The 57,671-nt window shown below is 64.5% G+C and carries 46 protein-coding genes (2 of these 46 cut by a window edge); 20 read left to right on the top strand and 26 right to left on the bottom strand.

Translation table 11 applies throughout. From position 1 onward, the window contains the following. Positions 1–603: the 3' portion of a putative bifunctional diguanylate cyclase/phosphodiesterase gene (locus ACT89O_RS11655; RefSeq protein ID WP_121419900.1), read on the top strand. The gene continues 1,707 nt to the left of window position 1, outside the view; only the last 603 of its 2,310 coding nucleotides appear in the window; the start codon falls outside the window, past its left edge; its stop codon occupies positions 601–603. A 356-nt stretch (positions 604–959) separates the two neighbouring features. Here the strand turns inward: ACT89O_RS11655 and ACT89O_RS11660 are convergent, their stop codons facing one another. Beyond that, the gene (locus ACT89O_RS11660; RefSeq protein WP_121419901.1) at positions 960–1,607 is read right to left on the bottom strand and encodes an FMN-dependent NADH-azoreductase; all 648 of its coding nucleotides are present in this window, start codon (positions 1,605–1,607) and stop codon (positions 960–962) included. Positions 1,608–1,761: 154 nt separating this feature from the next. Here ACT89O_RS11660 and ACT89O_RS11665 point away from each other — a divergent pair, with 154 nt between their 5' ends. Both ACT89O_RS11665 and ACT89O_RS11670 read left to right on the top strand, forming a co-directional pair. Beyond that, the gene (locus tag ACT89O_RS11665; protein ID WP_055397516.1) at positions 1,762–2,709 is read left to right on the top strand and encodes a LysR family transcriptional regulator; all 948 of its coding nucleotides are present in this window, start codon (positions 1,762–1,764) and stop codon (positions 2,707–2,709) included. A 138-nt stretch (positions 2,710–2,847) separates the two neighbouring features. After that, positions 2,848–3,717 (top strand): HDOD domain-containing protein, encoded by an 870-nt coding sequence (locus ACT89O_RS11670; protein WP_055397514.1) that lies wholly within the window; start codon positions 2,848–2,850, stop codon positions 3,715–3,717. Positions 3,718–3,776: 59 nt separating this feature from the next. On the opposite strand, the gene ACT89O_RS11675 is transcribed toward ACT89O_RS11670, so the two are convergent. The 5 genes from ACT89O_RS11675 to ACT89O_RS11695 form a co-directional block, all read right to left on the bottom strand. Beyond that, positions 3,777–4,943, bottom strand: coding sequence for an ankyrin repeat domain-containing protein (locus tag ACT89O_RS11675; protein WP_487262725.1), 1,167 nt, complete (start codon positions 4,941–4,943; stop codon positions 3,777–3,779). Continuing rightward, positions 4,940–5,503, bottom strand: coding sequence for a sigma-70 family RNA polymerase sigma factor (locus ACT89O_RS11680; protein WP_218299675.1), 564 nt, complete (start codon positions 5,501–5,503; stop codon positions 4,940–4,942). The genes ACT89O_RS11675 and ACT89O_RS11680 overlap by 4 nt, the downstream gene beginning before the upstream one ends. An 89-nt stretch (positions 5,504–5,592) precedes the next feature. After that, positions 5,593–6,360, bottom strand: coding sequence for a hypothetical protein (locus ACT89O_RS11685; protein ID WP_487262726.1), 768 nt, complete (start codon positions 6,358–6,360; stop codon positions 5,593–5,595). Between the two features lie 152 nt (positions 6,361–6,512). Then, positions 6,513–7,394 carry a hypothetical protein gene (locus ACT89O_RS11690; RefSeq protein ID WP_487262727.1) on the bottom strand — a complete coding sequence of 294 codons (882 nt, stop codon included), beginning with the start codon at positions 7,392–7,394 and terminating at the stop codon, positions 6,513–6,515. A gap of 145 nt (positions 7,395–7,539) precedes the next feature. Then, entirely contained in the window at positions 7,540–9,192 is a 1,653-nt protein-coding gene (locus tag ACT89O_RS11695; RefSeq protein WP_487262728.1) for a methyl-accepting chemotaxis protein, read from the bottom strand. A 286-nt stretch (positions 9,193–9,478) separates the two neighbouring features. Between ACT89O_RS11695 and ACT89O_RS11700 the strand changes: the two genes are divergently transcribed. The 6 genes from ACT89O_RS11700 to ACT89O_RS11725 all read left to right on the top strand — a co-directional run bounded on the left by ACT89O_RS11700 (position 9,479) and on the right by ACT89O_RS11725 (position 14,913). Next, entirely contained in the window at positions 9,479–10,063 is a 585-nt protein-coding gene (locus ACT89O_RS11700) for an RBBP9/YdeN family alpha/beta hydrolase (RefSeq protein WP_487262729.1), read from the top strand. A 209-nt stretch (positions 10,064–10,272) separates the two neighbouring features. Beyond that, positions 10,273–11,277: a sulfate ABC transporter substrate-binding protein gene (locus tag ACT89O_RS11705; RefSeq protein ID WP_487262730.1), complete on the top strand. Its 1,005-nt coding sequence runs from the start codon at positions 10,273–10,275 to the stop codon at positions 11,275–11,277. Positions 11,278–11,314: 37 nt separating this feature from the next. Further along, the gene (gene cysT / locus ACT89O_RS11710) at positions 11,315–12,184 is read left to right on the top strand and encodes a sulfate ABC transporter permease subunit CysT (protein ID WP_487262731.1); all 870 of its coding nucleotides are present in this window, start codon (positions 11,315–11,317) and stop codon (positions 12,182–12,184) included. Then, a complete protein-coding gene (gene cysW, locus ACT89O_RS11715; protein ID WP_487262732.1) occupies positions 12,181–13,089 on the top strand; it encodes a sulfate ABC transporter permease subunit CysW in 909 nt (302 codons plus the stop codon). The genes cysT and cysW overlap by 4 nt, the downstream gene beginning before the upstream one ends. 13 nt (positions 13,090–13,102) lie before the next feature. After that, positions 13,103–14,227 carry a sulfate/molybdate ABC transporter ATP-binding protein gene (locus ACT89O_RS11720; RefSeq protein ID WP_487262733.1) on the top strand — a complete coding sequence of 375 codons (1,125 nt, stop codon included), beginning with the start codon at positions 13,103–13,105 and terminating at the stop codon, positions 14,225–14,227. 146 nt (positions 14,228–14,373) lie between these two features. Further along, entirely contained in the window at positions 14,374–14,913 is a 540-nt protein-coding gene (locus tag ACT89O_RS11725; protein WP_487262852.1) for a disulfide bond formation protein B, read from the top strand. A 100-nt stretch (positions 14,914–15,013) separates the two neighbouring features. Here the strand turns inward: ACT89O_RS11725 and ACT89O_RS11730 are convergent, their stop codons facing one another. From ACT89O_RS11730 to trhO, 3 genes are all read right to left on the bottom strand, one after another. After that, positions 15,014–15,211, bottom strand: coding sequence for a hypothetical protein (locus ACT89O_RS11730; protein ID WP_487262734.1), 198 nt, complete (start codon positions 15,209–15,211; stop codon positions 15,014–15,016). Positions 15,212–15,325: 114 nt separating this feature from the next. Further along, the gene (locus ACT89O_RS11735; RefSeq protein ID WP_487262853.1) at positions 15,326–15,943 is read right to left on the bottom strand and encodes a glutathione S-transferase; all 618 of its coding nucleotides are present in this window, start codon (positions 15,941–15,943) and stop codon (positions 15,326–15,328) included. Between the two features lie 47 nt (positions 15,944–15,990). After that, positions 15,991–16,992 (bottom strand): oxygen-dependent tRNA uridine(34) hydroxylase TrhO, encoded by a 1,002-nt coding sequence (gene trhO / locus ACT89O_RS11740; protein ID WP_487262735.1) that lies wholly within the window; start codon positions 16,990–16,992, stop codon positions 15,991–15,993. Between the two features lie 92 nt (positions 16,993–17,084). Here trhO and ACT89O_RS11745 point away from each other — a divergent pair, with 92 nt between their 5' ends. Next, positions 17,085–18,716, top strand: coding sequence for an HD domain-containing phosphohydrolase (locus ACT89O_RS11745; RefSeq protein ID WP_487262736.1), 1,632 nt, complete (start codon positions 17,085–17,087; stop codon positions 18,714–18,716). A 75-nt stretch (positions 18,717–18,791) separates the two neighbouring features. On the opposite strand, the gene ACT89O_RS11750 is transcribed toward ACT89O_RS11745, so the two are convergent. After that, the gene (locus ACT89O_RS11750; RefSeq protein WP_487262737.1) at positions 18,792–20,786 is read right to left on the bottom strand and encodes a sensor histidine kinase; all 1,995 of its coding nucleotides are present in this window, start codon (positions 20,784–20,786) and stop codon (positions 18,792–18,794) included. Then, positions 20,773–21,489, bottom strand: a complete 717-nt coding sequence (locus ACT89O_RS11755) for a response regulator transcription factor (protein ID WP_121419915.1) — start codon at positions 21,487–21,489, stop codon at positions 20,773–20,775. The genes ACT89O_RS11750 and ACT89O_RS11755 overlap by 14 nt, the downstream gene beginning before the upstream one ends. Before the next feature lie 167 nt (positions 21,490–21,656). Here ACT89O_RS11755 and ACT89O_RS11760 point away from each other — a divergent pair, with 167 nt between their 5' ends. Both ACT89O_RS11760 and ACT89O_RS11765 read left to right on the top strand, forming a co-directional pair. Then, on the top strand, positions 21,657–24,503 hold the full coding sequence (locus tag ACT89O_RS11760) for an IPTL-CTERM sorting domain-containing protein (RefSeq protein WP_487262738.1): 2,847 nt from the start codon (positions 21,657–21,659) through the stop codon (positions 24,501–24,503). Between the two features lie 90 nt (positions 24,504–24,593). After that, the gene (locus ACT89O_RS11765) at positions 24,594–27,347 is read left to right on the top strand and encodes an IPTL-CTERM sorting domain-containing protein (protein ID WP_487262739.1); all 2,754 of its coding nucleotides are present in this window, start codon (positions 24,594–24,596) and stop codon (positions 27,345–27,347) included. Positions 27,348–27,396: 49 nt separating this feature from the next. Here the strand turns inward: ACT89O_RS11765 and ACT89O_RS11770 are convergent, their stop codons facing one another. Continuing rightward, positions 27,397–28,266, bottom strand: coding sequence for a LysR family transcriptional regulator (locus tag ACT89O_RS11770; protein ID WP_487262740.1), 870 nt, complete (start codon positions 28,264–28,266; stop codon positions 27,397–27,399). A 96-nt stretch (positions 28,267–28,362) separates the two neighbouring features. Between ACT89O_RS11770 and blaACA the strand changes: the two genes are divergently transcribed. Beyond that, positions 28,363–29,277, top strand: coding sequence for an ACA family class A beta-lactamase (gene blaACA, locus ACT89O_RS11775; RefSeq protein ID WP_487262741.1), 915 nt, complete (start codon positions 28,363–28,365; stop codon positions 29,275–29,277). Here the strand turns inward: blaACA and argA are convergent. The 3 genes from argA to ACT89O_RS11790 all read right to left on the bottom strand — a co-directional run bounded on the left by argA (position 29,264) and on the right by ACT89O_RS11790 (position 32,995). Next, positions 29,264–30,610, bottom strand: a complete 1,347-nt coding sequence (gene argA / locus ACT89O_RS11780; protein ID WP_055397476.1) for an amino-acid N-acetyltransferase — start codon at positions 30,608–30,610, stop codon at positions 29,264–29,266. The two genes, blaACA and argA, sit on opposite strands and share 14 nt — an antisense overlap. Before the next feature lie 83 nt (positions 30,611–30,693). Continuing rightward, the gene (locus ACT89O_RS11785) at positions 30,694–32,724 is read right to left on the bottom strand and encodes an AAA family ATPase (RefSeq protein WP_487262742.1); all 2,031 of its coding nucleotides are present in this window, start codon (positions 32,722–32,724) and stop codon (positions 30,694–30,696) included. Positions 32,725–32,743: 19 nt separating this feature from the next. Continuing rightward, on the bottom strand, positions 32,744–32,995 hold the full coding sequence (locus ACT89O_RS11790) for a hypothetical protein (RefSeq protein WP_218299689.1): 252 nt from the start codon (positions 32,993–32,995) through the stop codon (positions 32,744–32,746). Between the two features lie 163 nt (positions 32,996–33,158). Between ACT89O_RS11790 and ACT89O_RS11795 the strand changes: the two genes are divergently transcribed. Continuing rightward, the gene (locus ACT89O_RS11795; RefSeq protein ID WP_487262743.1) at positions 33,159–33,290 is read left to right on the top strand and encodes a hypothetical protein; all 132 of its coding nucleotides are present in this window, start codon (positions 33,159–33,161) and stop codon (positions 33,288–33,290) included. Between the two features lie 36 nt (positions 33,291–33,326). Here ACT89O_RS11795 and ACT89O_RS11800 read toward each other — a convergent pair whose 3' ends face one another. Further along, complete coding sequence (locus tag ACT89O_RS11800) at positions 33,327–35,189, bottom strand: serine hydrolase domain-containing protein (protein ID WP_487262744.1); 1,863 nt, start codon at positions 35,187–35,189, stop codon at positions 33,327–33,329. A gap of 139 nt (positions 35,190–35,328) precedes the next feature. Here ACT89O_RS11800 and hrpA point away from each other — a divergent pair, with 139 nt between their 5' ends. Continuing rightward, complete coding sequence (hrpA, locus tag ACT89O_RS11805; protein ID WP_487262745.1) at positions 35,329–39,405, top strand: ATP-dependent RNA helicase HrpA; 4,077 nt, start codon at positions 35,329–35,331, stop codon at positions 39,403–39,405. A 47-nt stretch (positions 39,406–39,452) separates the two neighbouring features. Here hrpA and ACT89O_RS11810 read toward each other — a convergent pair whose 3' ends face one another. The 8 genes from ACT89O_RS11810 to ACT89O_RS11845 form a co-directional block, all read right to left on the bottom strand. After that, complete coding sequence (locus ACT89O_RS11810) at positions 39,453–39,809, bottom strand: hypothetical protein (protein ID WP_121419921.1); 357 nt, start codon at positions 39,807–39,809, stop codon at positions 39,453–39,455. Between the two features lie 183 nt (positions 39,810–39,992). Next, positions 39,993–41,489: a type I restriction-modification system subunit M gene (locus ACT89O_RS11815; RefSeq protein ID WP_487262746.1), complete on the bottom strand. Its 1,497-nt coding sequence runs from the start codon at positions 41,487–41,489 to the stop codon at positions 39,993–39,995. Further along, the gene (locus tag ACT89O_RS11820) at positions 41,486–41,938 is read right to left on the bottom strand and encodes a DNA-binding protein (RefSeq protein ID WP_487262747.1); all 453 of its coding nucleotides are present in this window, start codon (positions 41,936–41,938) and stop codon (positions 41,486–41,488) included. Before ACT89O_RS11820 ends, ACT89O_RS11815 begins: the two co-directional genes overlap by 4 nt. After that, positions 41,935–42,501 carry a nucleotidyltransferase domain-containing protein gene (locus ACT89O_RS11825; protein ID WP_487262748.1) on the bottom strand — a complete coding sequence of 189 codons (567 nt, stop codon included), beginning with the start codon at positions 42,499–42,501 and terminating at the stop codon, positions 41,935–41,937. Before ACT89O_RS11825 ends, ACT89O_RS11820 begins: the two co-directional genes overlap by 4 nt. A 68-nt stretch (positions 42,502–42,569) precedes the next feature. Then, on the bottom strand, positions 42,570–43,247 hold the full coding sequence (locus ACT89O_RS11830) for a hypothetical protein (RefSeq protein ID WP_487262749.1): 678 nt from the start codon (positions 43,245–43,247) through the stop codon (positions 42,570–42,572). 265 nt (positions 43,248–43,512) lie between these two features. Continuing rightward, on the bottom strand, positions 43,513–45,417 hold the full coding sequence (locus ACT89O_RS11835; RefSeq protein ID WP_487262750.1) for a GmrSD restriction endonuclease domain-containing protein: 1,905 nt from the start codon (positions 45,415–45,417) through the stop codon (positions 43,513–43,515). A gap of 54 nt (positions 45,418–45,471) precedes the next feature. Beyond that, positions 45,472–46,890 (bottom strand): restriction endonuclease subunit S, encoded by a 1,419-nt coding sequence (locus ACT89O_RS11840; protein ID WP_487262751.1) that lies wholly within the window; start codon positions 46,888–46,890, stop codon positions 45,472–45,474. Next, positions 46,887–49,676: a type I restriction endonuclease subunit R gene (locus ACT89O_RS11845; RefSeq protein WP_487262752.1), complete on the bottom strand. Its 2,790-nt coding sequence runs from the start codon at positions 49,674–49,676 to the stop codon at positions 46,887–46,889. The genes ACT89O_RS11840 and ACT89O_RS11845 overlap by 4 nt, the downstream gene beginning before the upstream one ends. 230 nt (positions 49,677–49,906) lie before the next feature. Between ACT89O_RS11845 and ACT89O_RS11850 the strand changes: the two genes are divergently transcribed. After that, positions 49,907–51,592: a long-chain fatty acid--CoA ligase gene (locus ACT89O_RS11850; RefSeq protein ID WP_487262753.1), complete on the top strand. Its 1,686-nt coding sequence runs from the start codon at positions 49,907–49,909 to the stop codon at positions 51,590–51,592. 116 nt (positions 51,593–51,708) lie between these two features. Here the strand turns inward: ACT89O_RS11850 and ACT89O_RS11855 are convergent, their stop codons facing one another. Then, positions 51,709–52,083 carry a PilZ domain-containing protein gene (locus ACT89O_RS11855; protein WP_055397452.1) on the bottom strand — a complete coding sequence of 125 codons (375 nt, stop codon included), beginning with the start codon at positions 52,081–52,083 and terminating at the stop codon, positions 51,709–51,711. 225 nt (positions 52,084–52,308) lie between these two features. On the opposite strand from ACT89O_RS11855, the gene ACT89O_RS11860 reads away from it, so the two are divergent. From ACT89O_RS11860 to ACT89O_RS11875, 4 genes are all read left to right on the top strand, one after another. Continuing rightward, positions 52,309–55,173, top strand: coding sequence for an EAL domain-containing protein (locus tag ACT89O_RS11860; protein WP_487262754.1), 2,865 nt, complete (start codon positions 52,309–52,311; stop codon positions 55,171–55,173). Between the two features lie 247 nt (positions 55,174–55,420). Then, positions 55,421–55,912 (top strand): hypothetical protein, encoded by a 492-nt coding sequence (locus tag ACT89O_RS11865; RefSeq protein ID WP_487262755.1) that lies wholly within the window; start codon positions 55,421–55,423, stop codon positions 55,910–55,912. 133 nt (positions 55,913–56,045) lie between these two features. After that, the gene (locus tag ACT89O_RS11870; RefSeq protein ID WP_121419931.1) at positions 56,046–56,822 is read left to right on the top strand and encodes a 2OG-Fe dioxygenase family protein; all 777 of its coding nucleotides are present in this window, start codon (positions 56,046–56,048) and stop codon (positions 56,820–56,822) included. A gap of 136 nt (positions 56,823–56,958) precedes the next feature. Beyond that, complete coding sequence (locus tag ACT89O_RS11875; protein ID WP_055397444.1) at positions 56,959–57,396, top strand: universal stress protein; 438 nt, start codon at positions 56,959–56,961, stop codon at positions 57,394–57,396. A 190-nt stretch (positions 57,397–57,586) separates the two neighbouring features. Here ACT89O_RS11875 and ACT89O_RS11880 read toward each other — a convergent pair whose 3' ends face one another. Beyond that, positions 57,587–57,671: the end of a tripartite tricarboxylate transporter substrate binding protein gene (locus ACT89O_RS11880; protein ID WP_055397442.1), read on the bottom strand. The gene runs 899 nt beyond the window's last position; the window shows 85 of its 984 coding nt (coding positions 900–984); the start codon falls outside the window, past its right edge; its stop codon occupies positions 57,587–57,589.

The raw sequence follows: 57,671 nt of genomic DNA on the forward strand, positions 1-57,671 counted from the left end.
AGTGGGCTCATCGTGCCGATGGGCCTGTGGGTGTTCGACACCGCCTGCCGCCAGGTGGCGCAGTGGCGCGCCGAGGGCTGGCAGGTGCCGGTGGTGTCGGTCAATGTCTCCACCATCCAGCTACGCGAACCAGGGTTCACCAAGACCTTGCTGGGCGTCACCGAGCGCGCGGGGGTGGAGCCTGCGGACCTGGTGCTGGAGATCACCGAGTCGCAGTTGCTGGACGAATCGCTCTACGCCATTGCGCTCGACCTGAAAAACGCGGGTTTTGCGCTGTCGATCGACGACTTTGGCACCGGGCACTCGTCGCTCATCAAGCTCAAGCGCCTGCCAGTGGGTGAGCTGAAGATCGACAAGGTGTTTGTGCGCGACATCGTGGTGGATGTGAACGACCGCGAGATCTGCGCCACCATCAATGCGCTGGCCCGCACGCTGGGCCTTTCGGTGGTGGCAGAAGGGGTGGAGACCGAGGAGCAGCTGCAGCTTTTGATCAAGATGGGCTGCGAGCGTTTTCAGGGCTGGCTGTTTGCCCCGGCGCTGCCGCCGGAGCAACTGGCCCGGCAGTGGCTGCAGCGGCAGTCGACAAGCCACACAATCGTTTGAATGCGGATTTGCTATTTAATTTATAGCTATTAGCGCTTATTTAATAAGCGCTGGAGTCACTTTTCAGCATAAAAACAAAACCCGGCAGGGAGCCGGGTTTGTCAATGTTGGCGAGGCCTGGTGTCCTGAGCTGGAAGTTCGTTGATGAAATGAATTTCCAACTCAGGACACTAGGGATCCTCTGCACGAATCGAGCGGTAAGTGTGCGCTGCGGATCGGGAGGGGCTGCCAGGCGCAAAACGCGGCAATAGCTGTAGCTATTGCGAGGTTTTGCAACACCGCAGACCACCCGAGTCCGCAGATGCACACGGTGCGGTGATTCGTGCAGAGCGTCCCCAGGGCCCTGCAGTTTCCGTTCAGGCCGCTTGCGCTACGCTGGCCTGGTTGGCTGCGGCGCCGGTGTGGTTGGTGATTTCCACTTCGGCGGAAGCCAGGGCTGCGGCCTTGGCATCAGGGCCCATGGCCACGCCTTCAGCGCGCACAAACCGCACGTCGGTGATGCCGAAGAAGCCGAACACCACCTTCAAGTAGCTTTCCTGGTGCTCCATGGCCTGGCCGCCTTCGCTGGTGGAATACACGCCACCCCGGGTGGAGGCCACGATCACAGTCTTGCCTTTGGCCAGGCCTTCGGGCCCGTTGGCGGTGTACTGGAACGTGCGGCCGGGTTGGGCAAGCCGGTCGATCCAAGCCTTGAGCTGGGTGGGAATGCTGAAGTTGTACAGCGGTGCGCCAATCACCACCACGTCGGCTGCCAGAAACTGGCTGACCAGTTGCTCGGACACCGCGTTCTCGCGCTTTTGCGCTTCGCTCAAGCCTTCGGTCTGGCCAGTGCGCGGAGTCATTGCGTCCATGGTGAAGTGTGCGGGAGTGTTGGCTACCAGATCGAGGTAGGTCACCTCGGTGGCTGGATGGCTGGCTTTGTAGGCGGCCACGATCTGTGCCGTGAGCTGTCGCGAAACGGAGTTGGCACCGGTGATGGCGGAATCGACGTGAAGCAGTTGCATGAAAAACTCCTTGGGGTTCTGTGGATGGAGCCACAGCGTGTGGCCATGGGATGAATTGTGGTTGTTCATCCGTTTGTTGATAAGGTGGTTAATTTGAGATAGATTGTTCCATCCATCGAATGAATCGCGCGTGGCTACAACCCGCACTTCCACCATGCAAGACCTCAATGACATGCTGTATTTCGCCGAAGTGGTGGAGCGCGGTGGCTTTGCCGCTGCGGGCCGCGCCCTCGGCATCCCCAAGTCGCGCCTGTCGCGGCGCGTGTCCGACCTGGAGGCGCAGCTGGGTGTGCGTCTGCTGCAACGCACCACCCGCAAGCTGTCGCTGACCGAAGTGGGCGAGGCCTACTTGCGCCATTGCCAGGCCATGCGCGAGTCGGCCCAGGCTGCGGCCGACACTGTGGCCCAGGTGCAGACCACACCGCGCGGCACCATCCGCGTGAGTTGCCCGGTGACGCTGGCGCAGACCGTGGTGGCCGAGCTGATGCCCCGGTTTCTCGCCCAGTACCCCGAGGTGCGTATCGACATGCTGGTGAGCAACCGCGCGGTGAACCTGGTCGAGGAGGGCATCGACGTGGCGCTGCGCGTGCGCCCCTCGGTGGACGACAGCGGCAGCATGGTCGTCAAGCGGCTGGACCACACCACGCAGATCCTGGTGGCCAGCCCCGAGCTGCTGATCCGCCAGGGCACGCCAAAGACGCTGGACGATCTGGCCAAGCTTGACAGCATTGCCATGTCGGCACCCGAGGGCCGGTCCATCTGGAATCTCATCGGCCCTGGCGGCGTGCACCAGATGGTGCAGCACACGCCGCGCTATGTGGCCGATGACCTGCTCACGCTCAAATACGCCGCCGTGGCGGGCACCGGCGTGTGCTGGATGCCCGACTACATGTGCCAGGAAGAAATGCGAGAGCGTAAGCTGGTGCGGGTGCTGCCTGACTGGGCGCCCGCGCCCGCCATCGTGCATGCGGTGTTCCCCTCGCGCAGGGGGCTGTCGCCCGCCGTGCGGCGGTTTCTGGACTACCTGGGCGAGGCCATGCCCGGGCGCAGCAGCCTGAGCACGCGGCAGGCCCTGCAGGGGCTCGACGGCGCGAATATCTGAGTTGCTCAGCGCAAAGGCTGCGCTTGTGCACGGGTTCAATGGGCGGCACGCTTTTTGGCCCCACAATGCAACGAATTGCAACTGTGCGGGCTGCCCCCGTCCCTGTGTTCAGCACACGCGGCGGCCCGGGGATTTTTTGTGACTGCTCCACACCCCATCGACCAAGACATCCGGCAGGCCCGTGTGCACCCCGCCGTGCGGGCCATCGTGGTCCCGCCGTGCCCCGAATCGTTGCTGCGCCTGCAGCAGATCATGGCGGAGCCCGAGCTGGACTCGGCGGCCCTGGAACAATTGGCGTCCTCAGACGTCGCCCTGGCCGCTGCCGTCATGCGGCTGGCCAACAGCCCGCTGTATGGCCTGGCCCAGCCGGTGCAGACCGTGGGCATGGCGCTCACGGTGTTGGGGCTGCAGCCAGCGGTGCAGTTGCTATCGGCCTTCATCACGCGCAACGCGCTGCAGGTGCGGTCGCCGCTGCTGGAGCATTTCTGGGAAAGCTCGCAGCGCCGCGCCATCGCCTGCGAACACATCGGCCACCAGCTCTACAGCTTTGACCCGGGCCTGGGCTACAGCTTCGGTCTGTTCTGCCATGTGGGCATGCCGGTGTTGGTGAAGGCGGTGCGCGGCTATGCTGGCACCGTGACCGAGGCCCTGGCGCGCAAGGACCGCACCTTCACCCAGACCGAAAACGCCAGCCACCGCACCGACCACGCCGTGATGGGCGCCATCGTCGCGCGCACCTGGCACCTGCCAGGCGACGTAGCGCAAGCCATCTGGCTGCACCACGACTTTGCCTGCCTCGATGACGAGCGGTTTGACCCTACCGTACGCCACCTGGTGGCCCTGGGCCTGCTGGCCGAGTTTCTGGTCAACCAGCATGACAACCTGCCGCCCACGCGCGAATGGCAGCAGCATGGGCAGGCCTGCATGGACCACCTACACGTAACGCAGGACGAGCTGGACCACTGGATCGACGCGCTGCATCCGGCGTTTGAGGCCGTGCGGTTCTGATGCCGATGCGCGGCTGATCAATCAGAAGACCGTTCGGGCTGAGTCCATCTCCGCCGCCCTCAGCGCACCGCCTCCAGCAACTCGGCCAGGCGCGTATGCCCCCGCTGCGCAGCCCACTGCGCCGCATTCAGGCCCTCGCGGTCCACCAGCCGGGGGTTGGCGCCCAGGGCCAGGAGCTTCTGGGCGGTGGCGGTGTGGCCGTTCATCGCTGCCAGCATCAAGGCGGTTCTGCCCTCGTTGTCGCGGGCGTCCACAGGCGTTCCCTGGCGGACGAGGCTTTCTATCTGCTGGGGGTTGCCCGCACGGGCAGCGTCCCACACGTGGCCTGGCAACGATGCCCCGAGGCGTTTTTGCATGGAGGCGGTGGCTGCTCCGTTGCTGTCGCGGGCCACAGAGTCGGCCAGCGGGCTGCGGGCGGCCGGGGCTGCAGCAGCGGCCGCTGCCTGGGGCTCGGGCGCGGCTGGTGGGGGGGGCTGTTTTGTGGGAGCTGTTGCCGCGTGCTCGCGGCTCTCGGCGTTGGGGGCGGCGACCGGGGAGGGAGATGCGGGGAACCCAGACATGGCTCCGGCTGCGCGGGGGGCGTGCAGGGTTTCAGTTTCTGCGGCTGCTGTGGAGGCAGACGCGGGGGCGGGGGCCACAGCCGTGGCAGGTGCTGGAGTCGGTGCCGGGGTTGGTGCTGGCGCGGTCTTGGCTAAGGGCTGCGCGGGGGTCGGTGCGTGCGCAGGCGAAGGTGCCGTGGTGGACTTGGGGGCCACGGCCCCGGTGGCCGGGCTGGTGGTATTGCGGGCGCGCTCCTGCTCCTGTGCGCTGTCGGGGGGGGCTGGCAATGCGGCCGACGGAGGCGGGGGGAGGGCCTCTGGCAGGGGCTTGGGTGCGGGGGCGGCCGAGGGCGCGGGGGCTGGGGCGGTTTGGGCTGCAGGTGCGGGCGCCTCGGCCCGGCGGTGGCTGAATGCGGTGTCCCGCTCCTCGGGCGTGCCGCGTTCGAACTGCAGCATCAGCAAACCGGTCAGGCCCACCACGGCCACGGTGGCCAGGGCCGAGATCTTCCAGCGTGCCTGGTTGGCGGCGGGGGCTTCAGGCGTTGGAGCGGGGCCTCCAGTGTGGGCGGCCGCCACCATCTGTGCATGCGCGCGCACGGCCTCGCGCACATGCGCGCCGGGGCGGGCGCCTTCCTGCGCGCTGGCTTCGTGGTAGCGCCGGACCAGCTCGTCGTCCTGCAGGTTCATACAAACTCCTTGAGGTGCTGGCGCAGGCTGGCCCGCGCGTAGCGCAGGCGGCTCTTGGCGGTTTCGAAATTCACGCCGGTGGCCTCGGCAATCTCCTGCACGCCCAGGTCGCCTTCGGCCTGCAGCAGGAAGGCCTCGCGCTGCTCCAGCGGCAACTGTTCCACCGCCGCAATCAGCGCGGCCGCTTGTTCGCGCGACTGTAGTTGCCGCACGGGCCCAAAGCCCGAGTCGGCCACCAGTGTGTCGGCCAGCCTGCGCGCATCGTCGTCGCTCGCATCCAGGCTGGTGTGGTGCCTGGCGGTGCGCAGGTGGTCCACCAGCCGGTGGTGCGCCAGGGTGAACAGCCAGGTGCGGAACTTGGCTTTCACCTCGTAGCGGGCAGCATTGCGCGCCACGGCAAACCACACGTCCTGCAGCAGGTCATCGGCCACGGCCTGCACCTTGACGCTGCGAAACACAAACCGCCACACCGCCAGTTCGTGCCGCCCATACAGTACATCGAACGCGCCCAGTTCTCCTGCGGCGTAGCGCAACATCAGCGCTTCGTCGGAGTCCTCCATGGTGGCGGGGAATGGGGTGGATGGCACCCGCGCATTATGGGAGGGACTCATGCGCTCGCGGGCAGATCCGCTGGGGTTGCATTCAGGGCCTACCTCGGATCTGGTACGTAAAACACGTTGTCCGATTGAGGCACGGGTTGCGGTACCGGCGGGTGCGCACGCCGCTTTCGGATCACGCCTTTTGCAAGCAGGTTTTTGCGGCTGTCGTAACGGATGCTGATGACCTCTTCGAGGAGGTGCGACACAACCGGGGTCTGGCGCTGCCCGTGCGGGGCTTCCTCGCTCAGACGGTCTTCGTTGCTAACTTTGTTGCGGCGTTGGCCGGACGGTTCAGGCCTCACCTGTGCAACGGGGTCGATGATCCGCTGGCGGAACAATGCAATCTGGATCAGGCCCACCTTGGTTGAGCGCGCAGTGAGGTCAGCGTGGGAGTTTGCAACGTTTGCGAAGTCGAAGTGAGGCAATGTGCCGCTGGATTTGTACCAGCCGGCAATTCGATCGCGCGCATGGGGCAAGAACACATAGCCGCTCCGTCTCCACCCGTCGTTCTGACCGGTGAACTCATCGGTCTGACCGGTGAGTACGTCGACGCCATCCACCATTAGCACGACATTCACCCTATCGCCGCTGTGATTGTGCAATGTGACCGCATACTGGGCCCCAGGTCGGCCAGCGACCCAGTATTGGCCCTTGGCGTAGTACATCGGCAGCCTGGCGCCTGTATTGGGGTTGACGATAGTGACTTGGGCCAGGCGGCCGATGGCCTGGGCGTGCAAGCTGGTCAGCGCGAGCAGTACGGCCAGCGCGGTGACGGTGGTATGGATGAGGGCAGGGAGTGTGGGGGAACCGGTTTTCATAGCGGCCCTTTGACGATGTTATTGGTGCTGAGTGAAACGAGCGGAATGACTGGGTCGGATCAGGGGCAGTCGGCCGCCGCGCACTGTGCGAGGCGCCCGTTCACCTGCGCGCGGGACGGCTGCGCATGGCCGGTCCGCTATCCCGGGCCCAGTCAATTCGGGTCCGGCACATAGGACAGGTTGTCCGATTGCGGGAATGCCCGGGGCACCGGCATGCGCGCCGGCCGTTCGCGGATGATGCCGCTGGCCACCAGGTTCTCGCGGCTGTCGTAGCGGATGCTGATGATTTCATTGGGCTGCTCCTGCAGGCGCGTGAAGCTGGTGTGGGTGACGACCGAGGTCTCACGCTGGCCGTGCGCCGTGCCCAGCTTGGCCGACGGCATGGGGGCGGCCTTGGCCACACTGTCGGCAGATTGCGAGCGGGCAGAGGATTCGGCCGATGGGTCAGGGGCCGCCGGTGCAGCGGCAGCGGGTGACGCGGGTTCCTCCCGCAGGCGCCCGAGGCCGTGGCCGTTGTCACGGCGCTGGCGGTAGGGCTCGGGGGTGATGGCGGGGGCAGGCTGGGGCACCGGCGGCTGTTCGCGAAACAGCGCCACGCCAATCACGCCCACATGCGCCGGGCGGCCCGTGCGGGCGGCATACGAGTTGGCAATGTGGGAAAACTCGAAGGTCGCCACCTGGCTGTCGCTCTTGCGCCAGCCGGTGATCTGGTAACGCTCATAAGGAGAGAACACATAGCCGCGCTGGTCCCAGGCCGCAGTCTCGCCGCTGAGCACATTCACGCCGTCCACCGAAGGCACGGCCAGCACCCGCTCTCCCAGCCGGTTGCGCACCGTGATGGCATACCGCGCCCCGGGCCGCCCTGCCACCCAGTATTCGCCCCGGGCGTAGTGCACCGGCAGCGTGGCGCCGGTGTCACGGTCCACGATGGTGACATCAGCCAGGCGGCCAATGGCCTGGGCAGGAAGGTGGGCCAGGCCCAGCAATGCCGTCAGGGCGGCGAGGGCGGGCAGGGTGAGCGAACGGGGTTTCATAGCAGCTCCATCAAAAAAATGTGGTGGTGCTGTATGAAACGAATGGGGTGGGTCAATGGGGTTGAGAGGTGCCGAAAAAAATCAAAAATAGTTTTCAGTACCGCATCGCACCCAAGCTTGCGGGCCTACCGTTCGCACTGCGGTCTCAGTGAGCGAAGCGTCGCACGCTGGTGGTGGGCAGGGCATTGCCCCGGTGACTCGCTGTGGCGCGTGTGCCCATGCCTGCTGCAGCGCTGCCGCTGACCTGGAACACGGCCACCAGCTCTGCCAGGCGCTGGGCCTGCTGGCGCAGGTTCTCTGCGGCAGCGGTGCTTTCACCCACCAGCGCGCCGTTTTGCTGCGTCATCTGGTCCAGCTGGGTCACGGCCACGTTGACCTGCGAGATGCCGTCGCTCTGCTCGGCAGCGGCGGTGCTGATCTCGCCGATGATGCCGTTCACGCGCTGCACGCCTTGCACGATCTCGTTCATGGTGTCACCGGCATTGGCCACGAGCTGGGTGCCCGAGTCCACTTTTTCGACGCTGGACTGGATCAGCGCCTTGATCTCCTTGGCGGCCTCGGCGCTGCGCTGTGCCAGGCTGCGCACCTCGGTGGCCACCACCGCAAAGCCGCGCCCCTGCTCGCCCGCGCGCGCTGCTTCCACGGCAGCGTTCAGCGCCAGGATGTTGGTCTGGAACGCAATGCCGTCGATCACGCCGATGATGTCGGCGATCTTCTGGCTGCTGTGGTGGATGTCCTGCATGGTGCTCACCACCTGCTGCATCACCTCGCCGCCCTTGGTGGCGGTGCTGGCGGCGGTGGTGGCCAGTTGGTTGGCCTGGCGGGCCGAGTCGGCGCTCTGGCGCACGGTGGCGGTCAGCTCTTCCATGCTGGCGGCGGTTTGCTCCAGGCTGCTGGCGGCTTGTTCGGTGCGGTGGCCCAGGTTCTGGTTGCCACTGCTGATGTCGTCGCTGGTGGTGCGCAGCTGCGCAATGTTGTCGCGCACGGCCGAGACCAGTTCATGAAAGCGCTGCTGCATGTCGCGCACTGCCACCATCACACTGCTGGTGTCGCCCGCTTTCACCTTCACCGGGGTGGTGAGGTTGCCCTGCTGGATGGCTTGCACCACCGCGCGCACTTCGCTGGGCTCGGCGCCCAGTTCGCGGCCAATGCTGCGCGATACCAGCACCGTCACCGCCACACTGATCAGCACGGCCAGCAAGGTGATGGACAACATCACGCCGGTGAACTGGCTCGCGTCCTGGTTGGCCGTCTGGCTGTTCTTGATGATGCGGCCTTCCTCGTAGTCGATGAGCTTGTTGGCTGCCGCAAGCCATTGCTCGTACTGCGGTTTCGCCTCGGCCCAGAGCAGGGCTTCGGCGCCTGCGCGGTCACCGGCCTGCATCAGGGCGACTACCTTGCTGGTGGTGGCCACCGTGCGCGTTTCGATGTCCTTGAGGGATTGCACCATGGGGGCTACTTCGGGCGGTATCTGCGTGGCTGCTTTCAGGACGGCATCGAGTTGCGTGGCGGACTGCGCATAGAAGTCCGCCAGCCGTGCGATGGATTCGATTTCTTTCTTGCGTGCGTCTTCGTTGGGTGCCAGTACCACGTCGCGCACCGCGATGGAGCGGTCGTGCGCTGAGCCCCGGAAGTTGATGGCAGCGCGCTGGATGACGGCGTTTTGGGTGGCATTGGCGGTCAGGGCGCTGTCGATGCCCCGTGCAATGAGCACGCTGTAGACCGACATGCCGAGCAGGGCCACGATGACCAGGCCGAAGCCCGCCATGAGACGCTGGCTGATTTTCCATGTGTGCATTGAAAGGTGCCTCTTGAAGTGAAGATGACTAAGAACAAAACCGGGGACAAGGTGCCAATGCAAACCACCCGGTGTCCGTTGGGCGGGACGGACTCAGGCGATTCGTTTTCATTTGGTTACATTGTACTGATCGGTTTTAAATTAAACCTTTTGGTTTAATTTATTTACTTGATAGTCAAATCTTGAAGAGGTTAGGCCAAAGGCGGTTTTTTAGATGATTTGGCGATTAAATAACAAGAATTAAGTCGTTTGGGTTTTAAAGCGCGGCTCGCAGAATGCCAGCCCTGTGACCCCTAACACCTCCATCATCATCGTCCCCGGTTGGCGGGACTCGGGCCCCGGCCACTGGCAGAGCCTGTGGGCCGAGCGCCTGCCCAACGCCCGCCGCGTGGTGCAGGACGACTGGATCACTCCCACGCGCTCGGCCTGGGTGAGCCAGCTCGAAAAGACGGTGCTGGCCGCGCCGCACCCCGTGGTGATCGTGGCCCACAGCCTGGGTTGCATTGCCACCAACCACATGGGGCCCGATGCCGCCGCCAAGGTATGTGGTGCGCTGCTGGTGGCCCCCGCCGACCCGGAGCGCCGCGCCATCCTGAGCGACTTTGCGCCCGTGCCCTATGCTGCGCTGCCTTACCGCAGCATCGTGGTGGCCAGCAGCAACGACCCGTTTTGCCCTATCCGCCTGGCGGGCGCCTACGCGCGGGCTTGGGGCAGCGAGTTTGTGCGCATGCAGAACGCGGGGCACATCAACATCGATTCAGGGCATGGCGAATGGCCCCTGGGCTGGGCACTGCTGCAGTCGCTGGCAGATGGGCCTACCGCCCAGCCGCCTGCTGTCACCCACGCGCACCCCCTGCCTTCCGCGTTTTGATTGCTATATTTTATATAGCTAAAAAGCCTTGCTGGTCAGGCGGAAGAGGCTCTTTTTGATGTGAACAATGCGGCAGCTATCTGCCGTGCGCAGGCCATCAACAATCTATATGCCAATAGTTGATTATTTAACAAGAATATATTCTTTTGAGTTTTAAGGGCGCCTCCGCACAATCCGTCATCTCCAGCAATTTTTTGGGCGACACCACCATGACTTCTTTGAAACTCAAGACCCTCCTGGCCTCGCTGGCCCTGGCCGCCAGTGGCATGGCTGCCGCACAAAATTCGCTGCTCAACGTGTCGTACGACGTGGCCCGTGAGTTCTACAAGGACTACAACGCTGCCTTTGCCGCGCACTACAAGAAGACCACGGGCCAGGACGTGAAGATCGACCAGTCGCACGCTGGATCGAGCGCTCAGGCCCGTGCCGTGAACGACGGCCTGGCTGCTGACGTGGTGACCATGAACACCACCACCGACGTGCAGTTCCTGGCCGACAGCGGCGTGGTTGCCAAGGACTGGACCAAGAAATTTCCGCACGACGCATCGCCCACCACCTCGACCATGCTGTTCCTGGTACGCAACGGCAACCCCAAGGGCATCAAGGACTGGGACGACCTCATCAAGCCCGGCGTGCAGGTGATTGTGGTGAACCCCAAGACTGGCGGCAACGGCCGTTATGCCTATCTGGCTGCCTGGGGCGCCGTGCGTGAAAAGGGTGGCACCGAGGCGCAGGCAGCCGAGTTTGTCGGCAAGCTCTACAAGAACGTGCCCATCCTGGCCAAGGGCGGGCGTGATGCCACCGCCACCTTCCTGCAGCGCAACCAGGGCGATGTGTTGATCACCTTCGAATCCGAGGTGGTCTCCATCGACCGCGAGTTCGGCGCCGGCAAGGTCGATGCGATCTACCCCTCGGTGAGTGTGGTGGCTGAGAACCCCGTGGCCGTCGTGGAGCGCACCGTGGCCAAGAAGGGCACCGCCCAGCTGGCCAAGGCGTACCTGGACTACCTGTACTCCGAAGAAGCGCAGGAGATCGCGGCCAAGCATGCCATCCGCCCCCGTTCGGAGGCCGTGCTCAAAAAGTACGCCGACACCTTCAAGCCGCTCAAGCAGTTCACCGTGGCCAAGTACTTCGGCTCGCTGACCGAAGCGCAGAAGGTGCACTTCAATGATGGCGGCCAGTTCGACAAGCTGTACACGCCCGGCGCCAAGTAAATAGGCGCAGCGCTTCTCCCGACTCACCACTGCATCTATGACCACTGCGACCGCTGTGGCCGCAGCCCCGGCCGGACGGCGCGCTCCCAAGCGCGTGCTGCCCGGTTTCGGGCTGTCACTGGGCTACACCCTTTTCTACTTGAGCATCATCGTGCTGATCCCGTTGTCGGCACTGATCTTCAAGACCTTCACGCTCACCTGGGAGCAGTTCTGGGCAGCCATCAGCGCACCGCGTGTGATGGCGTCGTACCGGCTGACCTTTGGCGCATCGTTCCTAGCGGCGCTGGTCAACCTGGTGTTTGGCCTGCTGATTGCCTGGGTGCTGGTGCGCTACAAGTTCCCGGGCAAGAAGATCGTGGACGCGCTGGTGGACTTGCCCTTTGCGCTGCCCACCGCCGTGGCTGGTATCTCGCTCACGGCCTTGCTGGCCGGCAATGGCTGGGTCGGCAGCATTCTGGAGCCCATGGGCATCCAGCTCGCGTTCAAGCCTGCGGGCATCGTGATTGCGCTGATCTTCATCGGCTTGCCATTTGTGGTGCGCACCGTGCAACCGGTGCTGGAAGACGCAGAGAAGGAGCTGGAAGAAGCCGCCACCTGCCTGGGCGCCACACGCCTGCAGACCTTCACCAAGGTCATCCTGCCCTCCATCACGCCCGCACTGCTCACCGGCTTTGCCATGGCGTTTGCGCGAGCGGTGGGTGAATACGGTTCGGTGATCTTCATCGCGGGCAACATGCCCATGGTGTCGGAGATCACGCCGCTGATCATCATCGGCAAGCTGGAGCAGTACGACTACGCAGGCGCCACGGCCGTGGCCGTGGTGATGCTCGTGATCTCGTTCATCCTGCTCTTGGTCATCAACGCACTACAGGCATGGCAGCGTCGCCATGCGGGGGCTCCAGCATGAGCGGCAACAACTCCCGAACCATACGCCGCGCCCAAGCGGGCACGACCGAATCGCCGTGGGTGCGCTACACCCTGATTGCTGTCGCGCTCGCCTTCATGCTGCTGTTCCTGGTGTTGCCGCTGGCCGCCGTGTTCGCCGAGGCGCTGCGCAAAGGCTTTGGCGCGTACCTCGACGGACTGCGTGAACCCGACGCCTGGTCGGCCATCAAGCTCACGCTGATCACTGCACTCATCGCCGTGCCGCTGAACCTCGTGTTTGGCGTGGCGGCTGCATGGTGCATTGCCAAGTACGAGTTCAAGGGCAAGGCGTTCTTGACGACGCTGGTGGACCTGCCGTTTTCGGTATCGCCCGTGGTGGCGGGCCTGATCTACGTGCTGATGTTCGGCGCGCAGGGCTGGTTTGGCCCCTGGCTGCAGGCGCACGACATCAAGATCATCTTTGCCGTGCCGGGCATCGTGCTGGCCACGGTCTTTGTGACCTTCCCGTTCATCGCGCGTGAGCTGATCCCGCTGATGCAGGCGCAGGGCAACGACGAGGAGCAGGCCGCCATCGTGCTGGGCGCCACCGGCTGGCAGACCTTCTGGTACGTGACGCTGCCCAACATCAAGTGGGGCCTGCTGTACGGCGTGATCCTGTGCAATGCGCGGGCCATGGGCGAGTTTGGCGCGGTATCCGTGGTGTCGGGCCACATCCGTGGGCAGACCAACACCATCCCGCTGCATGTCGAAATTCTCTACAACGAATACCAGTCGGTGGCTGCGTTTGCCGCAGCCTCGCTGCTGGCTTTGTTGGCCCTGGTCACGCTGGTCATCAAGACGATTGCCGAACACCGCAACGAGCAGGCACTCAAGGCTGCCGCCGAATTGCCCCCCGAGCGGCCCGCACCCCTGCCGAACGCACGCTGAAGGAACAAACACCATGAGCATTGAAATCCGCAACGTCAGCAAACAGTTTGGCGACTTCCAGGCCCTGCGCGATGTGAGCCTGGACATTGCCTCGGGCGAACTCATAGCGCTGCTGGGCCCTTCGGGCTGCGGCAAGACCACGCTGCTGCGCATCATCGCGGGGCTGGAGACGGCCGATGTGGGCACCATCCACTTCAGCGGCGAAGACACGACCGACGTTCATGTGCGCGAGCGCAACGTGGGCTTTGTGTTCCAGCACTACGCACTGTTCCGCCACATGACGGTGTTCGAGAACGTGGCCTTCGGCCTGCGCGTAAAGCCCCGCAAAGAGCGACCGAGCGAGGCGCAGATCAAGCAAAAGGTGACTGACCTGCTCAAGCTCGTGCAGCTCGACTGGCTGGCCGAGCGCTACCCCTCGCAGCTGTCCGGTGGCCAGCGCCAGCGCATCGCCCTGGCCCGTGCCCTGGCGGTGGAGCCCAAGGTGCTGCTGCTCGACGAACCCTTCGGCGCCCTGGACGCCAAGGTGCGCAAGGAACTGCGCCGCTGGCTGCGCCGCCTGCACGACGAACTGCATGTCACCTCGATCTTCGTGACCCATGACCAGGAAGAAGCGCTGGAAGTGGCCGACCGCGTGGTGGTGATCAACCAGGGCCGCATTGAGCAAAGCGGCTCGCCCCAGCAGGTATGGGACCAGCCAGCCAGTCCGTTTGTGTATGGCTTTTTGGGTGATGTGAACCTGTTCCACGGTCGCGCCCATGAAGGCCTGGTGCACCTGGACGGCATGCAGATCGACTCGCCCGAGCACAGCCAGGCGCAGAACGCCAAGGCCTTTGCTTACGTGCGCCCGCACGACCTGGACGTGGAGCGCTATTCGCCCGGCGCCGGGCTCGACGCCGAAGGCCGCCCGCGCGGCATCGTGGCCCAACTGAGCCGCGCCATTGTGGTGGGCCCGATTGCGCGGCTGGAACTTATTCCCTCCGACGACCACAAACCAGCGGACAATGCGTCCCCAGACCACTTGATCGAAGCGCAGATCCCTGCGCAGCAGTTCAAGGAAATGGGTTTCAAGGAGGGTGAAACGCTGGTGGTGACACCGCGCCGCGCCCGCGTGTTCTTGGATCACGCCGCTGGAATCTGACTCCCCCTGAGCCGCTGCGCGTCTTCCCCCTGAGGGGGCGCACCCGGTGGACTGGCGGAGCCAGATCCACGGGTGTACTGGCATGGGCCGCGCCCGTTTCGGAGGCGGCACCGTTTGCAATGGCTATTGGATGAGGGATAAGAATGATGGTGTTGAACTGGATCGATCAGGCCCCGCGCCGCGTGCTGGCGCTGATCAGTGTGGCCTGCGTGGCCATGCTGGCGTTTGGCATGTACCTGCAGCATGTGGTGGGGCTGGAGCCATGCCCCATGTGCATCGTGCAGCGCTATGCTCTCATTGGTGTAGCAATCTTCACAGGACTGGCAAGCGCTAGGGGCTCAAAAGGCTGGTGGATGGGCTGGGGCGCGCTGGCTCTGATCGCATCCGGCTTCGGCGCCTTCGTGGCCGCCCGCCAGAGCTGGCTGCAGTGGTACCCGCCCGAAGTCGCCACCTGCGGCCGTGACTTCTACGGCATGATCGAAAACTATCCCATCAGCCGCGCCATCCCCATGATCTTCCGGGGCTCGGGCGATTGCACAGCGATTGACTGGACGTTTCTCGGTGGCTCGATTGCCAACTGGTCCTTTATCTGTTTTGTGGGTTTTGGCCTTGTGCTGCTGGTGCTGCTGGTGCGTGCCTTGAAGAATGGTGGGAGCCAGGGGGGCTCGGGCTACTCAATGGCGTGATGCCCCTGGCTCGCCATGGACTAAAAAAGGTGCTCGTTGGAGCGCCTTTTTCATCTGCTGAATCAAGGTGTCGGGCGGTGCGGTCTGGCGTCCCGATGCATCATTTCGATGGCTTTTCTTCTGCGGGCACGGGTGCAGCCTCGTCGGGCACCTTGGGGGTGTCAGAGGCATGGTGCTCCATGGGAGTCTTCTTCCCCGGCTGAGGTGTCTTGTCAGCTCCGGGGGCGATCTCCTCGTTGTTGTGCTGCTTCGTTTGCTGAACCTTCTTGTCGTGTGCAATGTTGCGGGGATCGGTCATCTCGTACTTTCAGTGGTGGATACCCATCCTTGTCCGAGAACACAGTGGCACGGGTAGGACAACGGGACGTTGCAGTGCAAGGGGCGCGTTTGCACATCGGGTGTCCCTGTCTGGTTATCTACCATCCTCCAGGAATGGGAAAGGCACCCCCTTCGTGCCATCCACCCATCCCGGCAGCTTGTGCATCACGCTCTCAAACAGGTGGCTCGCCTGCCATTGCGCCAGCCAAGCCTGCAAGTGTGGCAAGGGTTGTGCATCCCACCAGGTGCCATCGATGCCCGCAAACTGCCGCACAAACGGGGCGATGGCCATGTCCGCCAGGGCGGTGTGGTCGCCAAACAGGAAGGGGCGTGAGATGAGTCGTGCCTCCAGCCCTTGCAGCCATTCCACAGCCTGCGTACGGGCCAGGGCGGTGTCGGCTTCGGGGTAGCGGTGAGGGTATTTGCAGCGGTCCAATGCCTGCTTGAAATGACTGTCGCATTCAGCCACCAGCTCCAGCATGGCGTCCACATCGCCGTGGCTCGGGGTCAGCCAGTTGGCAGGGTCTTTTTGGGCCAATGCCCACAGCATGATCTCCAGGCTCTGCTCCAGCACCTGGCCACTTGGCAGCACCAGCACGGGCACAGTGCCCTTTGGGGAGGCGTGCAGCAGGCCCTGTGGCTTGTTGCGCAACACCACCTCGCGCAGTTCGCAGGCCTGGCCACTGAGAGCCAGCGCCAGCCGGGCGCGCATGGCGTAGGGGCAGCGGCGAAAGGAATAGAGGACGGGCAGGGCAGCGCTCACGCGGAGTCGTCCTCGCGATCATTTTTTTCGTCGCTGGAGCTGAATCGCGCTCGGTTGCCCGGTTGCCGCGCGCCGATATGCGCTTGCCCGCGCTGATCCGCCAGGTCCATCTGGCGTTGCCGCTCTGCCAGCGCGCGTTCCTGCTCGGGTGTGCGCGTGCCGTGGCAATACGGGCAGCTCACGCCGCGCACGTAATGCGGCGACTGCAGCTCGACCTCGCCCAGTGGCATGCGGCAAGAGCGGCACAGTTGGTGGTGCCCCGGAGCCAGGCCGTGGCCCACCGACACACGTTCGTCAAACACGAAGCAGTCGCCATGCCACAGGCTGTCTTCTTCGGGCACGGTTTCCAGGTATTTGAGGATGCCGCCTTCCAAGTGGTACACCTCGTCAAAGCCCTGCGATTTGAGGTAGGCGGTGGATTTCTCGCACCGTATGCCGCCCGTGCAGAACATGGCCACGCGCGGGTTACCCGCCAGCACGCCGCCGGGCTGCGACTGCTGCGCCACCCAGGCCGGGAACTCGGCAAAGCTCTTGGTGTGGGGGTTGATGGCGCGTTCAAACGTGCCGATACCAACTTCGTAGTCGTTGCGCGTGTCCACCACCACCACGCTGGGGTCGTCGATGAGTGCGTTCCAGTTCTCGGGCTTCACATAGGTGCCCGCATTGCGAGCCGGGTTCAGGCCTGGCACGCCCAGGGTCACGATCTCGCGCTTGAGACGCACGCGCATGCGGTAGAACGGTTGGCGGTCGGTGGGGGCTTCTTTGTGCTGCAGGTTCGCAAAGCGGGCATCGCTGCGCAGCCAGGTGAGCACCGCCAGCACATCGGCGGGTGCGCCCGCAATGGTGCCGTTGATGCCCTCGGGCGCCAGCAGCAGCATGCCGCGCACGCCGCGCTCGTCGCACAGGGTCTGCAGGGGCGCGCGCAGTGTGGCGCAGTCGGGCAGATCGACAAACTGGTAAAGCGCAACAGTGAGAAAGCGGGGTGTGACCGAGTCCACGAAATGGGGGAGAGAGCGGAAAAGAAGGGGTGATGATAGCGGTCACTTTTCGTTACGATGCAGGCGTCTCCAACATGCGCCCAAGGTGTTTTATGGCCCAGGAACCCTCCCTCAACCTGTTTCGCCGCCTGGAGCAGCTCAACGGTATTGGGGCTGCGCTCTCCCGCGAGCGCAACATCGACCGCCTGCTGGAGAACATTCTGGAGGCTGCCAAGGCCATCACGGGCGCGGACGGCGGAACGCTCTACAGCGTGACGGAGGACGGGAAGTCGCTCAAGTTCGAGATACTGCGCACCGACTCGCTGGACATTCGCCTCGGTGGCACCACGGGCAAGCCCATTGATTTTCCGCACCTGCCGCTGCGCAACGCAGATGGCAGCCCCAACGATTCGCTGGTGGCCGCGTATGCCGCCATCCACGACCGCACGGTGAACATTGCCGATGCGTACAGCGCCGAGGGCTTTGATTTTTCAGGCACCCGCAGTTTCGATGCGCGCACGGGGTACCGCTCGCAGTCGTTTCTGACCGTGCCGATGAAGAATCACGACCATGAACTGATCGGCGTGCTGCAGCTCATCAACGCGCGGCACTGGGAGACCGGCGAGGTCACCACATTCTCCGAGGCCGACCAGGGCCTGGCCGAGTCGCTGGCCTCGCAGGCTGCCATTGCCCTCACCAACCGCTTGCTCATCACGCAGCTGGAGCGCCTGTTCGAGTCGTTCGTGAACCTGATCAACCTGGCCATTGACGAAAAGTCGCCCTACACCGGTGGCCATTGCCAGCGGGTGCCCGCCCTTACCATGATGCTGGCCGAGGCGGTGAATGCCACCAATCAGGGGCCACTGGCGGGCTTTCGCATGAGTGACCGGGACCGCTACGAACTCAAGATGGCCGGCCTGCTGCACGACTGCGGCAAGATCACCACGCCCGTGCACGTGGTGGACAAGGCCACCAAGCTGCAGACCCTGTACGACCGCATTGGGCTGGTGGACACGCGGTTTGAAGTCTTGAAGCGCGATGCCGAGCTGGCCGCACTGCGCCGCCAACTGGCGCTGCGCCCGGTGGTGGATGCGCGTGCCGAGGGGCAGGAGCTGCAAGCCCTGCAGCACGAAATCCACACACTGGAAGAAGACCGCGAGTTTCTGCGCCGCTGCAATACCGGCACCGAGGCCATGCGCCCCGAGGACCAGCAGCGCGTGCGCGACATTGCCGCCATGCGGCACTGGCGCAACCCGCAGGGGGTGCAGACAAGCTTCCTTACGGCCGAGGAGGTGGAGAACCTCACCATCCGATCCGGCACCCTGAACCAGGCCGAGCGCGACACCATCAATTACCACATCGTTGCCACCATCAAGATGCTGGAGACGCTGCCCTGGCCACGGCACCTCAAGAACGTGCCGGAGTATGCGGGCGGCCACCACGAGCGCATGGACGGCAAGGGTTACCCGCGCGGCCTTACGCGTGACCAGATGTCGCTGCAGGCCCGCATGATGGGCATAGCCGACATCTTCGAGGCGCTGACAGCGGCTGATCGGCCCTACAAGAACGGTATGACCTTGTCAGAGGCGATTGCCATCATGTGCAGGATGCGCGACAACGGGCACATCGACCCGGACCTGTTCGAGGTGTTTGTGCGCGAGGGGGTGTACCTGCGCTACGCGCGGGACTTTCTGGAGCCCGGGCAGTTGGACGTGGTGGACATCGCGGCGCTCGGCTTCTCCTGACTGAAATGCTTCTGAGTGGATCGCTGCCAAGCCCAGTGCACTGGCCACTGACCGGGTTCGCAGGGTCGAGATGCCTCATGGCTTGTGCAGCGGCAGCCACAGCGTGAAGCGCGAACCGCAGTCCTCCCCCAGCGCCCCCCAGGTGTCCCACGAACACTGCGCGCCCAGCGCCAGTGCGCGGCTGCGCACGTTGGCCAGGCCCCTGCGCGCGGGCGGTAGCGCATCGGGTGGGGGCGCGGTGAAGGGGGTGCCGTTGTCCTGCACGCACACCTGCACGCCGGGCACACCTCCGCGCACCCATTCAGCGGTGCCGAGCGTGATCTCCATCGCGCCGCTGTGCTTGAGGATGTTGGTCAGCACCTCCTGCAGGATGCGCAGCACATGCAGCGCGCTCTGCGAATCGAGCCAGGGCAGGGGCGGCACATCGTCCACCTGCCAGCGCAACGCCAGGCCAGCGCCCTCTAGACGGGGGCCCAGCCGGAAGCGCAGGCGCGCAAGCAGGGCCAGCAGGTCGGCGTCCACAGGCTCCAGCGAGTCGATGGACAGCTTCAGGTCGTCGATGCACTCGCGCAGCACCGGCGCCACGTCCAGGCGCGCGGCGGGCTCGTTCTCCACCAGCCGCAGCGCGCTCATCAGTGACGAGCCCACACCGTCGTGCATCTCGCGCATCAGGCGCTGGCGCTCTTGGAGCAGCGTCTGTTCGCGCTCGGCGGCGCGCAGCCGCTCGTGGGTTTCGCGCAGTTGCTGTTCTTGCGCGGCCAGGCGCTCGGCCTGCACGGCATTGGCCAGCTCGGCCGCGCCCAGCGCGCGCTGGTAGCGCGTGAAGGCCACCCACAGGAACATGGTGAGCACGCCCATGTAGGCATAGGGGGTGAGGTAAATGTGCTCGATGCTGATGAGATACCGCTGCATCGCCAGGTCATGGAACGCCATCGGAAACGACAGCGCCACGGCGCCGCACAGTAGAACGTTGGCCCCCGTGCGGTGCGTCCACGCGCCGCGCGCCGCCACATACAGCACCACCACCCCCGGCGGGAACAGCGCCAGGCGCAGCAGCGGAAGCATCGCCTCGTGCCTGAGCCCCCACAACGGCAGCGCTGCAGCCGCCACCAGCCAGCAGTAGGCCATCAGCGCCCGTGCCAGCCGGGGCCTGTGCCAGCCCTGCATCTGCCGCAGCAGCAAGAAGGAACACACCGAGGAGCCCAGTGACCCCACCAGCGTGAGCCAGGAGAACCAGGCGTCGGGCACGGCCAGGCCTTCCTCGTCCACCAGATAGAACAGCGTCGCCAGCAGGTGCGCCACCGACAACAGAAAGAACAGCAAGTAGCCTGCTTCCTCGCGCCCCTCGCCATGGCCCCGCGCCCGCCGCATCAGCCACACCATCAGCGCCAGCACGCCCAGCACCAGGTAGGCGCCCCGCAGGTAGGTCACCAGGCCGGTCTGCAGCAGCTCGCGCAGCCGCCAGGCTGGCCGCAGCGCCTCAGCCGGTCCGGCCCACACCGAGGACAGCGCCCCGCCCACGCCCGGCAGGCTGGCCATGCGCACGTGCAGCTGCGGCGCTGCACCCGCTTGGTCTAGGCCCTTCAGATCCAGCCATACCGGGCGGTTGAAGCCGTTCCACACGCGGCTGCCGCGCGTCTGCCATGCAAGGCGTCCGTTGGCATACACGGCCACCGTGCCCACCGTCTGCCAGCGCGGGATGTAAAGGCGCATACCCTGCGGAGTGCCGTGCGGCAGCGCGTTGGCGGGCACGCGCAGGCGGTACCACTGCACTTCGGGCGGCGCGCTGGCCTGCTCGGCGCTGGACGCGGTGCTGCGCGGGCGAGCATGGGGCAGGGCCACGGCGGCCCAGGGCGTCGCGGCGTCCAGCACCGCATCGCCGGATGCGTGCAGCGAAGGCGGTGGCGCCCAGTCGCCGCTGGGCGAAGACCAGGTCTCGGCCTGCAACAGGTGCACGGCCTCTGCGGTGTGCGTGCACGGCACCAGCATCATCACCAGCAGCAGCACCAACGGCATTGCCAGCAGCCGCCAACGCCGCAGCACCCGGCGCGCCGCCTCAGTCGGCCGCATGGATCCAGCCCTGGCGCGCTGCGGCGCTCACGGCCTCGGCCTGCGTGGTGACCTGCAGCTTGGCATATACGCGTCGCACAAAGGTGCGCACGGTGTGGCGCGAGACGCCCATTGCGCGGGCGACCTCGTCCAGCGTATGGCCGCGCGCCACCAGGCGCAGCAGTTCGGCCTCGCGCGCGGACGGGGGTGCGCTTGCGCCCAGGCCTGCGCCCGGCGCCGGGGGCGGCGCCGCCGCCAGCGCGGGCTGCGTCTGGCGCAGCAGCAACAGCTTGCGCGCCACCATGGGGTTGATGGGGCTGCCGCCTGCGTGCAGGCTGCGCACTTCGTCCACCACGGCGGTGGCGGGCAAGTCTTTGAGCAAATAGCCCATGGCACCGGCGGCGATGGCATCCAGCACGTGCACCTCGTCGCCGAAGATGGTGCTGACCATGGCCGCCGCCTGCGGCCAGCGTGCCCGCAGCGCGGCCAGCACGTCCAGCCCGCTGCCGTCGGGCAGGCCCAGGTCGAGCAGCAGCACGTCCAGCGGCGCGGCGTCGTCCTGCGCCAGCGCGGCCATGGCCTCGGTGCGGCTGGCGGCCGTCCACGCCAGGCGCATGTCGCTGGCGCCTTGCAGCGCGTGGGCCAGGGCGGTGCGGCAGGCGGCGTCGTCCTCGACCACGGCGACGCGAACGGGGGTGGAGGCAATGGAAGAAGGCGGCGGCATGCACCGATGCTGCCACAGCCGCTGGGCACGGGCATGTCGCCCAAAAGGGGGACATACGAAACCGCCCCCTGTCCCTAGCATCCGGGTCACGCGCTGGCTTTGCTGGCTTTTTGCTATTGAAATTATAGCTGTCAGCGCTTTATCAGAAAGCGCTAGAGGCTAAAAATATGCTCAAAAATGTCCTTCACACCCCGCTCATGCACCGGGCCTGGTTGCGCGCGCGCAGCGCGGTGGCGCTGGGCGCGCTGGCCATGGTGCTGCTGCAGGCCTGCAGCGTGGCCCAGCCGTCGTGGATCGAGGCGCCCCTGGTGGCCGACGGAAGCACCACCGGCGCGGGCTATGCGCCCCACGGCACCAGCCTGCCAGTGAGCGAGGGGGCCAGCGCGCAGTTGAAGTTCTCTTATGCCACCTTGCCAGACGGTGCGCTGACCAAGCTGAATGTGGACACCGACAACACGATTGCCACCGTAGGCCATGACAGCTATACGCTCGACGCCGGCAAGGTGGTGCGCGCACGGCTGGTGCTGTATGTCGACAAGGTGACCACCCCGGGCTACATCGCCATCTTCGGTGCCTACCAGGCCGGCGGCGCAGACTGCTTTGCGCACGAGGGCACGGCTCCCGCCTGCGACCTGCAACTGGCCAGCGCCGTCGGTGGGCGCGCCACCGACGCGGACCGGCCGACGCAGCCCTTGCGCATTGCCGAGCGCGGCTTCTACAGCTTCGACGTGACCGAGCTCGTCAAGCACCGGCTGGCGCAGGGTGTGGAATCGATGCTGCGCGTGGAAGCCGCGCAGGACACCGATGGTTCCTACGGCAGCTTCGAGTTCGCCAGCCGCGAGCAGCCGGTGGGCCAGGCGCGCGTGCTGCACCAGGCGCAATTGCTGATCACGCTGGAGGGTCTGGCGGGCATCAGCAGCAGACCCTATGCCTCCACCAGCGTGCGCCAGTCGTCCACCGACCCGACCGTCGCCGCGCAGGACTTCCGGCAGGACGAAAACCTGTGGCTTGGCGGCGCGGCAGGGGACCGCGCCTATGCACTGTTGCAGCCGCAGCCGCTCGAAGTCGGCTTTCCGCTGCGCCAGGTGCTGTTCAGTACGGGTTCGATGGCAGGCAAGCAGTCGCTGGTCATGCATGTGAACGGGCCGGTGCTGGACCAGACCACGCCGCAGCCGCAGGTGCAGGTCTACGGGCGACGCAGGTTCAACGTGAGCGGTCAGGTGGTGCGATCGTGGAACGACGGCTGGGCGGAGCCGCCGGGCGCGGACCTCATCGCCACGGCGGCACTGGACCGCAGCGCGCCTCGCCAGACTGTGGTCGCCGATACCACCGATCGCTATATCGACACGCTGGCCAGCGCGTACAACGGCAACCGCAACCAGGACTTTGCGGCGGCCGTCACCACCAACGTGCAATCGCCGATAACGCTGGACAGCAGCCGCAACACCCGCACCGGGCATGCGCCGCGTTTCATCACCGTCATCAAACCTGAGAAGGACGTGTGGCGGTCACCCTTCGACTTCGACAAGGACGACAGCACACATGCATTGAGCCTGTGCCTGCAGTACACGGGCAGCGCGGGCACGTGCCACAGCGCGCTGTCGCTGCGCGCCCGCCTCGGGCAGCCGTTCACCAGCTCGGGCCGTGTCATTGTCATCGGGCCCTGGGCCGACACCGCAGCCGGCGGCCATGTACCCTATGCGGCAGACATCGACCTTGCTCTGCCCCAAAGCGGCGCCAGCGCCCAAGTGCCCGCCGACCTGGGCCCCCAGAGCCTGTCGGGCGACATGGCCAGCTACATTGGCTACGGCATTCACGAAGCCAGGGCCAACCGCGTGGTGGGCACGTACCGCGGCATCGTGAGCATGACGGGGCACAACCTGCGCACCGCCATCGACTTCGAGAACCTGCCGCTGCCCTTGCCGTCGCTGAGCGGTCCGGCCCGTGTGGAGACGGCGCCTGGCGCCACCGTGGTGGCGGTCGGTGCCGGTGCGCCGCAGCCCTTCATGCTGGCCGTGGCCGACCCGGTGGGCCAGAACATCGACGACACCACGCGCTGGATCATCACCAGCAGCAACCCCGCCGACTCCCTACCCGGCGCCATTCAGCAAAGCGACGGCAGTGTGCCGTTCGCCGTCACGTTCTCGGGTGTGGGCCCGCGCACGCTGACCGTCACCAGCAGGGGCGACGCCGGCATCACCGCAACGTTCGCCGTCAACGTGCTGCATGGCGCGCAACTGGGCCAGTCCATCAGCTTCACCACAACACCTGCAGCGTTCGCCAAGGTGGGCGGGACCTATCTGGCGGCGGCCACGGGCGGCGGATCGGGTCTGCCGGTCACGTTCAGCCTCGACACGGCCGCATCCACGCCGGGTGCCTGCACGGTGGCGGCAAACGGCGCGGTGGCCTTTACCGGCGCCGGTACATGCTCCATCCAGGCCGACCAGGCGGGCAACGCTGTCTACGCCGCAGCCGCCCAGGCGCGGCAGAGCTTCACGATCGGCTCCGCGAGCTTCAGTGGTCCGACAGTGCCCTCGAGCGGCGGGGGCAGCTCAGGGCTGGCCAGCGCCAGCCTGTCGGGCGGCGGCGAGACCTGCCAATTCGATACGACGGCCACCCGCTTCACTGCCGCCACAGCTGCCCCGCCGGGGCAGGGTGCACCGCAAGGCATGTTCGCCTTCCGGCTCGTGGGCTGCACGCCGGGGGCCACCGTGACCATCACCACCCATTGGCCACAGCCCGTCACCGTGTTCGCCAAGTACGGCAAGGCCGCGAGCAATGCTGTCAGCGCCAGTTTCTTTGCGCCGTCCAATCTGGTCATCAGCGGCAGCACCGTGCACTTTAGCGTGACCGACGGCCAGCTAGGCGACGACGACTGGACGGCGAACGGTGTCATTTTGGACCCGGTGATGCCGCTGGCTGCCGCGCACAACATCCCCACGTTGAGTGAATGGGCCCTGTTGCTGCTCACTTTGCTGGTGGGCGCCCTGGCGTGGCGCCAAGCCAGGTTCTAAGGAAAATTGCGCTTCAGCGTTTATCTGGTCTAATTAATAAGCTATCAAATAATGAGCAAAAACGTCTTGATTCGTTGGATGCGAATGGGAATGGCATCGCTGATGCTCTCTGCAGCGCCGCTGGCCTGGGCGGCCACTTGGCAGGTAAACCGGGTGGACGACCCCGCCAGCGGCAGCGCGGCCCGCTGCGCGCCCGGCAATGCGCATACATGCAGCCTGCGCGATGCGATCGCGGCCGCGCAGCATGGCGACACCGTAGCGTTCGACGGCGCGGTGTTTGCGGCGCCGCAGGTGCTGGCGGTGGGCAGGCCGCTGGTCATTGCCCGCGCCATCACGCTGCGCGGCCCCGGCGCCAGCCTGCTCACCCTCGACGGCCAGAACGCGGTGCACCTGCTGGAGGTGAATGCTGGCACGGCCAGCGCGGGGGTGCCAGTGAGCGGACCGGTGCATATCAGCGGACTGGCGTTCGCCAACGGCACGACGGCGGTGGACGGTGGCGTAAACATGAACGGAAACTCCGGCTCGGTGGGCGGTATCGCCAATTGGGGCACGCTCACGCTGGACGACGTGAAGGTCACGGGCATGTGGGCGGGCAACGTAGGCGCGGGCATCGGCAACGGGCCCGCGGGCAGGCTCACGATCGTGCGCAGCGAGGTCAGCGGCAATTCCACCGGCTGGCGCGGCGGCGGTATCTACAACTCACCCAACGGCGTGATCACCATCGACCGCAGCACCATCGCCAACAACACGGTGCGTGAAGGCGAATTTGGGCACAGCGGGGGTGGTGTGGCGTCGTATGGTGCGCTCACCATCGACCGCAGCACCCTCTCCGGCAACCAGGTGTTCTCGTCCGCATGCCATGGCAACGTGTGCGGCGGCGGCGGCATCGCGGCATCGGCGCTGACGATCAGCAACAGCACCATCTCGGGCAACCGCGCCCACAGCACCGTGGGCGGGGACGGCGGGGGCATCGCTCTGGCCGTCTTCAACGGGACGATCACCGTGCGCAACTGCACGTTCGCGGGCAACCGCAGCGGCGCCAAAGGCGGCGCATTCCGCTCGTCGGACGACTTCAGCATCAGCAACAGCACCTTCACCGGCAACACCAGCGATGGCGATGGCGGCGCCATCAGCGTAGGCTGGATCGGCGGCGCGAGCGTGGCGCGCATCGACAACAGCACCATCGTGAACAACGTGGCAGGGGGCTTGGGTGGCGGCATCCACATCCCATCCTCGGGCAGCACAGTGCCGATCGTGCAGTTGTTCAATTCCATCGTGTCCGGCAACGCCATCCAGAGTTACCTGACGGACGTCTATGGCAGCGACGTGGCGGATGACGACCTGGCCGTCGACCACTGGAACGTGATCGGCGCCCCAGCCTCAGGCGTGGGTGGCCTCTACCTGCAACCGCTGGGCGACTATGGTGGCCCCACGCAGACCATGCCGCCGGGAGGCCTCGCCAGCAGAGCCTGGGCCGCCTCCCGCTATGCCGCAGGCGAGCCCGCCACCGACCAGCGCGGCGTGGCCCGGCCCGCCACGGTGGGCGCGGTCGTCGACGCCGGGGCGGTGCAGTTCAGCACGACGCTGCCATCCATCACCGAGCTGGACCCCGCCAAGGGGCCGCCCGCTGGGGGCTACGCGGTCACCGTCAGGGGCTTCAACCTGTCGGGCGGCACGCTGAACTTTGACGGGACGCCAGTCAGCGCCACGGGCTCGATCACCCATGTGGACGGTTCGATGAGCCTGACCGCAGCCGCGCCGCCCGGCACGGCGGGCAGCACCGTGCGCGTGCGCTACACCGTGGGGGCAAACGCCAGCCCCGACGTGCCGGAAGACGACTTCACCTACACGTCGCAGGCCATTAGCTTCACCACCATGCCGCCGAGCCCCGCGGTCGCGGGCAGCACTTACACCGTGGCGGCCACGGGCGGCGCGTCGGGCAACGCGGTGGTGTTCAGCACGGTGGGCCCTTGCACGGTGGCCGGCCAGGTGGTCAGCTTCAACGGCGCAGGCACCTGCACCATCTACGCCGACCAGGCGGGCGATGCGGTTTATCCCGCCGCGCCCCGCGTGTCGCAAAGCACAGCGGTGGTGCAGGCCGGCCAGGTGATCGCCTTCACCACCACGCCGCCCAGCCCCGCAGTGGCGGGCAGAACCTACACCGTGGCGGCCACGGGCGGCGCGTCCGGCAACCCCGTGGTGTTCACCACTACGGGCGCTTGCACGGTGGCGGGCCAGGTGGTCAGCTTCAACGGCGCGGGTACTTGCACCATCTACGCCGACCAGGCAGGCAACGCCCACTACGCTGCCGCCGCGCGGCAGCAGCAAGCGTTTGCCATCGTGGCACTGCTCAAAACGTTCACTGGCACCACCTTGCCCGCCAGCGGCGCGGGCGGCCCGGCCAGCGCCAGAATTGGCAACGATGGCGGGGCGCTGTGCCAGTTCGATCCAGCCGCCACGGCCTTCGAGGCCGCCACGCCGCCTCCTGGCCGGGTGGCGCCGCAGGGCGCGTTCCGCTTCAGGCTGATCGGCTGCGACGCGGGTGCCACGGTGCGCGTGACCACCACCTGGCCGCAGCCGGTGGCGGACTTCGTCAAGCGCACCGGCAGCGGCCAGTTCATCGTGCCTGCGAGCGTGGGCCTGGGCAGCACCACCGTGGGCTTTGACGTGACCGATAACCAGCCTGGCGACGACGATGCTGCGCCCGGCGTGATCGCCGACCCGGTGATGCCGCTGGCCGCCGCCGCCCTGCAAGCGATCCCCGCGCTGTCCCCCTGGGCCCTGCTGCTGCTGGGAGTGATGGCCGGGGCGCTGGGCATGGTGGCGCAGCGGCGCAGGGCTTGATTGCTCCTCAATTAATAGCTGTTAACGCTTATGGGTAAAGCGATGAAGCCTATTTTTGTTTAGTTTTCTGAGCTGTGGCGAGCCAGCCGTGAAAGGCGTGCATGGCCGCCGTCACGGGCCGGGATTGCAGCCGTGTGAGCCAGTAGGCGCCCCGGCGCAGTTCCAGCGCGAACGGTCGCACCAGGCGGCCCTGGCGCAGTTCGCGTTCGAACATGCACGCCGGGAGCAGCGCGGCGCCCGCGCCCTGGGCCGCCGCTTCGGCCAGGGTGAGCGACGAGTCGAACACCGCGCCGCGCACAACGGGGCAGGGCACGCCGGCCGCCTCGAACCAGGCGGACCATTCGTCGGTGCGGTAGCTTCGCAGCAGGGGCTGGCGCGCCAGGTCTGATGGCACCCGCAGGCTGTTGGCCAGGGCCGGGGTGCACATCACCGACATGGGCGCGTCCATGATGCGTTCGGCGTTGGTGCCATGCCAGGCGCCGTCCCCAAAGCGGATCGCATAGTCCAGCCCTTCGCCCGCCATGTCCACCCGGTTGTTGTGCGTGAGCAGACGCAGGTCCACAAACGGGCAGGCCTGCTGAAAGTCGCGCAGTCGGGGCAGCAGCCAGCCCACGGCAAAGGTGCCCACGGCGCCCACGGTCAGCACTTCGCGCGGGCGGGTGTCGCCCAGTTTTTCCAGGGCACGCGCCAGGTTGGAGAACGATTCCGTCACCACTGGCAGCAGCGCCTGGCCTTCGTCCGTCAACGCCAGGCCACGCGGCAGGCGGCGGAACAGTGGCTTGCCCAGGCGCTCTTCGAGCTTGCGGATGTGCTGGCTGACCGCTGTCTGCGTGACGTGCAACTCCTGGGCCGCCCGCGTCAGGTTGAGGTGGCGCGCCGAGGCTTCGAACGCGCGCAAGGCATTGAGCGGGAGATGCATAAGTTTTTCTAGGGGCTGGCGGCAATTATTGTCGATGGTGCTTTGGACTCAAGCTCTTTATCGTTCAGGCCTTGTCTTCACTCACCTCCAATTTTTATGCAAAGACGACAGTTTTCCTTGGGTTTGACGGCCGCTGCCACCATGCCTCTTTGGGGTTGCGCGGCCACCAGCAACGCAGCGAACCGCGACAAGACCACCCGCGAATGGAACGAGACCCTCGCCAACATCGAACGCACTGCCCAGGGCCGCTTGGGCGTGGCCATGCTGGACACGGGCTCGGGCCTGCAGTTGGGCTGGCGCCAGGACGAGCGCTTTGCCATGGCCAGCACTTTCAAGGCGGTGCTGGCGGGCTGGATGCTGGCGCTGGTGGACCAGGGCAAGGAGCGACTGGATGCCCGCGTGCACTACGCTGCGGGCGATGTGGTGGCGTATTCACCCGTCAGCGGCCCCCGTGCGGGCGATGGGGGCGGGTTGACGGTGGGCGAGCTGTGTTCTGCCACCGTGAGCCTGAGCGACAACACCGCCGCCAACGTGCTGCTGGCGCGCCACGGCGGCCCGGCGGGGTTCACGGCCTTTGTGCGGTCAATGGGCGACAGCATCACACGGCTGGACCGCACCGAGCCCACGTTGAACGAAGCCAAGGTGGGCGACCCGCGCGACACGACCACGCCGCAGGCCATGCTGCAGACCCTGCAAAAGCTGGTGCTGGGCGATGTACTCACGCCCCCGTCGCGCGCCTGGCTGCAGCGCTGGCTGGTAGAGACGAGCACGGGCGACAAGCGCCTGCGCGCGGGTGTGCCGGACTGGAAGGTGGGGGACAAGACGGGCACTGCCAGTGACAGCGGCACGGCCAATGATGTGGCGGTGATGTGGCCTCCGGCTGGAGGCGCTCCGGTGCTGGTGACGTGTTATCTCACGCGGTCTACCGCCAAGCCCGAGCAGCGAGATGCGGCGATTGCGCAGGTAGCGCGGGCCGTGGCGGCGGCGCGCGAGACGTTCAGAGCTTCTTGACCAGCACCTGGCTGCGCCGGTCCCAGTTGTACTTGCGCTTGCGAGCATCGGGCAGCCAGTCCGGGTCCACGGGCTGGAATCCGCGCTTGATGAACCAGTGCATGGTGCGGGTGGTGAGCACAAAGATACTGTCCAGCCCTTGCAGCCGCGCGCGTTGCTCGATGCGCTTGAGCAGCTTTTCGCCATCGCCCGTGCCCTGGCTTTGCGGTGACACCGTCACGGCGGCCATCTCGGCCGTCTTGGCCTCGGGGTAGGGGTAGAGCGCTGCGCAGCCAAAGATCACTCCATCGTGCTCGATGATGGTGTAGGTGGCAATGTCGCGTTCGATCTCGGTGCGGTCGCGCTTGACCAGCGTGCCGTCTTTCTCAAACGGCTCGATGAGCTGAAGGATGCCGCCCACGTCGTCAATCGTGGCCTCGCGCAGCTCTTCCAGCTTTTCGTCAATGACCATGGTGCCGATGCCATCGTGCACATACACCTCCAGCAACAGTGATCCATCCACCGCAAACGGCAGGATGTGGCTGCGCTCCACGCCCGCCTTGCAGGCCTTCACGCAGTGCTGCAGATAAAAGCCCGTGTCGGTGGGCTGTTGTGCGGGCGGCAGCTGGGCCAGCAGGGCCTGCGCGGCGGCCAGGGGCAGCTCCGTGTCGATGGGGTTGTCGTCGCTTTCGGGCTCGGTGGGCGACATGCGGATGCCCTGCACCTCGGTCAAGAAGATCAGCTTGTCAGCCCGCAGCTCAATGGCCACGCTGGTGGCCACTTCTTCCATGCTCAGGTTGAAAGCCTCGCCCGTGGGCGAGAAGCCAAACGGCGACAGCAGCACCAGTGCGCCCATGTCCAGCGTGCGCTGGATGCCTGCCACATCCACCTTGCGCACCAGGCCCGAGTGCTGAAAATCCACCCCATCCACGATGCCCACGGGCCGCGCGGTCAGGAAGTTGCCCGAGATCACCCGCACGGTGGCGCCTGCCATGGGCGTGTTGGGCAGCCCCTGGCTGAAGGCGGCCTCGATTTCATAACGCAACTGGCCCGCAGCCTCCTGCGCGCAATCGAGCGCCACCGAGTCGGTGATGCGGATGCCATGCGAATACTTGGCTGCATGGCCCTTAGCGGCCAGCTGTTCGTTCACCTGTGGGCGAAAACCGTGGACCAGAACAATCTTTACGCCCATGGCCTGGATCAGTGCCAGGTCTTGCGCAATGCTGTGCAGCTTGCCGGCCGCAATCGCCTCACCCGTGAGCCCGATCACAAACGTCTGGTTGCGGAACTTGTGGATGTAAGGCGCCACCGAGCGGAACCAGGGGACGAAGGTGAAGTTGAAAACGGCGGACATGGCAGTGGAGAGCGGTGGGTGGCCTTGGAGCTACGGAAAAACTGGCAATGAAAGGCAGCTGAGCAGGGCCGCCAAGTCGCGCATCATAAGCATGCAGGGCTTTCGCTGTCTGGGGCAGTTGCAGCCTGGCCCCCGGTTTGTTGCCGAAACGCCGCCAGCCGGGCCGCAAAGGGCTCCAGGATCAAAGCTTCGTCAGGCCCCGTCTGGGCTGCCACCGCAATGGCCACGCCACTTTGGGCCATCAGCGCCTGCATCTCGGGCTGGGCGATCATGCCGTGGTCCAGCAGGGCCTCTACCAGGCGGGTGAGGGCACCCCGGTACTGGCCCAGCAGGGCGCTGGCGCGCTGGTATTGGGACTGCAGCAGTTCCTCGATGGCGGCGTTGCTGGGTTCCACGTCGGTGTTGAGGTGGTTGTCCAGCTCCACCGTGACGTCGGTGCGGGACAGTCGCGTGCCAAATCCATGGTGGCGGATGAAGCGCGCAGCCTCGGCCGTGACCTGCTTGTAGTCCTGCTCCGCGCCGGTCGTGCAGGCCATTTCACCAAACACCAGCTCCTCGGCCACGCGGCCCGCCAGACCCACGCACATCATGTCGAGCGCGTTCTGCCGCGTTGTGACCTTCAGGCCCGCAAAGCTGTTGTAGCCGCCCTCGAACGAAGCGATGTTGATCTTCACTTCCTGCGGGGCCTGGCCGAACAGCAGACAGTAGACCAGCCCGTGGCCTGCTTCGTGCACGGCCAGCAGTGCGCGGAAGTCGGCATTGGCGCGCTGCTTGAGGCGGTTGAGCTCCAGCGTCACCGCAAATTGCGCCTGCTGCTCAATGCCTTGGGCGCTAGCGCCCAGGACCACCAGATGGCGCTTGTCGGTCGCCAGCGTGATGCCAAAGTCCTGCGCCAGGGGCAGCTGCTGTTCCAGCACCCAGAGCGCGGCGTTGACCAAATTGGCGCTCAGGATGGCATGCACCGACGAGAACAGCGGCCGCGTGCCCTGGGCCGGAAACACCGCGTTGGCATACAGTTCATCGTGCACGTCCTGCCCGATGGCAAAGCGCACGCCGCACTGGGCGGCAATGTCGTCGCAATACCGCGCACACAGGTTGCGGATGAGCTGCTCGTAGGTGGCCTTGTTGAACGATGGGTAGATCACATGCTCGTTGCCCAGCCGCGCGATCTGCTCAGGCTTGAAGCGTTCGCTGAGCGCCTTCTTCACATCGATGAGCGAGAGCTTGCGCGTGAGGCGGTGGAAGATGTCGGCATCGGTGTCGCAGTCTTCCACGCGCTGCGCGGTCTCGTGGTACATCTCGTCAAGGTTGCCGCAGACGAACACCAGCAGCTTGCTGTAGTCGGTTTCCCACGCATGGTGCGACTGCTGGAAGCGCGTGAACAGCGCCTGCACCTGCGCGGGCGGCCACTGCATGATCTCGGCCAGGGGCTCCGAGAGCTTGAGCATGCGCTTGAGTTCCTGCGCGTCCCAGGCGTCGAGCTGAAAGCGGTAGGGCTTCTTGCCGGCGCGCTCCTCCTCGTTGTCGTCGGCGCGCTCGGCTTCGTAGTGCGCATCGGCCAGCTTGCGCTCGATGTTGGTCAGGGCGCTCAAAGCGGGCGGCAAGCGCCCGTCGGACAGCAGCGTCCATACATCCTGGTAGCGCTCCACCTTGACCTCCTCGCCCTTGGAGCTCACCGTGCGAAAGCGCTGGAACTCGTCCAGCACCAGCATGCCTGGTGCGCCCTCGTGGATGCCGGAGTCGCCCAGCATGCCCGAGATGGACGAGCTGCGGTAGCTCGCGCCGTGGCTGAAGCCGTCCATCTGCACTTCGACAAATCGGTCGTAAAAGCCCAGCAGCTGCGCCAGGCGCCGCGTGAGCTGGGTCTTGCCCGTGCCCGTCAGGCCCCACAGGCAGACGATGACGGGGCGGGTGATGAGCTGGGGCAAAACGTACCAGGCGCGGATGGCATCGATCACGCGGTCGATCACGTCGTCGATGCCAAACAGCTCGGCCTTGAGCTGCGCTGCGGCCTGTGCCAGCGCCCGCTGGCGCTGGGCCAGCAGCTCCCGGTGGGCGGTGCCCGGTGTGTGCCGCTCGCGCAGCGTGGTTTCTTGAAGGGTAGAAAGGTCCATGGTTTTCAATCGTTTTGTATCAGTCGCTTTCGGTGAAGCGGGATGTCTGGATCGCCTTGCGCAGGGCGACGTTGTCCGCACGGCGCTGGGCGCCACGGGTTCGGATGTGCTTGCCTGCCGCACTGGACAGGCTGCGTTGGGCCAGCGCGGCGGCCACAGGATTTCGGGGCGGGCCCGAGGCTTCGAGCTTCAACACCAGGGGCGCCTTCATGCGGCGCAGCTTTTTAAGCTCGCCCTGGGCGAAGGCCCGAGACAGTTTTTTGGCACTCATGTGCACTCCACAAACAAAAAACCCCGGCAATGGAGCCAGGGCTTGTGGTGCGCTGCAATGAATGGATGCAGGAACGCGCTTGCCGTGGCTGGACTTGCTGTGAATGCACAGTCCAGCCGGGGCGGTGGACTGTGGTCAGGCGGGAGCGAACAAGGGAACAAACATGGTGGTGACCTCCAGTGTTTTCAGGGGCTGCCGTTGCGGCGGGCGCGGCCTGAAAGAAGCGCGAATTGTGGCGATGCCCACGGCGCTTGGCAAGCCGAAGGCGCCGCAATCGGCTGAATTTGTCGCTTGAAAAGAACAGTGCGGTGGGGGATGAACAGCGCAGTTTTCAGGCTTGGCGCCGGTAGATCCAACCAGCCGCGTGTATCCATTCTTCCTTGTCGCGCGTCTGCACCACGAGTTCCACCAGATCACGGCCCGCGTTGAGCGGCACCTGCACGGTCATGCCGGCCCGGTCCGCCGACAAGGGCAGCAGGAACTGGCTCTCGTCCCAGAACAGGTAGCCGGGCAGTTCGGGCAGCTCCCGAAGTCTGGAGGCCCCCACGCCAATGGCCAGCGGAATGGATGTGGGTGCTTCGTTGGTCAGCAGCCAGTTGCTGTCGAGCCGCGCAGTCCAGGGGGCGGCAAGGGGGCCGGGTGCGGGCGGCATCTGTTGGCCGATGGGCACGGTGATCCAGTAGTGCCCCGCCGTGGCGGCCTCGCGCGCAAGGAGGTAGCGGCGGCCTTCGGACTGCTCCCAGCGGTAGTGGGTGCCAGGCTGGGCGTCTGACCACCACCAGCCATCGCTGCGCAGGCGAAGCCCGGTGCTCAGGTTTTTCCAGTCCAGCAGTTTTGGGTTCCACGACCACAGGTCAACCTGTTGGCGGTCGGGCGAGACGGCTTTGATGGGCGCGGAATAGTTGCCATAGATGCCGAGCAAGGCATCCACCGCGCTGGAAGATGCGGTGGCCATGGCGGGGGCGGCGGTCGAGACCCGGGGCGGCAGTACACGCAATTGCCCTGTCTCCTGCAAGGCGCGCAGCGCAATGCCCTCGGCAATCGGGCCCGGCTTGAAGCTGGCGGCGTTGCCGGTGATCATGACCGCCATGCCCGCCTGGGGCAGCACGCAGAAGTCGCTGGAATAAAACATGGTGCCGCCGCTCTTTTGCCACGCGAGCACGCCCGCAGCGTTCAAGCCCGGGTGCCGCGCACTGTCCCAGCCCAGGCCCGACTGCCAGTCGGGGGTGAGGCTGGGGTGCATGCCCTGGTTCTGAATCCTGCCCATCTCGGCCACGCTGGTTTTTGACACAATGCGCTGGCCATCGTGCTCGCCGCCCTGGATGAGCATGGCGGCCAGCTTCATCATGTCGCCGGGTGTGGTGCACAGCCCGCCCGTGGCGTAGCCCATCACGAACTCCTGGCCCTGCGGCGCGTCGTTGATGCTGCCGGGGGCAAAGCTGCCCGGTGGCAACGGCTGCAGCGTATAGCCTGATCGGGCCATGCCCAGCGGGTTGAGCAGGGCGGACTGCACAAACGCCGGGTAGGTTTGCCCGGTGACGGCCAGCACGATGCGCTCGATCAGCGTGAAACCGTCGTTGCAGTACACCGCCATGGCGCCGGGGGCGTGCTTGAGGTGCACATTGGCCATGGCTGCCTCCACCTCGGCGGCATAGCCCGGCAGCGGCGCAAAGGCAAACATGTTGTGCAGGTAGGTGCCGGGCAACCCCGAGGCATGGCTCAGCAGGTGCCGGACGGTGATGTCGCGGTAGCCCGGCGACAGCATCGCGAACTGCGGCAGGTAGGCCACCACCGGAGCATCCAACTGCACGAGCCTGCGGTCTACCAGCACCATGATGGCCAGCGCCGCGAGCACCTTGCTGACGGAGCCGACGTTAAAGCGTGTGTCGGGCGTGGCGGGCGTGGTGGCGTTTGCATCCAGCGCCCCGAAGGCCTCTTGCCAGACGATGTGGTCGTTGTGCAGCAGTGCCACGGAGGCCGCCCGCATCTTGCTGCTTTGCATGGCTTCGCGAATTTCCTTGCGACCCCAGGCAATGGTCGTTGTGAGGGTGGGGGACGCAGTGCTGCTGCCACCACAACCGGGCAGCAGCGAAGCCATCGCGCTGGTGCCCGCCCAGGTCAGCCAACCACGGCGCGATGCAGGAAAAAGGCGGGGCTGATCAACAAGGTTCTGGGCGGATGGCTGTCGGGGCATTCGGTATTCCTGGGGGCATTGGCCGCGGAGGCATCGCCAGTCGAGGCGCGATTGTGGAAGCCCCGCACCCGGGCTGGCAACCGCGCGCATGGCCCGTGTTGCACGCGGCCAACGCCCGGCTCGGATAATGCAGCCCTCCATGACCGAATCCGCGCCTCCCCACCCCTTGCCAACCGCCCCGCGCACTGCGCCGCTGCGCATCACCTTTCCTGAGTCCCTGCCCGTATCGGGCAAGCGCGAAGAGATCATGGAGGCCATCAAGAAGCACCAGGTCATCATCGTGTGCGGCGAAACGGGCTCCGGCAAAACCACGCAGTTGCCCAAGATTGCACTGGCGCTGGGCCGGGGCAAGTGCAACGCCAGGCCAGGCACCAAGGGCCAGCTCATCGGCCACACCCAGCCGCGCCGCATTGCGGCCAGCAGCGTGGCCAAGCGCATTGCCGAAGAGCTGAACACGCCGCTGGGCGATGTGGTGGGCTTCAAGGTGCGGTTCCAGGACCGCCTGTCGCGCGATGCCTCCGTCAAGCTCATGACCGACGGCATCTTGCTGGCCGAGACGCAGACCGACCCGCTGCTGAAAAACTACGACACCATCATCATTGACGAGGCGCACGAACGCAGCCTCAACATCGACTTCCTGCTGGGCTACATCCGCCAGATCCTGCCGCGCAGGCCTGATCTGAAGGTCATCGTTACCTCGGCCACGATTGATGCGGACCGGTTTGCCAAGCACTTTGAGTCGGCCAAGGGCCCGGCCCCCGTCATCATGGTGTCGGGCCGCACCTTCCCGGTGGAGCAGCGCTATCGCCCGTTTGAAGAAAGCCGCGACTACGGCCTGAACGAAGCCATTGCCGATGGTGTGGACGAGCTGTGGCAAGGCAATGCGGCCGGTGACATCCTGGTGTTTTTGCCCGGCGAGCGAGAGATCCGCGAAGCGGCCGACCACCTGCGCAAGCACCTGTCGCACCAGCCCGTGATGCGCAATGCCGAGGTGCTGCCGCTGTTCGCGCGTTTGTCCCAGGCGGAGCAGGACCGCATCTTTGACGGCCACACGGGCCGCCGCATCGTGCTGGCCACCAACGTGGCCGAGACTTCGCTCACCGTACCAGGCGTGCGGTACGTCATTGACGCAGGAACAGCGCGCGTGAAGCGCTATTCTTTCCGTAGCAAAGTCGAGCAGCTGCTGGTCGAGCCCATCAGCCAGGCCGCCGCCAACCAGCGTGCTGGCCGCTGCGGCCGAGTGGCCAACGGCATCTGCATTCGCCTGTATGACGAGGCCGGTTTCAATGGCCGCCCCCGTTTTACCGACCCCGAAATCCTGCGGTCATCGCTGGCAGGCGTCATCCTGCGCATGAAGTCGCTGCATCTGGGCGACGTGACGCAGTTCCCCTTCATCGAGGCGCCTTCGGGCCGCGCGATCGCCGACGGCTACCAGCTGCTGGCCGAGTTGGGTGCGGTGGATGACGCCAACGAGCTGACCCCCATGGGCGTGGAACTGTCGCGCCTGCCGCTGGACCCGCGCGTTGGCCGCATGATCATCGAGGCGCGCGACCGCAAGGCGCTCGATGAAGTCCTGGTGATTGCCAGCGCCCTGAGCGTTCAGGACGTGCGCGACCGTCCCATGGAGGCGCAGCAGCAGGCCGACCAGGCGCACGCCAAGTTCGACGACGACAAGAGCGAGTTCAGCGGCTACCTCAAGCTGTGGAAGTGGATCAACGAAGCACGCGGCGGAGCACCCAGCCTGCCATCGGCCCGCGCCCAGAAGGCCATGGCTGCGCAGAAAGCGCCGTCGCAGGCCTACTTGCCGGTGGCGCAGCGCAGTGGCGGGGGCAGTCCTGCCGCAGCGCCTGCTGTACCCGCCGCCGTCCCCGCCGCGACTCACAAACTCAGCAACCGCCAGTACGAGCAGCTGCTGCGCCAGAACTTCATCAGCATCCGGCGCCTGCGCGAGTGGCGCGACATCCACACCCAGCTGCTCACGGTGGTCACCGAGCACAAGTGGCAGATCAACACCCAGCCCGCCAGCTACGAGCAGCTGCACCTGTCGATGCTGGCCGGGCTGCTGGGCAACGTGGGCGCCAAGAGCGACGAGGAAGACTGGTACCTGGGCGCGCGCGGCATCAAGTTCTACAAACACCCCGGCGCGCACCTGAACAAGAAGCCCGGCCGCTGGATCGTGGCGTCGGAACTGGTGGAAACCACACGCCTGTTCGGTCGGGGCATCGCGGCCATCGAGCCGCAGTGGCTGGAGCAGATTGGCGGGCATGTGCTGCGCAAGCAGCTGCTTGACCCGCACTGGGAGAAAAAGTCTGCGGAAGTGGTGGCGCTGGAGCGCGCCACGCTCTACGGCATCGTGGTCTACAACAACCGCCGCGTGAACTTCGGCAAGGTAGACCCGCACGCTGCGCGCGAGGTGTTCATCCGCGAGGCGCTGGTGGGAGGCAACTGGGAGACCAAGCTGCCTTTCCTGGCCGCCAACCAGAAGCTCATTGCCAAGGTCGAAGAGCTGGAGCACAAGTCGCGGCGCCAGGACGTGCTGGTGGACGACGAACTCATCTACGCCTTCTACGACCAGCAGCTGCCGCCCGAGGTATGCAGCGGCCACAGCTTTGAGGCTTGGTACCGCGAAGAAAGTAAAAAACAGCCCGACCTGCTCAAGCTCACCCGCGAAGAACTGATGCGCCACGAGGCCGCAGGCATCACCACCAATGCCTTCCCACGCACCGTGCGCCTCGGTGGTGTGGACTGCGCCGCCAGCTACCTGCACGAGCCCGGCGATGCGCGCGACGGCATCACCGTGACCATTCCGCTCTTCGTGCTCAACCAGGTGAGCGACGAGCGCTGCGAATGGCTGGTGCCGGGCATGCTCAAGGACAAGATCCAGGCGCTGCTCAAAAGCCTGCCGCAGCGCCCACGCAGCCGCTTTGTGCCGCTGCCCGAGTCCGCCACCCGTCTGGCCGCGCTGCTGGGCACGCCCGAGCGTTTTGGCACCGGCAGCCTCACCGATGTGTTGCTCAAGCAGGTGCGCGACGAAACCTCGCTCGACGTGAAGCGGGCGGACTTCAAGCTCGACATGCTCAGCCCCCACCTGTTCATGAACTTCCGCGTGGTGGATGAGCACGGCCGCCAGCTGGGCCACGGCCGCAACCTGGGCGCGCTCAAGGCCGAATGGGGCGCCAAGGCGCGCGGCGCATTCCAGGCGCTGGCAGGGCTCAAGCTCGGTGGCGGGGCGGCAGAGAGTGAAAAAAATGAGTCAAAAATGCCTCCAGCGCTTGATGGTAAAGCGCAAGCAGCTACTAAATCAGGAGTAAAGGGGGCAGCGCCCGCCACCGCGAAACCTGCGAGCGTCACCCCATCGACCCCCGCAGGCCAGCGCTACACCACCTGGACGTTTGGCGAGCTGCCCGAGCTGATGGAGATCAAAAAGGCCGGGCAGACGCTGATCGGCTTTCCGGCACTCATCGACGGCGGCGACGCTGTGACCATCGAGGTTTTTGACGAGCCCGAAGTCGCCGCCGCCAAACACCGCGCGGGCCTGCGCCGCCTGTTTGCGCTGCAGATCAAGGACGCCCTCAAGTACCTGGAAAAAAACATCCCCGACCTGCAAAAGATGGCCGTGGCCTACATGCCCCTGGGTACGCAGGAAGAGCTGCGCACCCAGATCATCGACGTGGCGCTGGACCGGGCCTTTTTGCTCGACCCGCTGCCCACCGACGAAGTTGCCTTCAAACGCCGCGTTGAAGAGGGCAGGGGGCGCCTCACGTTGATCGCCAATGAGGTGGCGCGCCTGGCCGCCACCATCCTCACCGAATACGCAGCCGCCGCCCGCAAGATCAAGGACACCAAAAACGCCCCCGAAGCCACTGCGGACGCACTGCAGCAGCTGCAGCGCCTGGTGCCCAAGAACTTCATTGCCGTGGCCCCGTGGACGCAACTGGCCCACTACGCCCGCTACCTCAAGGCCATCACGCTGCGGCTTGATAAATACCGCGTCGACCCCGCCCGCGACGCTGCCAAGCTGGCCGAGCTGCGCCCGCAAGAGCAGCGTTACTGGCGCCTGGTGGCCGAGCGCAAGGGGCAGGTGGATGCGCGCATGCAAGAACTGCGCTGGCTGCTGGAGGAACTGCGCGTGAGCTTCTTTGCGCAGGAGCTGCGCACGCCCCAGCCGGTGAGCGTGAAGCGGCTGGACAAGCTGTGGGCGCAGGTCAATAGCTGAGCCGTGGCCTGTGGGGCGCGCGAGGTCAGGCCTGCGGCACGCGCGTGTCAGGGCCTGGTCCAGATCCTGACTGTTACATACATGGCATAGCCCAGCGCCAGCACCAGCCACACCAAGAAGAAGAGGTTGGCCCAGTACGGGCCAGCGTGCTCTGCGAGTGTGTAGATCTGTCCCGCGCAGCCCTTGCCGACGCACGGAATTTCGCGCAGAACCAATGCGCGCAGGGCTGCGAACAACAGGTAGCACGCCACAGCGGCAACGAGCAGAAAGCCGATAGGCCCGACCGGAGGTTTGGTGAGCTCATCGTTCTCATCCCGCAGGCCCTGGTTCAGCAGCTTTTGCCCATACCGGTACCACACGTAGCCAACAAGGAGCATGAGCGCGTAGTAAAGGAAGGTCAGCATGGCGTGAAATGAGGGGGCTGAGTGTGTATGGGCGATGCGGCGAGTGTCGTTGGCCGCCCTGACTCATGCGCAAGATGCTTCTGATGCCCGTTGTTGGATACCAGCGGAAGAAGCAACAGGCCAAGAAAGCAGCAGGCAGGCATAGTTCGCTGTACCGTCAGCAGAGAGGTAGCTTTTGCGCACTCATTCTTCCACAGCCTCTCCCAGGTCGCCCGCAATCAGTCTGAACTGCGCCAATGCTGCCTCCAGGTCTTCCACAATCTCGCGCGCTATCACGCCCGGTGCGGGCAGGTTGTCGCTGTCGGCCAGTGATTCGTCTTTGAGCCAGAGGATGTCCAGGCTCGTCTTGTCCCGCGCCACCAGCTCGTCGTAGCTGTAGGCGCGCCAGCGGCCGTCGGGTGTATCTGGCGACCACGTGGCTTGCCGCTGCTGGCGGCTATCGGCGCGGTACAGCGCCACAAACTCGTCAAGGTCCGCGCGGGTCAGCGGGTTGGTCTTGAGCGTGAAATGCTTGTTGGTGCGCAGGTCGTAAATCCACAGCTGCTTCGTCCACGGCGTTTCGCTGGCGGGCTTCTTTTCAAAGAACAGCACGTTGGCCTTCACGCCCTGGGCGTAGAATAAGCCCGTGGGCAGGCGCAGCAGGGTGTGCACATCGCACTCGTGCAGCAGCTTTTTGCGAATGGTCTCGCCCGCGCCGCCTTCAAACAGCACGTTGTCGGGCAGCACCACGGCTGCGCGGCCGTGGGTGGTGAGCAGCGTCTTGATGTGCTGCACAAAATTGAGCTGCTTGTTGCTGGTGGTGGCCCAGAAGTCGTCGCGCTCAATCGTGTCTTTTTCGGTGCTGGTGCGGCCGTCTTCACCCACGATGACGGTGCTGCTCTTCTTGCCAAACGGCGGGTTGGCCAGCACCACCTCAAAACGCTCGCCAGGGTCAGCCGCCAGCGCATCGCCCACCACCACGGGCACCGATTTTTCAGAGCCAATGCCGTGCAGCATCATGTTCATGGCGCACACCCGTGCCGTGGCCTGCACCAGTTCGTAGCCGGTAAAGGCCTTTTCCTTCAGGTGCTTGAGCTGGTCGCGCGTCAGGCTCTTGTTGTGGCTTGTGATGTAGTTGTGCGCGGTAAATAAGAAGCCACCCGTGCCGCAAGCCGGGTCGCAAATGCGCTCGGCCGGTTTGGGTTCCATGCACTCCACCATGGCCTGGATCAGCGCCCGGGGTGTGAAGTACTGGCCTGCACCGCTCTTGGTGTCTTGGGCGTTTTTCTCCAGCAGGCCTTCGTAGGCATCGCCTTTTACATCTGCGCCCAGCACCGTCCAGGTTTCAGCGCCGATCAAATCCACAATCACCCGGCGCAGCTTGGCCGGGTCTTGAAACTTGTTTTGCGCCTTGCCAAAAATCAGGCCCAGCGTGCCCTTCTCGTGCCCCAGCCTTTCGAGAATGTGGCGGTAATGCTCGAAAAGATCGTCGCCGTCCCTGGCCAGCAGAGAACCCCATGCGTATTCGGCAGGCACGATGCTGGGCTGGTTGTAAGGCGGCTGCGCGCGTTCATCGGCCATCTTCAGGAACAGCAGGTACGTGAGCTGCTCCACATAGTCGCCATAGCTCATGCCGTCATCGCGCAGCACGTTGCAGTAGTTCCAGAGCTTCTGGACGAGGGAGTGGGTGGTGGTGTTCACGGGTGTTTACGTAGTAGTTCAGGCCGGTGTTCGCTGAGCCACTGATGTGTATGGGTCAAAAGGGATTGGGCGTGGCTAATGCAATTACGCACTGCTGCAGGCTCAATCAAATCACCCGAATAGTCGTTGAGATTGCGCTTCTTGCGCAGCGAGTCGAGAACAATCCAAACTTCTTTACCAACCCCCATGGTCAAACCCAAGGTTTGAATCATGGTTTGGTGGTGGCCCGGTGTTGTCGTCGATGGCCTGTAGCCGTTGGCCATCAACCCCATCATCGCGCATTGCATGATGGTTTTATAGGCTGCGTCAAACCGCGTTTCCTCACTCAGGCCCGCTACTGCGCTGTCGGCCAGATTTCGATTGGCGGCGGCAAGCAAACGCTGCACCTCTTCTGCGGTGGCGGTGTGGCGCTGCAGTTGATGGATTTTGATAAGGTTTTCCAGACTCATGGCTCCCCCATCACCCACAACTTGCTTCCGCGCCACACTTGCGCCACGAAGCTATCCGATTGCAGAAGCTTGTCCTCGAACTCCGCTCGCGACAACACCGTGGGATTGACTTCACGGCGCAACGTGGTTTGGGTGTCGGACAAAGCCAGCACGACCTCAGAAAACTCCAAGTCTCCCACCAGCATGACGTCGACGTCGCTGTGTACATGCTCCTCTCCACGCGCCATCGAGCCATACACAAAAGCCATCTCCACTTTGTCCGCAAGGGGCAAAAGAGCCTCTCGTATCACGTCTACCAACCCTGCCGTCTTTCGCAACAAGCCTGTTAGTTCTTCATAGATCGGGCATTGTGGGTTGGCACGGTAGTACACCTGACGACCTGTTTCCTGGCGCAACAGCAACCCCATTGCGGCCAAGTTGCGCAACTCGCGATGCAGCGATCCGGGGGATACGCCGGTCAATCGGGCCAGCTCACGCACATGCAATGCGGCTTCCGGCCGCAGAAAAAGCGTGCTGAGGACCGCTGATCGCGATTGCCCAAGTAAAAAGTGCGCCAAGCTCATGTTGAAGCAATTTTAGCTTCATATGAAGCAAAATTGAGAACGATCCGGCTAACCATAGACAGAGTCCTTCAATTTTCGGGTGGGCTTGGGTCAATCAGCACCTGCAGCCGCTCCAGCGCCATGCCCCGCTCGCGGGCCTTGCCTATGCGCAGGGCGTCAAACAGCGCCAGCAGCTCGTACAGCTTGGCGTCCTGCATTGCGGCAAAGGGCACGGCAGGGTGCAGCGGCTCTATGCCCACGCCGCGCACCGTGCCGTTGGGGTGCGGCCACACAAAGTCTGTGCTGCCCGGCGCAAACACCCCGGCAAAGGCGGGCGCGCTGTGGCTGGTGGGCACACCGGCCACTAAAGGCAGCTTGACGGCAGGGAAGGCGTACTTGGCCCCATGCAAGGTAAATTCCGCCAGGTTGCGGGCGTGGGGGCGCACCGGGTTGTCGGCTGCCGCCTCCGCATCATCCGGCAGGGCCGCACGGCGCACCCGCTTGCGGGTGACGCGGTAAATGCCCATGGGCTCTTGTGCGGCCAAATCGCTGCCCATCTTGTTTGCATCGGGGCCACCCTTGCTGGCGGCAGGTGGCGGCTCACGGTTGGGCAGCAACAGCCCCGCCAACAACCCGCGTTTGATGCAGGCATGCGCCTCTGACACGCTGATGCCCAGTTCCAGCGCCAGCCGTGCATACGTCCAGCGCTGCTCACCCCAGGCGACGAGCTTGAGGGTGACCAGAAAGTCTTGGGGCTTGAGTTGCATGGGTATTCAATATTCGCAAATCGCGAATATTGAATATAAACTGATCTGGCGTCAGTGGCAAGGCTATGAGTGAAAATGGCCTCTAGCGCTTATGTATCAAGCGCTACCAGCTATCAAAAATGAAGTGATTGGCTTACTGTGCCGCTTCGGTTTCTTGAATCTTTTTCGGTCTGCAGCCGTTCGTTCAGAGGGTTGGCGACCCCACAGCATCGATGTGGGGACTATGAGAGTGTGCTCATCGATCAGCAATGGTTTAGCTCTGAGGTCACGCGGTGATCGTCATGTCGGCTTCGACTGCATCGTCGTCTGCTTCGACTTCGATGCCATCTTCCCCGGCTTCTCCCACATAGGCCGCTTTTCCAGTGGCTTGCTCAATCAATGCCAGCAGCCGCTTTTGCCGATCAGCCATGAATAACTCAAAACTGTCGGCGCGAAGCAGTGGTGGGTCGATCAGGTGCGAACGGAGGTACGTGTCCAGCTTTTGCGGATCGATACCGGGCGTTGTTGGGTCACCCTGTTCCAACTTCTTTAGATAGACCGATGGGGCCACGCCGCCAATGATCCGGTTGGTCCTGAACGACAGCGGGGTTTTGTTAATGATGGAGTCGAACACCGACGGCTTGATGCCCTGCTTTTTGCACCAGTCCTGAGGGAAGATGTGATGAATATCGACGTTCTCCCCGAAGAAAACAGTGTGGTCAAATTTTTGCCCTGAACGAAAGTCTTGGGCATCCTCTTTCATCAACAAGGCATTGATTCCCTTGTAGGCGGCGGAGAGACGCATACGCATGGTTTTGAGTCGATCTGCGCGGAACATCGTCTCGCTTACTGTCGAGGGCTCTGGCCCGCCTCTCAGCCACACCGGTACTTCCGTGAAGTCCTTTGCGATTCGGGTTTCGACAGCTGAGCCATAAAGCTCGCCAAAAACACCGTTCCAGTACCAGCGAACCAACTTTGCGCGATTAGCCTCATGCTCCCAGTCCGATCCGATGTCCGCAAGGATGGCGGCCAGCGGCACGATTTGCGACTGATAGGGGAGATCGAAAATGCGATAAATGTGAAGCATGTGGAGAAACTTCGCCGCCTTCAAGAATCCCTGCTCCACCTGCTCTTCATACTGCTTGTAGGCGGCTAGCGGAAGGTCCAATAAGGCTTGGCGGTTTCCAGTGACTGCTGGCAGTTCCTTGCCCTGCTTGCCTGCTTTTTCTGCTTCCCGCCGACGCTCGCGGGTATAAAACAAAGAGACCGCTTGCAGAAAATCGGTGTTTCCAACATTGGCAATGATTCCGGCCTCCGAACCAGCAGGCCGCAAGGTTTCCACAAACCTGCTGTGACGTCCCTTATGGCCATCATCTCCGTACCAGTCTTTGCGCAGTTCGTGGCCCTCGGCTGCATACATGGCGGTCACCAATTCGAAAGCGTCCAAGGGCTTGCCGCCTGTATTCACTTTCTCGAAGACGACGCATACGGCTTCTTTGGTGGTTGAGCGGTCGAGCGCTATGACGGGAACCCGGTAGTACTTGAAGTTCTCCAGCACATCACGCTTAAAACGGCGAAATTCTTCACGCACCGATTCGTTGGAATCACCGGGCCATGCCTTATCAAAGCCGTCCTGCCAGCGATCCCAGTCAAATACCTTTGAAACCGGGTACATGAGTAGCTTGTATTCTTGTTCGCTGGTTGAAAGATCGGGTCCCGCTTCTCGCCCAAACTCGCCTCGCACAATCTTGTCTTCGGGCACGCCCAGGATGGCCTCTTCCCGGTCCACAGATGGGTCCAGCGCCTTGCGAATGTCGATATAAAACCAACGCTTGACCTTCTTTTTCTTGGGCGTCACTGTTTCAACTACTTTGCCCCGCATGGTCACCTGATAAAGAGACGTCATGCGCTGCTGCCCATCGAGGAGCAACGAATTCGGCTTCATGTCTTTCGCTGCGGCGGGCGCGCCTTCCACTGGCCGAGGTTTGAAGTTGACATCGCCTCCGGTGTCGAGCGTCATCAATGCACCCACTGGGAATGAGCGCGAAATCGACGCGATCAGACTTTTGATGCGGTCCTCGTCCCAAACCCAGCTCCGCTGAAAATCTGGGAGCTGTAGAACACCACGATGGCAGTCCTCCAGCAACTTGGACAAGTCATAGGGGTTAGTTTGAAAAGTGGAACCTGCCATGGGGATTTGACCTTCTTCTTTCAATTAAGTCGTTAATGGGTGTGGCTTAACAAATCAGTGTGTAGGTTGCAGGGCGTCGGCATTTGGCGACGCCGTTGAAAAATCACGTTGCAATACAGATTGCCGAAGCGCCTGCGCGCGCTGGAGGTTGGCGTCGACCTCGGCTTCGACTTCGCGGATGATGGACAGGTGGCGGTCGACTTCGACGACGATTCGTGCTTGCTCTGCGTGAGGCGGTACAGGCAATGCAATAGAGCTGAAGTTCGCCAAATTGACTTTCAACTGCGCAACGCCTTTGGTGATCCCTAAGATTTGGTCTTGAACGACCCGCGAGGCCATGGCGTACTCAATAAATGACGGATCGATGCCGAGTTTGATTACTCGTAACTTGATGCAATCGGCGGTAATCACGGCAGGTGGGCGATTCGCCGGATAGCGACACACATCCCCCGGTGGGTCCCCCATCTTGGTCACAAGAATGTCGCCTGCCTCCACCGAATGTGCAGAAAGCTCTACAGCCTTATCAGCAGTGACGTAGACAGTGTTTTCACCACCGAATGACCCAGAACGGATATTGCGCACGAAGACCAAAGGCACACCTTCGGTTTTGTAGTCGCTCACCTTCAAACTGCTACCAAAAGGACCAATCGCCAATGAATATGGTTCGCCTGCCGACACCTGCTCAGGCGATGCCCATGCCCAGCCTTCAGGTAGTTCAGACAGTGCCTCGGTTTCAGGAGTCACTGGTTCGCGGTACTTCCGCTTGCCCGCCCAATTCACCCGCCGCTCCTCAAGAATCCGCTGCAAAAGCTGCTCGCCGGTCTCGTAGGCGCGGCCTTCGCGGCGGGCCAGGGTGGCTTCGGTTTCTACAAGGCGGCCTTCGACGGCGGCTTTGAGGACGGAGGCTTTGTAGCGTTTGAGGTTGGCTTTGACGCGCTGGAGGTTGGCGACGGCTTCGTCGAGGCGGGAGAACTGTTTTTCGAGTTCGGCGACGATTTCGCGCTGCACCTCCAAGGAAGGCGTGAACATCTCTAACGTCAGCAACTTTTTGGTCGAGACGTTGGAAATGTTTGTGGTGGTTGACGCCGTTTCACGAATGCGTGATTGCGTTTTGCCCCAAGCAAGCTGGTGATACAAAAACTTCGGCTCGACACGTTCATTCGGTCGGATCAGCGAAATGAACGCGCCGAGTGTTGCCTTGTGGGGCATACCAGCAACCGGTGCAACTTTGCCGACAAGTTCATAGCTGTTTGCAGTGGAAATCAGGATGTCACCGGAGCGAACGAGTTGCTCGTCGCGCTTTACGTGCTTCTCAGGAACAAACCAAAGGTCTTCCCATTCGACCGTGCGCTGAACATTGGTTGTTCGCAGGCATGCAACGTGTCCGGGTAGGGGTTCGGCGCGTTTGTCTTCTTTTGGAAATGCGATTCCACGAACGATGCTGGCGACTTCTCCTAGTTGTGCCGTCGTCACGCCGCCAACTCCCGATTCAATTCCTCAATCACCATGGGCAGTTCCGCGCCAAAGAGCTGGTGCACCTTGCCCAGGCCGCCTTGGGCGTTGAAGGGGGCGTATTCGAAGTCGTCTATTTCAATGCCGAGGTTGGCGGCGATGTGGTCGCGGATCATTTCTAGCCAGTGTTGTTGTTCTTGGGTGAACGGGTTGGTGGTGTGCGCCTGCTGGTGCTGGGCCAGCCAGGCTTTGAAGTTGACCTGCACGCGCTCTGGGTAGGGCACCAGCTCGTTGGTCTGCTGCATGGCAAAGCGCACCAGGCTGACCAGGTCGGTAAGCAGGCGCCGCTGCTTGGCGCCTTTCACCTTGTCTTTGCGCAACGTAGCGTAGGCCTGCCACAGGGCGCCCTCGTCAATGTTGAGCGGCGGTGCGTGCAGGGCGTCGGCCAAGGCTTTTACGTCTTCAAACTTGAGCGGGGCACGCGTGGGGCGGCTGTACAAAATTTGCAGAGCGATGATTTCGTCTTTGTGCTGGGTGATGAACTGCTCAAAGCTTTGCACCAGCGCGCTGGCGCGGTCGCTGCCCTCGCTAAAGCCGGCATGCAGCAGGCTGTCTTGGGTGACCACGTCGATCACCAAGTCTGCCTTTTGCTTCATTTTTAATAGCTGCTCGCGCAATGCGGGTGCGGCGAAGGGCTTGGCTGAATCTCTCAACCGCTGGTCTGCCTCGGCGGGCGGCATGTCTTGGGTGGCGTCGATGGCGAGTGCTTCCACAATGCCACGTGCCAGGTCGCGCAGGGTTTTACCGCCGCTCAGCTCCACCACCTTGGCGCGGTCGGCATCAACGGCATCTTTGTCCAGCCGGGCCAGGCGGGCGGCGATGCTGCTCAGCACTTCGTCTTCCACGTTGCCCAGGCTCACGGCTTGCAGCAGTTTGTCCAGCGGCACGCTCTTCTTCTGGTCCATGGGGCGGCTGTCGGTTTTGTCGCGCTCGCACACGCCCACGGCGTCGACGATGACGAAGTGGTCTTTTTTGATGTGTTCGCCGGGGTTCACGGCGGCCAGGTCGGTGGGGTTGCACACGCGCACGCCACGGCCTTTCATCTGCTCGAAGAAGCTGCGGCTTTTTACGCTGCGCATGAAGACGACGATTTCCACCGGCTTGATGTCGGTGCCGGTGGCGATCATGTCCACGGTGACGGCCACGCGGGGGTAGTAGCCGGTGCGGAAGTCTTTGATGAGCTGCTCGGGGCTGGTGCCGCCGCCTTGGGCGCTGCGGTAGGTGATCTTTTGCGCAAACTCGTTGCCACGGCCAAACTCTTCGCGCAGGATTTCCACAATCTTTTCGGCGTGGTTGTCGTCTTTGGCAAAGATTAGGGTTTTGGGCAGCTCGGTGCGGGCGGGGAACATGTCGGGCTGCCAGCGGTCGCGCAGGGTGCGCACCACGGTGCGGATCTGGTCGGGCGTTTGCACGGCGCGGTCCAGCTCTTCGGGCTGGTATTCAAAGTCGTCGTCCAGCTGCCAGGCGGTTCTGCGGCGGGTGGCTTTGTCTTGCGTCTCCAGCCAAAAGCCTTTGTCTACCTTGGCGCCGCTTTCGCCCACCTCGGTTTTGATGCGGTACACGTCGTAGTTCACGTTCACGCCATCGGCCACGGCCTGGGCGTGGCCGTATTCCATGACCAGGTTTTGGTTGAAGAAGCCGAAGGTCTGCTTGTTGGGCGTGGCGGTAAGGCCGATCAGATACGCGTCAAAGTACTCCAGCACCTGGCGCCACAGGTTGTAGATGCTGCGGTGGGCCTCGTCCGTCACAACAATGTCAAAGCTCTCGATGGGGATGGCCGGGTTGTAGCCAATGGGCTCGGGGTCTTTGAACAGGCCTTCGATGCGTTCGGTGCTTTCTTCGTCGGCCTCGTCGGCCAGCTCGCGCCCCTTGAGCATGCTGAACATGCGCTGGATGGTGCAGATGACCACGCGGGCGGATGTGTCGATGTGGCCGCCCTGCAGGTGCTGGACGATGTACTCCTCCCCAAACTTGTAGTTGTTGTAGGGGCTGGCGTAGGCGTCAAACTCTTTCTTGGTCTGGCGGGCCAGGTTGCCCCGGTCTACCAAAAAGAGCACGCGGCGCGCGCCTCCAAACTTGACGAGGCGGTAGATGAAGCCGATGCTGGTAAAGGTTTTGCCGCTGCCGGTGGCCATCTGGATCAGGGCCTTGGGTTTGTTGTCGGCCAAGGATTTTTCCAGGTTGGTAATGGCGCCGATTTGGGCAGGCCACAGCTGGTAGTGCGCGCCGCCGCTGCCCCATTCGGTCACCAGCTTGGGCATGTTGCGCATGCGGGCCAGGAAGGTGCTGGGTGGTTCGCTGACGCCGTTGCCGTTCATCATTGGTGGCAGCAGCGCCAGCCATTGCACCAGCAGTTCGGGGCGGAAGAAGGCGAACACGCTGCGTGCGCGGGGTTCGGGGTCCAGGCCGTTGGTAAAGTGGGTTTCTACGCCCGTGCTTTCCCACACAAAGGGCAGGGGGCGGTTCCAGGCGGGCAGGGTGGTGGGCAGGCCTTTGGCGTAGCGGCTGCTTTGCAGCTCTACGCCGGTCAGGGTGGCGCCTTCTTTTTTGGCTTCGATCACGCCGCAGGCTTTGCCGTTGACGTAGAGCAGGTAGTCGGCATAGCCAAAGCCAGGGTTCAGGGGGAACTCGCGAATCGCCACGCCCACGGCTGCGTGGATGTTGGCGTCTGCAACGTTGCACACGTGCCAGCCTGCTGCTGTCAGCAGTGCATCGATAGTTAGCCTGGCCTTCGCCTCTGGCGTCATGCGTGTTCCTCCCTGCGGGCCATTCTAGGGGCGACCGATACATTTGGTTAATGGTTTGTGGCAGGGCGATGGATTGCGAGCACACGGCCATGTGCTTGCGTGAACAAGGCGAGTAAGCCCGACCTTCGGCGGGGTGCCATGCGTCACATGGGTGACGATCATGGGGGCATTCCCCTTGCTTGGTGCAGGTGGGCCATCTAGGCTGCTGGGAACAAGGAGACTGTTTGCCCATGCGCCCTCACTACCAGTTCTGGCCCCGTCGTTTGCCCAAGTCCATCACGCTGCCTGCCACCTCACTGTGGGACAACCTGGCAACCAATGCACGCCGTTACCCCGACAAGGCGGCGCTGGTGTTTTTTGGAAGCACGACGAGCTACCGCCAGTTGATGGAGAGCGCTGAGCGCCTGGCCGCCAGGCTGGGGCAACTGGGGGTGCAGCGGGGCGACCGCGTGGTGCTGTGCATGCAGAACTGCCCGCAGCTGGTGATGGCGCATTTCGCCATCCTGCGGGCCAATGCGGTGGTGGTGCCGGTCAATCCGATGAATCGGGCCGAAGAGCTCAAGCACTACATCACCGATCCCGACACCAAGGTGGCGATCACTACCGGTGATCTGGCACCGGATATGGCCAAGGCCAGCAATGCGTTGGCCCCTGGCGAGCGGCTGGCGCATCTGGTGGTCACACAGTTTTCGGATGCGTTCGACGTGAACGTGACCGGCATCGATGCGCCGCCTGAAGCATGGATGGACTGGCTGGGCGCGCGCCACCCGCTGCCTGGACTGGAGGGCGGGCAGGCCCACGCCTGGACGGACGCCCTGGCCTGTGCGGAAGCGCCACCCGCCCTGTCGGTAGGCCCGGCCGACCTGGCGCTGCTGCCCTACACCAGTGGCACCACAGGCCTGCCCAAGGGCTGTATGCACCTGCACAAAAGCATCATGCACAACACGGTGGCCGCCAGCCTGTGGGGCAATGGGTCTGCCGACAATGTGACGCTGGCGGTGGTGCCCATGTTCCACATCACCGGCATGGTGAGCGTGATGCACACGTCGATTTACTGCGGCGCCACGCTGGTCATCATGCCCCGGTGGGACCGCGACCTGGCTGGGCGCCTGATATCGCACTACAAGGTCACCACCTGGACCAACATTCCCACCATGGTCATCGACCTGCTGGGCAGCCCGAACTTTGCCAGCTATGACCTGTCCAGCCTGGCCTATATCGGTGGTGGTGGGGCCGCCATGCCGCAGGCCGTGGCGCAGCGCTTGCTGGAGCAGTATGGCCTGCGGTATTCCGAGGGCTATGGCCTGACCGAGACAGCCGCTCCGTCGCACGCCAACCCGCCCGACCACCCCAAGCAGCAGTGCCTGGGCATTCCGTTCATGAGCACCGACGCGCGGGTGATCGACCCCGACACGCTGCAGGAGCTGCCGGTGGGCGAGCAGGGCGAGATCATCATCCATGGCCCCGAGGTGTTCGAGGGTTACTGGAAGCGGCCCGATGCCACGGCCTCGGCCTTCATCGAGTTCGAGGGCAAGCGCTTCTTCCGTTCGGGGGACCTGGGGCGCATGGACGAGGACGGCTATTTCTTTTTGACCGACCGGCTCAAGCGCATGATCAACGCGAGCGGTTTCAAGGTCTGGCCTGCCGAGGTCGAGGCGCTGATGTTCCGCCACCCGGCCATCCAGGAGGCCTGCATCATCGCCGCCAAAGACAGCTACCGGGGCGAGACGGTCAAGGCGGTAGTGGTGCTGCGCGCCACGCACCAGGACACGACCGAGCAGCAGATCATCGACTGGTGCCGCGAGAACATGGCGGTCTACAAGGTGCCGCGCATCGTGCAGTTTGTGGCGGCGTTGCCCAAGAGCGGCAGTGGCAAGGTGATGTGGCGGGCGCTGCAGGAGCAGGAGGCTCAGTAGGGGAAGTGGCAGTAGCAGTTGCAGTGGCAGCAGCCGCTGTGGCCCATTGGCGTGTGGCCAGGCCGGGAATCGGAATCAGGGGCTGCCATCGGTAGCCCTTTTTTCCATGCCCCGGGTCAGTGGGATGGCGTAGCCAGCGTCAGCTCGCCCAGGTCGCGCTCCAGCAAGGCGGGGTCGCCCAATTGCAGTTCGATCAGGCGGCGCAGGTGGGTCACGCTGTCCAGATCGATGCCCCGGCACAGCAGGCCGGTGTGCAGGCCTTCGGTATGCGCGACTTCGGTGGACATGGCGATGTGGTTGCCGGTTTCGGCCAGGGGAATGGTCAGCTGGCAGAGCATGCCCGGCTCCAGGTCGGCCTGCGCGGGCACCATGATCAACGCGCCTTTGAGGGACAGGTCCAGCACATGCACGCTGAATGCGTCGGTGGATGTGGTCAGCAGGGCCGGTGCGTCAAAGCCGACGCGGACAAAGTGGCGGCGTTCGTGGGGCATCGCTGTCTCCTGGGCGAAGCGGGGGGTGGACACATGCTACTCCAAGCCCGGCGGTGGCAGATTGCATTTGGATGTTTTTGCAAGCTTTCGTTACCATGGGTCTTATTTCCCTGATTTCGATAGGGCCAAGCTGTGAGTCCATGCGTGTACTGGTTCGGGAGCCATTGCGTCGGCTGGCTGCGATGGGCAGTGCTGTTGGCGTTGCTGTGGGCAGGTGGCGTTGCGATGGCGGCTCCGCGCGAGCTGCGCGTGGGGGTGTATTCCAACGAACCCAAGGTGTTTGTGAACCAGGAGGGCAAGCCCTCAGGCATCTTTGTGGACCTGCTTCAGCTGGTGGCCACCCGAGAGCAGTGGACGCTGCGCTATGTCCCCTGCGATTGGCAGGACTGTCTGGATGCGCTGGCAGCCGGGCAGATTGACCTGATGCCCGACGTCGCCCGCACCCGCGAGCGCGAGCGGCTGTTCGACTTTCATGCCTCGCCTGTGCTGCACAGCTGGTCGCAGGTCTACCGCGCGCGGGGCAGTTCCATCCAGTCGATGTTCGACCTGGCGGGCAAGCGCGTGGCGGTGCTCAAGGGCTCGGTGCAGCGCGCAACCTTCCAGAGCATGATGGACAGTTTTGGCATTGCAGTGCTGCTGATCGATGCGTCCACACTGACGGAGGCTTTCGAATTTGCACAGAGCGGCGATGCGGATGCGGTGATTGCCAATCACCTGTTCGGCAACTTCCATGCGGCCCAATATGGGCTGGCGGATTCGGGCATCGTGTTCCAGCCCGCCACCTTGTACTTTGCCACCGGCCTCGGACGCAACGCCGATGTGCTGGATGCCATTGATCGATCAGTGCAGGACTGGCGCAGCGGTGCCGACACGCAATACACCCAGGTTCTGCGCCGCTGGGGCGGGCAGGAGCAGGGCGCGCGCATTCCCCCCTGGGTGTGGTGGGGTGTGGCGGGGCTGTCGCTGTTCGGGCTGCTGGCCGCGCTCTCTGCCGTGGTGCTGCAGCGCAAGGTGCAGGAGCGCACACGCCACCTTCAGGTCAGCGAGCAGAAGCTGGCGGCCATTCTCGACAGCGTGGGTGCCTTCATCTACATCAAGGGGCGGGACTATCGCTACCAGTATGCGAACCACCATATCCTGGAGCTGTTCGGGCGGCCCGCGAGCGAGGTGGTGGGGCAGGATGACACGGCTTTTTTTGACCAGGCCACTGCCGTACAGATCCAGGAGAACGACCGGCGCGTGCTGGAGCACGGCGAGCGGCTGGAGGTGGAAGAGGTCAATACCCACCTGGCCGATGGCGTGACCCGTGCCTACCTGTCGGTCAAGATTCCCCTTCGCCTGCCCGACGGCAGCATCCACGCGCTGTGCGGTATCTCCACCGACATCACAGAGCGCCGCCGGGCCGAGGAGTCGTTGCGGATTGCGGCGTCCGTGTTCGAGTCCTTCGAGGGCATGGTGGTGACGGGGCCGGACCAGCGCATCCTCAAGGCCAACCAGTCGTATGCACGCCTCACGGGGTATACGGTGGAGGAGCTCGTGGGCCAGACCCCCGCATTGCTGCAGTCTGGCCGCCACGATGCGCAGTTTTACGAAGGCCTGCACAGTGCGCTGCGCAGCACCGGTGCCTGGCAGGGCGAAGTGTGGAACCGGCGCAAGAACGGCGAGGTGTACCCCGCGTGGATCACGGTGACGGCTGTGCGTTCTGCACAAGGCGAGGTCACGCACTATGTGGGCACGCTGACCGACATCTCGCACCGCAAGGCGGCCGAGGAGGAGATCCGCCTGCTCGCGTTCTACGACCCGCTCACCGGTCTGCCCAACCGCCGCCTCATGAACGACCGCCTGCAGCACAGCCTGGCCACCTCGGCGCGCTCCGGTGCGGGCGGGGCGCTGCTGTTTGTGGACCTGGACAACTTCAAGGATCTGAACGATACGCAGGGCCACGAGTTTGGTGACCAGCTCTTGCGCCAGGTGGCGGCCCGCCTGGGCGGCTGTGTGCGCAGCGGCGACACCGTGGCGCGGCTGGGGGGCGACGAATTTGTGCTGCTGATCGAGGGGCTGAGCCCACAGGCCCACGAAGCCGCCGCCCAGGCAGAAACCGTGGGGCGCGCGGTGCTGCTCGCATTGGCGCAAGGCTATCCGCTCGGGGGGCACACGTACCACAGCTCGTGCAGCATCGGCGTGGCGCTGTATGCCGATGCGCAGGGCTCAGTGGACGAACTGCTCAAGCGGGGCGACATGGCCATGTACCAGGCCAAGGGTGCCGGGCGCAACACGATGCGGTTCTTTGATCCGCGCACACAGGCCGCCGTCACGGCGCGCACGGCCCTGGAGTCCGGGATGCGCGAGGCCTTGCGTGACGGCCAGTTCCTGCTGCACTACCAGGCCCAGATCAGCCAAGCCCACGGCATGGTGGGGGCCGAGGCGCTGGTGCGCTGGCAGCACCCGCAGCGGGGGCTGGTGTCGCCGGCCGAGTTCATTCCGGTGGCCGAGGCCTCGGGCCTCATCGTGCCGCTGGGGGCGTGGATATTGCGCACTGCCTGTCTGCAGCTGGTGGAGTGGGAAAAAGACCCGGCCACCGCCCCCTGGACCTTGGCCGTCAACGTGAGCGCGCGCCAGTTCCGCCACCCGCACTTTGTGGACGAGGTGCTGGGCGTGCTTGAAGAGACGGGGGCCAACCCGCAGCGCCTGAAGCTGGAGCTGACCGAGACCCTGCTGCTTGACGACGTGGAGGACACGATCGAGCGCATGACCACGCTGCGGGCGCTGGGCCTGGGGTTTTCGCTCGACGACTTCGGCACCGGGTACTCGTCCCTGAGCTACCTCAAACGCCTGCCGCTGGACCAGCTCAAGATCGACCAGAGTTTTGTGCGCGACCTGCTCACCGACGCCAACGATGCCAGCATTGCCCGCACCATCGTCACCCTGGCCCAGAGCCTGGACCTGGGCGTGATTGCCGAAGGCGTGGAAACCTGCGAGCAGCGCGACATGCTGGCCAGCCTGGGCTGCCACATGTGGCAGGGCTACCTGTTTGGGCGGCCCGGACCTGCCAGCGCACTGCGGGAGGCGCCGGCAGGGGCGGTGGTGTAGGGCCGTCTGTTGTTGGAGGGTGCTTCTGTTTTGATAGCTGCTAGCGCTTGATAGGTAAGCGCTAGAAGCAAATTTTGCTTGTAAAATTGACCGCTGCGAGGCCGGCAAGGGGTTCTGTCGCCATTTCCTTACATCCTGTGCACCTTGCGCGGTGTAGGGTGTGGCAGGCCTTGTTACAAACCAGGGCCAGCCTACCGCAGCCGCCCAACGGGTGGCGGCTCCGGGTGGCAAAAACAAGGAGTCCCCCATGAAAAACACCACCATGACCACGATGCACTCACTCCGTCTTCTCCTGTCTGGCGCGATGGCCGCGCTGCTGCTGGCAGCCGCTGGCGGCGCCCACGCGCAGGCCTATGTCAACGCCACCGTGGGCGGCGAACTGGCGCCCGGCGTGTACGGCCGCATCAACATCGGCAATGCGCCACCACCGCCGCTGATCTACGCCGAGCCGGTCATCATCCACCGCCCGGCGGTGGTGGTGCCACGGGCACCCATCTACCTGTATGTGCCGCCCGGCCATGCCAAGAACTGGGGCAAACACTGTGGCCGCTACAACGCCTGCAACCAGCCGGTGTATTTTGTGCAGGAGCCACCACCACGCCGTGGCCCTCCACCCCGTGCCCACGGCCGCGATGACCGCCGCTGGGACGACGACCAACGCCACGGTGGCAAGCACGACCGTGACCAGGACCGGGGGCGCGGCCATGGCAACGGCAAGGGCCACGGCAACCGCGATTGATGGCTAACGGCTAACGACTGAGGGGGAAGGCCGATCGCAGCACTGCGGGGTGCCAAGCAGGTGCAGGCCCTGCCGCACCTTGCTTGAGCCACCGCAGAAGACCTGCGGCGCCAGCGGTTAAGCTCGGGCTTCTATGGCCCAAGTCACTTTTTCTCCTCCGTTCACGGCTCCCTCCGATGTGGCGAGCCAGCTCCGCAAGGCGGGCTACGCCGTTTTGTCGCCTGCCGATGTGGCCCGCTGGGTGGGCTGCGATCTTTCGTCGCTGATGGCCCTGAATGGCGACTGGGCGGCGTTGCCGCCCGATGATTTTCTGAAGGACGGTGGCCGCTACCGGCGCCGCCGCCATGCGTGTTTTGTGGTGCAGGGCGGGCAACTGCAGCAGGCACCGCACCGGGCGCACTGGCAACCTGTGGAATACAACGCGCTGCATGGCGGCATGGAGCGCTGGTTTGCGCCCATGGAGGCTGCCACCGTGGCCCAGCCGGTGTGGCAGCAGCTGCTGGCTGCGCTGGCCGGGGTGTCCGATGCCGTGTTTGCTCCGTCCGAGGCGCCCGTGCCCTGGTTCATCGAGGCGCACCAGTTCCGCATCGACACCACCGACGGCATTGGCCGGCCCACGCCCGAGGGGGCGCACCGCGATGGCGTGGACCTGGTGGCCGTCTTCCTGGTGGGGCGCGAGGGCGTCAAGGGCGGCGAGACGCGCGTGTTCGAGGCCGCAGGCCCGAGCGGCCAGCGCTTTACGCTGACCGAGCCGTGGTCTTTGCTGCTGCTGGACGATGCCCGCATGATCCACGAGTCCACCCCCATTCAGCCGTTGGCCGAAGGCGGGTACCGCGACACCCTGGTGGTCACCTGCCGCCGAGGCAACTTTCAGGGGGCGGACGTGGTGGGGCAGACCCCGGCAGCCTGAACACAAGCGCCTGCAGCAGCGCATGTGTGAAGCCGATTTGATGCGAATCAAGATGCGGGGTATGGTGGCGGTTCACACTCTGGTTCAAGAAGTCGGGCCACAAGCTTGACTCACCCATCAACCCAAGGAGAGCACCATGTTCAAGCACATTCTGGTTCCAGTCGATGGTTCCAACACCTCGATGCTGGCCGTGTCCAAGGCGGCCGGGCTGGCCAAGACCTTTGGCAGCGCCGTGACGGCGGTCTATGTGGTAGACCCCTATCCCTTCACCGGCGTGGGGGCCGATTTTGCGTATGGCCAGGCGCAGTACATCAATGCCGCTACCTCCGAAGCCAACGCGGCCCTGGAAGCCACGCGCAAAGCCATGGCCGAAGCCGGTGTGGCTGTGACCACCGTGGTGGGCGAAGGCCATGCCGTGCACGACGGCATCCTGCGCGCGCTGGAGAGCACAGGCGCCGACCTCATCGTGATGGGTTCCCACGGTCGGCGCGGCCTTGAAAAGCTGGTGCTGGGCAGCGTCACGCAGCGCGTGCTGGGTGTAGTGCACATCCCCGTGCTGGTGGTGCGCGACTGAGGGCGTTGCTCCTTAAAAAAACGGCTCCTTACGGGGCCGTTTTTCATGGCAGTTCTCGATAACGCTGCGCATCCGCTTCCCACAGCTCGCGGAACAGGCGCGCCTCCCACCAGTGCACCCGTGGATCTGGCTCCGCCAGGCCACCGGGTGCGTCCCCCTTCAGGGGGAAGGCGCGAAGCGCCTCAGGGGGTCACTCAATCTTTGCGCCGGAGGCTTCCACGATGCCCTTCCACTTGGCGTAGTCGGTCTTGAGCAGGGTGCCAAACTGTGCGGGC

The organism is Acidovorax sp. NN32 (assembly GCF_057597245.1).

Coding starts and splice junctions, on each gene's coding strand:
- ACT89O_RS11660 (WP_121419901.1), bottom strand. CDS start 1,607: ATGCAACTGCTTCACGTCGATTCCGCCATCACCGGTGCCAACTCCGTT.
- ACT89O_RS11665 (WP_055397516.1), top strand. CDS start 1,762: ATGCAAGACCTCAATGACATGCTGTATTTCGCCGAAGTGGTGGAGCGC.
- ACT89O_RS11675 (WP_487262725.1), bottom strand. CDS start 4,943: ATGAACCTGCAGGACGACGAGCTGGTCCGGCGCTACCACGAAGCCAGC.
- ACT89O_RS11680 (WP_218299675.1), bottom strand. CDS start 5,503: ATGGAGGACTCCGACGAAGCGCTGATGTTGCGCTACGCCGCAGGAGAA.
- ACT89O_RS11685 (WP_487262726.1), bottom strand. CDS start 6,360: ATGAAAACCGGTTCCCCCACACTCCCTGCCCTCATCCATACCACCGTC.
- ACT89O_RS11690 (WP_487262727.1), bottom strand. CDS start 7,394: ATGAAACCCCGTTCGCTCACCCTGCCCGCCCTCGCCGCCCTGACGGCA.
- ACT89O_RS11695 (WP_487262728.1), bottom strand. CDS start 9,192: ATGCACACATGGAAAATCAGCCAGCGTCTCATGGCGGGCTTCGGCCTG.
- ACT89O_RS11705 (WP_487262730.1), top strand. CDS start 10,273: ATGACTTCTTTGAAACTCAAGACCCTCCTGGCCTCGCTGGCCCTGGCC.
- cysT (WP_487262731.1), top strand. CDS start 11,315: ATGACCACTGCGACCGCTGTGGCCGCAGCCCCGGCCGGACGGCGCGCT.
- cysW (WP_487262732.1), top strand. CDS start 12,181: ATGAGCGGCAACAACTCCCGAACCATACGCCGCGCCCAAGCGGGCACG.
- ACT89O_RS11720 (WP_487262733.1), top strand. CDS start 13,103: ATGAGCATTGAAATCCGCAACGTCAGCAAACAGTTTGGCGACTTCCAG.
- ACT89O_RS11725 (WP_487262852.1), top strand. CDS start 14,374: ATGGTGTTGAACTGGATCGATCAGGCCCCGCGCCGCGTGCTGGCGCTG.
- ACT89O_RS11730 (WP_487262734.1), bottom strand. CDS start 15,211: ATGACCGATCCCCGCAACATTGCACACGACAAGAAGGTTCAGCAAACG.
- ACT89O_RS11735 (WP_487262853.1), bottom strand. CDS start 15,943: ATGCGCGCCCGGCTGGCGCTGGCTCTCAGTGGCCAGGCCTGCGAACTG.
- ACT89O_RS11745 (WP_487262736.1), top strand. CDS start 17,085: ATGGCCCAGGAACCCTCCCTCAACCTGTTTCGCCGCCTGGAGCAGCTC.
- ACT89O_RS11750 (WP_487262737.1), bottom strand. CDS start 20,786: ATGCGGCCGACTGAGGCGGCGCGCCGGGTGCTGCGGCGTTGGCGGCTG.
- ACT89O_RS11755 (WP_121419915.1), bottom strand. CDS start 21,489: ATGCCGCCGCCTTCTTCCATTGCCTCCACCCCCGTTCGCGTCGCCGTG.
- ACT89O_RS11760 (WP_487262738.1), top strand. CDS start 21,657: ATGCTCAAAAATGTCCTTCACACCCCGCTCATGCACCGGGCCTGGTTG.
- ACT89O_RS11765 (WP_487262739.1), top strand. CDS start 24,594: ATGGCATCGCTGATGCTCTCTGCAGCGCCGCTGGCCTGGGCGGCCACT.
- ACT89O_RS11770 (WP_487262740.1), bottom strand. CDS start 28,266: ATGCATCTCCCGCTCAATGCCTTGCGCGCGTTCGAAGCCTCGGCGCGC.
- blaACA (WP_487262741.1), top strand. CDS start 28,363: ATGCAAAGACGACAGTTTTCCTTGGGTTTGACGGCCGCTGCCACCATG.
- argA (WP_055397476.1), bottom strand. CDS start 30,610: ATGTCCGCCGTTTTCAACTTCACCTTCGTCCCCTGGTTCCGCTCGGTG.
- ACT89O_RS11785 (WP_487262742.1), bottom strand. CDS start 32,724: ATGGACCTTTCTACCCTTCAAGAAACCACGCTGCGCGAGCGGCACACA.
- ACT89O_RS11790 (WP_218299689.1), bottom strand. CDS start 32,995: ATGAGTGCCAAAAAACTGTCTCGGGCCTTCGCCCAGGGCGAGCTTAAA.
- ACT89O_RS11795 (WP_487262743.1), top strand. CDS start 33,159: ATGGTGGTGACCTCCAGTGTTTTCAGGGGCTGCCGTTGCGGCGGGCGC.
- ACT89O_RS11800 (WP_487262744.1), bottom strand. CDS start 35,189: ATGCCCCGACAGCCATCCGCCCAGAACCTTGTTGATCAGCCCCGCCTT.
- hrpA (WP_487262745.1), top strand. CDS start 35,329: ATGACCGAATCCGCGCCTCCCCACCCCTTGCCAACCGCCCCGCGCACT.
- ACT89O_RS11810 (WP_121419921.1), bottom strand. CDS start 39,809: ATGCTGACCTTCCTTTACTACGCGCTCATGCTCCTTGTTGGCTACGTG.
- ACT89O_RS11820 (WP_487262747.1), bottom strand. CDS start 41,938: ATGAGTCTGGAAAACCTTATCAAAATCCATCAACTGCAGCGCCACACC.
- ACT89O_RS11825 (WP_487262748.1), bottom strand. CDS start 42,501: ATGAGCTTGGCGCACTTTTTACTTGGGCAATCGCGATCAGCGGTCCTC.
- ACT89O_RS11830 (WP_487262749.1), bottom strand. CDS start 43,247: ATGCAACTCAAGCCCCAAGACTTTCTGGTCACCCTCAAGCTCGTCGCC.
- ACT89O_RS11835 (WP_487262750.1), bottom strand. CDS start 45,417: ATGGCAGGTTCCACTTTTCAAACTAACCCCTATGACTTGTCCAAGTTG.
- ACT89O_RS11845 (WP_487262752.1), bottom strand. CDS start 49,676: ATGACGCCAGAGGCGAAGGCCAGGCTAACTATCGATGCACTGCTGACA.
- ACT89O_RS11850 (WP_487262753.1), top strand. CDS start 49,907: ATGCGCCCTCACTACCAGTTCTGGCCCCGTCGTTTGCCCAAGTCCATC.
- ACT89O_RS11855 (WP_055397452.1), bottom strand. CDS start 52,083: ATGCCCCACGAACGCCGCCACTTTGTCCGCGTCGGCTTTGACGCACCG.
- ACT89O_RS11860 (WP_487262754.1), top strand. CDS start 52,309: ATGGCGGCTCCGCGCGAGCTGCGCGTGGGGGTGTATTCCAACGAACCC.
- ACT89O_RS11865 (WP_487262755.1), top strand. CDS start 55,421: ATGAAAAACACCACCATGACCACGATGCACTCACTCCGTCTTCTCCTG.
- ACT89O_RS11870 (WP_121419931.1), top strand. CDS start 56,046: ATGGCCCAAGTCACTTTTTCTCCTCCGTTCACGGCTCCCTCCGATGTG.
- ACT89O_RS11875 (WP_055397444.1), top strand. CDS start 56,959: ATGTTCAAGCACATTCTGGTTCCAGTCGATGGTTCCAACACCTCGATG.